We start from the raw sequence: 57671 nt of genomic DNA, 5'->3' as shown, positions 1-57671 counted from the left end.
CGATCGGGACGGGCAGGTCGACAAGATCACCGAGATCGGTGCGGACGGCGAGTTCCGTTCCGCGGTTCTCGACCCGGACACCGGCCAGTGGATCTCCGGCGGATCGGGACGAATCGGCTGACACGTGACCGGCGCCCGACCCGGACTGCTCCGCGCCGAGACCGAGCGCGCGCGATCACCAGGGACTTTCGTCACCTGTCCGTCGGGTGTGGGATAGACCGCACCTGGCGAACCCCGTGACCTAACGCCCGCTCGGTGGACGTATCCTTGACCGCGAGACGACCTGACAGGTGGCCATTCAAGCGGCCACCACCTCGGAGGAGGCCCCAACGATGACCGCAGCCACCATTCCCGGACTGGACCCGAGTAGCGCTCCGACGAAGCACGCGGGACTGCTGGCCTGGGTGGCCGAGGTCGCCGAGCTGACCCAGCCCGACCGGGTGGTGTGGTCCGACGGCAGTGACGAGGAGTGGGAGCGCCTCACCGCCGACCTCGTGAAGGCCGGCACCCTGGTCAAGCTGAACGAGGAGAAGAAGCCGAACTCCTTCCTCGCCAACTCCGACCCCGCCGACGTGGCCCGCGTGGAGTCGCGGACCTACATCTGCTCGGAGAAGGAAGAGGACGCCGGCCCGACCAACAACTGGGTCGATCCCGCCGAGATGCGTTCGACGATGACCGAGCTCTACCGGGGCAGCATGCGCGGTCGCACGATGTTCGTCATCCCGTTCTGCATGGGCCCGCTGGACTCCGACGATCCCAAGCTCGGTGTCGAGATCACCGACTCCGAGTACGTCGTGCTGTCGATGAAGATCATGACCCGCGTCGGCCCCCGCGTCCTGGAGATCCTGGGCGAGGACGGCTTCTTCGTGAAGGCGCTGCACTCCGTCGGTGCGCCGCTCGAGGACGGCCAGGCCGACGTGCCGTGGCCCTGCAACACCGAGAAGTACATCACCCACTTCCCCGAGACCCGCGAGATCTGGTCGTTCGGATCGGGTTACGGCGGCAACGCGCTGCTCGGCAAGAAGTGCTATGCCCTGCGCATCGCCTCGGTCATCGCCCGCGACGAGGGGTGGATGGCCGAGCACATGCTGATCCTCAAGCTGACCAGCCCGGCGAACAAGGTGTACTACATCGCCGCGGCGTTCCCGAGTGCCTGTGGCAAGACCAACCTCGCGATGCTCCAGCCGACGATCCCCGGCTGGAAGGCCGAGACCGTGGGCGACGACATCGCCTGGATGCGCTTCGGCGAGGACGGGCGTCTCTACGCGATCAACCCCGAATTCGGTTTCTTCGGTGTCGCTCCCGGCACCAGCTACGACTCGAACCCGAACGCGATGAAGACCATCGAGGCCGGAAACACCCTCTACACCAATGTCGCTCGCACCGACGATGGCGACATCTGGTGGGAGGACATCGACGGCCCGGCGCCCGAGCACCTCACCGACTGGCTCGGCAACGACTGGACGCCGGAGTCCGATCACAAGGCAGCGCACCCGAATTCGCGCTACTGCACCCCGATCTCGCAGTGCCCGTCGCTGGCCGACGAGTGGGATGACCCGAAGGGCGTGCCGATCTCGGCGATCCTGTTCGGCGGCCGCCGCAAGACCACGGTGCCGCTGGTTACCGAGGCCCGCGACTGGCAGACCGGTGTCTTCATGGGCGCCACCGTCGGCTCCGAGCAGACCGCCGCGGCCGAGGGCAAGGTCGGCACCGTGCGCCGCGACCCGATGGCGATGCTGCCGTTCATGGGCTACCACGTCGGGGACTACCTGCAGCACTGGGTGAACATCGGCAAGAACGCCGACGAGTCGAAGCTGCCGAAGGTGTTCTACGTCAACTGGTTCCGTCGGGGCGACGACAAGCGCTTCCTGTGGCCCGGATTCGGCGAGAACAGCCGCGTGCTGAAGTGGATCATCGAGCGCATCGAGGGTGAGGCCGAGGGTGTCGAGACCCCCATCGGCATCGTCGCGAAGCCGGAGTCGATCGACGTCAGCGGCCTGGACGTGCCTGCGGAGGACGTCGCGGAGGCGCTCGCCTTCAACCCCGACGAGTGGCGCGAGGAGATCCCGTCCATCGAGGAGCTGTTCGACTTCGTCGGCGAGAAGCTGCCGAGCTCGTTGCGCGACGAGCTCGACGGTCTGAAGCAGCGCCTGGCCTGACGCGGCCTTGCTGCGCGGTTCCGAGGCTGAACGTACGGATGGGTCTGAAGTGACGGTTGAGGTATCGTGCCCCTCATGAAACTACGTCTGTGGGGCGCCTCGGTCGCCGCTGCCTGCGTGCTGGGACTGGCGTCGTCGGTCGCGGTCCAACCGGCTTCGGCGACACCGTCTTCCGGGGCCGGGGTCACGGCGTTCTTCACGGATTCGACGACGATCGGGAGCGGGCTTCCCACCGTCAACCGGATCTCCGGTATCGATCGGACCGGTAACGGCAACTACGTGATGATCGCCGAGGACGTGCTCCCGGCTCGCTTCTTCACGGCGTCGATCGGGTACACCTCGGTGACCGCGTCCTTCACCGGGCAGCCGCGGATCAACGGCGGCGGCACGGTCCTCGGCCCGTGGTTCCTCCCGTTGCTGCCCGGACAGGCCCAGTTCGAGGGCATCCGCCAGTCCGCGGGCGGTTACACCGTCGTCAGCGGCGGCAACAACCAGTTCGTCCGGCAGATCGGGCCCATTGGACAGGTCCTCCGCGACCTTCCGCTCCCGTCGGTGTGGCGCCCGTCGTCGAAGTCGGGTCTGGCAGGCCAGCTCGGACTCACCGGCGTGGCCGTCGGACCCCAGGGTCAGGTCAGCGTCCTGACCGCCGGCGGACTCCGGCAGGACGCCGCACGATCGGCCCGTCTGCTGACCTTCGGCAAGACCAATCGCGAGTTCGTCTATCGCACCGACGCCAACAAGGTGGCCGCCGATGTGCTGGCCATCAACTCGACGGACTTCCTCGTGCTCGAACGTGGCCCGGGCAAGCTGTCGAACATCTTCTGGACGACGACCCGGGGCGCCACCTCGGTGACGAACAAGAAGAAGCTGAGCGGACGCGAGAAGGCGATGACCAAGCGCCGCATCTTCTCGACCACCGCGACGCCCCACTTGCTCACCGGCAACATGTCGGGACTCGCCTGGGGCAACTGGCACCCCGACAACCCGTTCGCGAAGACCCGCACCCGCACCCTTCTCGTGGTGTCGGACAACGTCGGATCGCCCAATCGCCTCCACTCCTTCGAGGTCCAGATCCCGAAGTAACCCCGCTCCCTGAATCCGAAGGAACGATCCGGCCAACTGCTCCCTGAGGAGCGCCCGGAGCTTGCGGAGGGAGCGTCACGAAGGGTCTTCGCAACCCGACTCACCAAGACCCTTCGTGACGCTCGCAAGCTCGCTTCTCAGGGAGCAGGTGGAGACGCTCCCTGAGGAGTGTCCGGAGCTTGCGGAGGACACGAAGCCGTCGCTCCCTGAGGAGTGTCCGGAGCTTGCGGAGGACACGTCTCGAAGGGTCAGCAGTGCCCCACGTCACTGCCGTCAGGGTGGGGTCAGGGTGTTACCTGATGGCCAACCGGCGCAGGATTTGGCACCGTTGAGGGCATGACGACGACTGATGTGGCCGCTCGAGACGACGGTGGCGATGATTTTGGGACGCCGAAGCACGCGGTTGCTGCCGGGGCAGACAACCTTTCCAAGCGGTACGGCGTCGGCGACACCGCCGTCGAGGCCCTGAAGAGCGTCTCCATCTCGTTCCGGGAGGGCGAGTTCACCGCCATCATGGGGCCGTCGGGGTCGGGTAAGTCCACGCTGATGCACTGCCTCGCCGGTCTCGACGTCGCGAGCGACGGCAAGGTGTTCATCGGCGACACCGACCTGACGGCGTTGTCGGACAAGGCGATGACGATGCTGCGTCGCGACCGCATCGGTTTCGTGTTCCAGGCGTTCAACCTCGTGCCGACGCTGACGGCCAAGGAGAACATCACACTGCCGGTCGACATCGCCGGCCGCACCGTCGACACCGAATGGTTCGACGCCGTGGTGGCCCGACTCGGGATCACCGACCGGCTCGGTCATCTGCCGAGCGAACTGTCCGGTGGTCAGCAGCAGCGCGTGGCCTGTGCTCGTGCGCTGATCGGCAAGCCGTCGATCATCTTCGGCGACGAGCCGACGGGCAACCTGGACTCCCGCTCCTCGGGCGAGGTGCTGTCGATCCTGCGGGCGGCGACCGACGAGTTCAAGCAGACCGTCGTCATCGTGACCCACGATCCGCGCGCGGCGTCGTACGCCGATCGAGTGGTGTTCCTGGCCGACGGCCAGATCGTGCAGGAGCTGTCCCGGCCGTCGGCCGACGACGTCTTCGAGGTCATGAAGAACCTCGACAACGTGCCTGCGCCCGACACCGCCGAAGCGCTCTGAGCCGTGGCGTCCTCCACGGTGATGCGCCGGGTCTCGCTACGGAACCTGCGCGCCCACAAGCTCCGGCTGTTCCTCACCCTCTTCTCGATCGTCCTCGGCACCTCGTTCGTGGCCGGGTCCATCGTCTTCACCGGGTCCATCTCGAAGGCCTTCAATGACATCTTCGACAGTGCGGCGCAGGGTGTCGCGGTCGAGGTGACCCCGGCCGACCGGCAGTCGCCGGGTGTGCCGAACACGATCGTGGACCAGCTCCGCGACCAGCGTGCCCAGTTCGGCATCGACAAACTCGTCGTCAACAACAATGGCCTGGTCACGGTCGCCGACTCCGACGGCAAGGCCATCCAGACCGGTGGCGCCCCGAGCGTGGGCAGCACCTACATCCCGCCGGCGGAGGCGCTCGACCCGGACGAGTCGCGGATCCCGCCGGGTGGACGCGGGCCCGAGAACGCCGGCGAGATCGTCTTGAACACCTCGGCGGCCGAGGCCGCGGGGCTGAAGGTCGGGTCGAAGACGAAGATCGTCGTCGGGCAGGGCAACTCGGAGCCGCTCGAGGTCACCGTCGTCGGCCTCGTCGACGCGCCCAGCTCGACGGGTGGTTACGTGAACGCCCAGTTCGACGCCGCGACGTCGGCCCGCCTGTTCACCGACGGTGAGCACGTCGGCGTCGTCGACATGTCGGCCGTCGCCGGGGTCACCCCGGAACAGTTGCAGGAACGGATCATCTCCGCACTCGGCGCCGACGCCGATCTCTACGACGTCCGCACCGGTGACCAGGTCCGCGAGGACCAGAAGGCGCAGGTCAACGAGTTCCTGCAGATCTTCCAGTACATCCTGCTGGCGTTCGCCGCGATCGGTCTGGTCGTCGGCACGTTCATCATCTACAACACCTTCTCGATGATCGTCGCGCAACGGAATCGGGAGTTCGCGCTGCTCCGGGCGGTCGGCGCGAGCCAGCGCCAGGTCTCGCGCTCGGTGCTGTTCGAGGCCTTCGTCGTCGGTGTCCTCGGCGGAGCGCTCGGTCTCGCCATCGGCATCGGGCTGGCGGCCGCCTTGAAGGCCATCACCAGTGCGACGTCGGGCCTGCCGGACGGTGAGCTGGCGATCGGTCCGGATGCCATCCTCGCCGGCATCCTGGTCGGCGTCGTGGTGACGATGGTCAGCGCATGGGTGCCGGCGGCGCGAGCCGCCCGGGTGCCGCCCGTGGAGGCCATGCGCGCATCGGCCGCCGAGGGGTCGGCCTCGTTGCGCAACCGCACGATCATCGGCGCGGTCATCGGTGTCGCGTCGATCGCCGCGATCGTGGTCGGCGCAATGGGTGAAGGTGCGGGCCCCGCGATCACGGTGGGTGCCGGCGCCGCGGGCGCGGTCCTGTCGGCCGTCCTCATCGGCCCGGCGATCGCGCGTCCGTTCGTCAGCGTGCTCGGCCGGGTCATCGGTGCGCCCTTCGGCATGATCGGGCGCCTCGCCCGGACCAACGCGGTCCGCAACCCGCGGCGTTCGGCCGCGACGGCGTTCGCGCTCACCCTCGGGCTGATGCTGGTCGCGATCATCGGCACCCTCGGACAGTCGTTCAAGGGCACGGTCGACGACGCCGTCGACGCCGGCATCACGGCCGACTACATCGTGGCCGGAACCAACCAGTCGCCGCTGCCGCCCGCGGTGACCGGGGCGATCGACGGTGTGCCCGGCGTCGCCGAGGTGGTGTCGTTCGGCATCGTCCAGGCCAAGGTCGAGGACAAGTCGGAGACCGGGTTCTCGGCGCTCGGCGGTCCGCTGAACAGCGTGACCGTGATGGACATGCAGGACGGCGCGTCGTCGGATCTGCCCGCTGACGGGATGCTGATCAGCGAGCGGACCGGAAAGGCGAACGGCTGGCAGCGTGGCGACGTGGTCACGTTCACCTCCGCGACGGGCGAGCAGGTCCAGGTCCCGATCGCCGGCGTCTACGCGGACAACGAGGCGCTGCAACCGTGGGTCGTGGGTCCGGACGTCTACGAGAAGCTGGTCCCGCCCTTCGCGCGGGTCAATGTCACGCTCTTCGTGAACGCCGCGCCGGGCACCGACCTCGAGACCCTGCGCACCGATCTGGAGAATGCGACGTCGGACTACCTGACGGTGCAGATCCAGGACCGGGATCAGTTCAAGGGCCAGATCTCGTCGCAGATCGATCAGATGCTCGGCACGCTGTACGCGATGCTCGGGCTGGCACTGCTGATCGCCGTCCTCGGCATCATCAACACGCTCGCGCTGTCGGTGGTCGAACGCAAACGCGAGATCGGGATGTTGCGGGCGATCGGCATGATCCGAGCCCAGGTGCGCCGCTCGATCTACCTCGAATCGGTGCTGATCTCGATCTTCGGCGCAGTGCTGGGTGTGCTCCTCGGGACCGTCATCGGCGTCGCGTTGGTCCGCACGCTCGCCGAGTGGGGCCTGGGCGCGCCGGTGATCCCGTGGTCGCTCATCGCGATCACGCTGATCGCGTCCGCGGTGGTAGGGGTGCTGGCCGCGTTGTGGCCGGCCGTCCGCGCGGCGCGCACCGGACCGCTCGAGGCGATCGCCGACATCTGACGCAGGTTCGTGGTGGTCGGGTCGGGGATCGGTCCGGGATGACAGAATCGTCCGCATGACCCGACCACCAGAGGGCGATCCCAACGATCCGCGGAACGATCCGCCGGAGACCCGTCAGTTCGATCCGGACTTCGACCCGTCGGCACCGCCGTCGCAGGCCTACACCGAGCAGCAGCCCGGGCAGCCGTATCCGGGTCCCTACACGGAACCGCACCAGGCCGGTCAGCCCTATCCGGGTCCGTACACCGAACCGCATCAGCCGGGACAGCCGTATCCGGGTCACTACACCGAACCCCAGTATGGCGACCCCCAGTACACCGGCGGGTCGCCCTACGGTGCCTCGCCCTACGACGCGCCGGCCGGTGGTGAACCGCCCCGCGGTTCCGGGTCGAAGGGCCGGACCATCGGGCTGGCGCTGGTCGCCCTGATCGCACTCGTGGTCCTGGGTCTCGTCGTCGTGCTGGTCACCCGCTCCGGCGACAACGACTCCACCAGCGCGGCGTCATCGTCGACCACCGAATCGAGTGATCCGGCGACGACGAGCGAGACGACGTCGTCGAGCACCCCGACCACCGAGGAGACGACGTCGACCACGACGACGACTCAGCGCTCCGGAACCATCACCTACCAGCTGACCGGCAACGGGGACGTCGTCGCGCTGACGTTCACCCGCGGCCAGGGATCGCCGACGGTGATCCCGGCGATCGGCTCGCCGTGGTCCCAGCGGGTGCAGCTCGAGGGAACCCGCGCGAGTATGTCGGCCATCGTGATCCGCGGACCGGTGTCGTGCGCCATCCTCGCCGACGGTGAACAGCTGGCCGCCGCGACCAGTCAGGGCGGCACCCTCAACTGCACCGCGGACCTCGCCGCCGAGTAGTTCAGCCGCTGGGTGCGGAGGTGGCTTCGACTCGGGGCTTCGCTTGGTTCAGTCCCGGCTCAACCAGCAGTGGCCTCAGCCAGACGCCACCGGACTCTGAGCACGTCAGCGTCGACGCAGGACGAGCACGAGGTTGGTGCCGAGGACGTCCCGGAGCACCGGCACGCGCATGACCCACCACATCCAGCGCGGGATGTAGCGGGGGAATGCCGCGACGAGGTCGGCGCGCCCGGCACCGGTCGCCGATCGGGCCCAGCGCACCCCGTCGGCGGCGGAGACCGCGAACAGCGATGTGCCGTACAGGTTCTTGGGTGGATGACCGTGGCGTCGGGTGTACAGCCGGGCCGCCCGATGGCCGCCGAGATAGTGCGTCAGGCCCATCTCGTGACCACCGAACGGTCCCCACCACAGTGTGTAGCTGATGATGACGACGCCGCCGGGACGCGTCACCCGCAGCATCTCGTCGGCCATCTCCCACGGCGTCGGTGTGTGCTCGACGACGTTCGACGACAGGCAGACGTCGACGCATCCGTCGGCGAAGGGCAGGGCCTGGCCGGAGCCGCGGACCGATCCGCGATGCTCGAGCCCACCGGCGTGCATCTCGGTGGGATCGGGTTCGACGGAGACGTAGTGCGCGCCGCGGTCCCGGAAGGCGTCGGCGAAGTATCCGGGACCGCCGCCCACGTCGAGGACCACAGATCCGCCCATGTCGGGGACGAACGCCTCGACCATGTCAGCGGTGTCGCCGGCGAGCGCGCCGTAGAAGCGCGCGGGATCGGATTGTTCGTAACGGAAGTCGTTCAGCAGTCCCGCGGCGCGTCGCAGGGTGGCGAGCCGGGCCATCCGCGCGCCGCCGGGAAGTGAAGTCGTCATCGTCGGGTCACTCTAGTGGGGTGTCTCGGCGACAGGTTCCTCGCCGGGCGGTCGCGCGGCGGATTCCGGCGCTCATGGCCTGGTCGGTAGGCTGACGGACAACATGCGCACACCGTCGAACATCCTGCTCCTGTGCTGGCGGGACACCCGCCACCCTCAGGGCGGCGGCAGCGAGACCTACCTGGAACGGGTGGGCGCCGAACTGGCTCGACGCGGCGCGAACGTCACCTTCCTCACGTCCGCGTACCCGGGGTCGCTGCGCCACGAGCACCGGGACGGCATGCGGTTTTTCCGCGCCGGCGGTCGGATCAGCGTGTATCCGCTCATGCTCGCAACCATCGTCGCGGGCCGGCTCGGGTTCGGCCCGCTGTCGGGGTGCCGCCCCGACGTCGTCGTGGACACCCAGAACGGTGTCCCGTTCTTCTCGTCGCTCGTCTCACCGGCTCCGACGGTCGTCCTCGTCCATCACTGTCATCGCGAGCAGTGGCCGGTCGCCGGCCGTCTGCTCGGCCACATCGGGTGGTTCCTCGAGTCGCGGGTCTCGCCGCGCGTCCATCGGCGCAACCGATACGTCACGGTCTCGACGCCGTCGAAGTCCGAACTCGCCGCGCTGGGGGTCGATGCCGGGCGGATCGCGGTCGTGCGCAACGGGATCGATCCGGTACCTCACGGTATCGAGGCGCCCGCGCGCACCGGGGCGTCGACTCCCGGTGTGCCGGTACGACTCTGCGTACTGTCGCGGCTGGTGCCCCACAAGCAGGTCGAGGACGCGTTGACCGTACTCGCCCGGCTGCGTCGCGACGGTGTCGACGCCCGTCTCGATGTCATCGGCGGTGGCTGGTGGTCGGACGAATTGCACCGTGCAGCAGCCGAACTCGCGGTGACCGACGCGGTCACCTTCCACGGCCACGTCGACGAGCGCCGCAAGCACGAACTGCTCGCCCTAGCCCGGGTCCACCTCATGCCGTCGCGCAAGGAGGGATGGGGCCTCGCGGTCGTCGAAGCCGCCCAGCACGGTGTCCCGACGATCGGTTACCGCAGTGCCGCCGGACTCGCCGACTCCATCGACGACGGGCGTACCGGGCTCCTCGTCGACGGTGTCGACGAACTGGCCAGCGCAACAAGGAAACTCATCGACAACCCGGACGAGGCGCTTCGACTCGGCCGCAACGCGCAGACCACGGCCAGCCGCTACTCGTGGTCGGCGACCTGCGACGGGTTCATGGCGACGTTCGACGCCGTGCTGTCCGACGCGCGCCGCTGATCACACCGACGCCGAGACCGACGAGGCCGGTGATGAGCAGCGCGGCCCATACGAGGTGCGCACCGATGGCGATCGCACGGTCGGTGGCGTCGGCGGAGCGATCTGCCGCGTCGCCCACCTGATACAGCCTCAGATCCGACCCGTCGAACACAAGCCGTCCGGCGGCCGCGAGTTCGCCAGGCGGAGAACCGTTCTGGACCAGCACCCACCCGACGCCGAGCTCGGCGAGCGCTACCGGAGAGCCGCCGGACTCCAGCACCCGCGTCACCGCTGCGGCATGCTCCCCGGCCGGGTCGATCACCTCGCCGTCCACCCGGAGTTCACCGGATTCGACGACCGGCGCCCGCAGCATCCGTGCGGCGGGATCGAGCGACGGATCGCGCGCGAAGGGGTACTCACGCACCGTGCCGGGAGGCCACAGGGCGACCGAACCCCGGTCCGGCGGCACGATCTCGGCGACCTGCCGCCATTCGTCGGGATAGTCGATCGCGCGCACCGCACCGCCGACCCCCCACGCCAGGTCGGGGAGCGGCGCGACCGCGAGCAGTGCGACCGCGGCGAACGCGAAACCAGACGGGACCCGGCGCCTCGCCGCTGCCACGGCCGCGGCCACACACACCGCGACCGCCGGGACGAGAAGTGCGGCGAACTTCTGCGTATCGCGCAGGAGCCCGCCGCCACCGACGTGCTCGACGACGAACCCCAGGCCGGTGCGGACCGGTCCGAAAGTGCTCAGCATCAACGCGATCGCGGTCACCGCCGCGAGCATGGCGATGGCGCGCACCAGCGGGTCCGACTCCGTACGACGACGCCACAGGTGACCGGCGCCGACCGCGACGACGAGGAGCAGGCCGAGGGTGGCCACCGCGGCCCACCCGATGCTCCGACTCGCCGGCACCGCGTCGGCGTTCCAGATCCCGCCCAGCGACAGGGCCGTACCCACGGGGCCGAGCCACGGCTCGGACCGCAGGCCGAATGCCTCCACCCCGGCGGCCGCGGACGTGGTCGGGGCGTCGGAGATCACCGACGTCAGCAACCAGGGCACGGTGCTGAGGAGCCAGAGCGCAACGACGGCCATCGTGGGTCGCAGAGCGATCGGACGGGCCACGAGCGCCGTCGCCAGCACGACTCCGGCCAGGACGGAACCGGTAGGTGTCAATCCCGCGACGGCGAACAGCCCGCCCAACTGCAGAATTCGGACGGTGTCCGCTCGAGCGTCCGGTCGCCGGGTGGCTTCGACTCGGCTCCTCGCTTCGCTCGGTGCCGGCTCAACCAGCGGGGGGACTCGGCTCCTCGATCTCGATGCGCTCCTTCGTCGCTTACTCGACCCGGCGGCTTCGCTCGGTGCCGGCTCAACCAGCGGGGGGCGCCCACGCAGATCCAGAATCGCGACGAGAATCCACCCCAGTGCCGCATAACCCGCCAGCAGGCTCCAGTGGCCCTGGAGAAGACGTTCGGCGACAAACGGATTCCACACCGAGACGAGCGTTGCCGCCGCGGCGCCGGTGCGCCCGCCGCCCGGGACCAGGCGCGCTGCCAAACGTCCGTACCCGACGCCTGCGCAGACCAGGGCCGCGGCGAGGACCGCCAGCACGACGATCCCGCCGTCGACGACGGTGCTCACCATCGCGAGGAACCAGTCCTGCGGCACGGCGCGAGGCGGCAGGTCACCGATCCCGAGCGTGGTGTCCGTGACATGGGTGCGCGGCGTGGACACCGCATCGCGGTACAGCAGGTACCGGTCGCCGGCCCCGATCAGGCCGGGCAGCAGCGGTGCCAGGATCGCCGCGGCCGCAGCGACACCGGTGCCGTACAGAACCGGCAGCAGTCGTCGGGGGGTCACCGCGGCGAGCCGATCAGAAGTGGTGGGTGTCCGAGGGTGCGGGGGCGTGCACCGGGTCGTCGTCGTAGTCGGACTCGGTGATGCCGTACGACCGGGCCAGATCCAGGATCTTGGTCGCCCGCGCGATCCGCGGCAGGTCGGAGCCGTTGCGGATCTCGCCGCCGTCGCGCTCGAACTCGGCGAAGAACTCGCGCGCCCAGGTGATCTCGTCCTGAGAGGGGGACAGTCCCTCGTTGACCTGCGCGCACTGGCCCGGGGTGAGGCAGATCTTGCCGGTCATGCCGAACTCGGCACTGACCGCGGTCGCCTCACTGAGCTTGAGCGCGCTGGAACCGACCGTCGGGCCGTCGATGGCGCTGGGCAGGTGGGCGGCCTTCGCGGCGATCGTGAAACGCGAACGGGCATAGGCCAGGGTCTGTGGGTTCTCGCCGAAGCCGGTGTCGCGGCGGAAATCCCCGATACCGAACGCGAGACGGAACGTGCCCTTGGTGGCCGCGATCTCGCTGATGCGTTCCAGCCCGCGTGCGGTCTCCACGAGCGCGACGATCGGCAGGCCGGGCAGTCGCTTGGCGGTCTCGGTGACGTGGTCGACGGACTCGACCATCGCCAGCATCACCCCGCCGACGGCGGTCTGCGACAGCGCCTCGAGATCATCGGCCCACCACGGTGTGCCGAATCCGTTCACGCGAACCCAGTCTCCGGCGCCGGGGCCGGCGGTGCCGTCCTTCGGCCCGAGCCAACGGACGACGTTGTCGCGCGCGGAGACCTTGTCCTTGGGAGCCACCGCGTCCTCGATGTCCAGCACGACGATGTCGGCGCGCGAACGCGAGGCCGGCTCGAACTTGGCGTAGTGGGAGCCGTTGACCAGCAGCCAGCTCCGGGCCAGCACCGGGTCGATGCGCGAACCGATGTCGGTCGACTCGGCGTCGTAGGTGGGGTTGTCGTCGTACATCACGGTCTCTCGGTCCGGTGGACACGCGCGATCGGGGGGACCCGCGTTCGGCAACAGCCTTCCCATCGTTGCCTATGCCCGACTGCCCGTGCAAAACCCGGCACGCGTACCTCGTACCCGCCCCGCGCGAGACCGCGGCGGCGTAGTCGGCACACTTGGTCCATGCAGCAGACGCGCCGGACGACGGGCACGGTCGGCGCCGTCGGGTCGGTGGCGATCGGGTCGATGGTGGCCAACGTCTGCATGTACGTGGTGCACCTCGTCGCGAGTGCGCATTTCCTCGACGTCAGCGAATACGGCGAGTTCGCGGTGCTGCTGTCGGCGATGCTCGTGCTGGGTGTGCCGGCGATGGCGCTGCAGAACGTGATCGCCCGGGAGGTCGTGCTCGGCGGTGACGAGGGACGGCTCCGCGCGCTGGGTGTGGTGACGACGTGCTGGGTCGTCGTACTCACCGTCGTCGCCACCCCGCTGGTCGCGCTGCTGTTGCGCACCGACGTCGCGACGACGGCCGCGGCACTCGCCTCGGCGCCCCTGCTGGCGCTCATCGCCGCCGGTCAGGGCATTCTGCAGGGGCGCGGCGAGTTCCGGGCCCTGTCCTGGGTGCTGGCCGTCGTCGGAGTCGCACGATCGATCCCGATCATCGGGGCGTTCGCCGCCGGAGCCGGACCGGCCGGTGGGCTGCTGGCCGGGACGCTGGGTGCCGCCGCGTCGGCGGCCGTCGTCTGGCTCGTGGTCTGGTCGATGTCACGGGCCGGAAGGCCGGGTCGGCCGTCGGGAGCCGCCGGGGTGCTCAGCGTGGTCCGCGCGTCGCAGGTCCAGTTGGTGTTGATCGTCGCGTCGTCGATCGACCTGCTGCTCTCGCCCCGGGTCCTCGACGCCGAGGAGGTCGGGGTGTACGCCCTCGGCGCGATCGCGACGAAGGTGGCCTTCTGGCTCCCGCAGGCGATCGGCGTCGTCTTCTATCCGCGCCTTGCCGACCCCGCACGGTCGTCGGCCTCGTTGCGTCAGGCGGTGACGGTGGTCGCCGGGATCGGGGTCGTCCTGACCGTGCTGGCGGGCGCGGCCGGCCCGGTCGTCCCGTTCGTCTTCGGGGACGGCTACGACGCCTTGGTGCCGATCCTGTGGCTCTTCGCCTACATCGGCGCCGCGCTCGCCGTCCTGCAGGTCGTCTTGCTGTCGGCGATCGCGCGCGACCGGACGCGCGTGGCGCTCGGCACCTGGCTGGTCGTGGGCGCCGAGGTGCTGGTCATCGTCACCCTCACCGGCTCGGTGGTAGGGGTCGCGGGCACCGCCGCGGTGGCCGTCACGATCGCCGCGCTGGGGACGTGGGCGGTCGCGCGCTGAGTCGCCTCGCTCGCACTTGGGGGCAGCGGGACTCCGGACGTTGCCGAGTGCCCGAAGTTTCGGCAGTGTTGTGTCATGAGCGACAACGAGAGCACACAGGTCACTGTCCAACGCACGATCGAGGCGCCCGTCGACGCGGTGTTCGACGTCCTCTCCAATCCCGAACGGCATCAGGCGCTCGACGGTTCGGGTTTCATCCGCGGCGTGGACCACGCCGATCGCATCCAGCAGGTCGGTGACGTGTTCACGATGAACATGTCGGGCGACCACATGGGCGGCGACTACAAGACCGACAACCATGTCACCGGTTACGCCAAGGACAAGCTGCTGGCATGGCAGACCGCCCCCGCCGGCACCGAGCCGCCCGGGTGGGAATGGCTGTGGGAGTTGGAGTCCCAGGGTCCGAACGAGACGCTGGTGCGCCACACCTACGACTGGTCGAAGGTCACCGACAAGAAGTTGCTCGAGAAGGTCAAGTTCCCGCTCGTCACCGAGCACCAGCTGAACGACACCCTCGGCAGGCTCGCCGCCGAGTCGGCCTCCTGACACCGAACCCTGGTCACTCCGGTTGCCCGCCAACGGTTTCCGCGCCACTCCGTCGCCGGAACCGGGCGGGTAGCCAGGCCGGGTTGATCAGTATCAATCCGGCCACCAGTGCCACCAGGCCCAGGACCGCGGTGCCGATCGGTACGAGCCGGCCCCAGATCAGGATCGGGGACGCGAGACCGTCCGCCAGGTCCGTCATCCGGGCCTGTGTGTCGTCGTCGTAGCCGAAAGTCGCGCGCAGATGCGGCAATTCGAAGTCGGCCGGGACGCCGGGGATGCCGTCGGGGAAGCGGTACGCCTCGTCGACGGTGATCGTGGCGTCGACAATGGTGCCGGTCCGGGTGTCGACGGCGAGATCCCACGAACTCCGGTGATGGAGGCTCGCGGTCAACGGCCGGCTCGAGTCGCCGAACCCGAACCACGACGCCGGCCGCGTGATCGAGACGTTCGTGCCGACCGGTCGACCCAGCGCTTCGCGGGCGAGGTCGGTGTCCGGGACCTCGGCGCGGAACCGTGCGACGTCGCGACCTTGCACCTCGGTGTCACCGTCGTGGACCAACGGCACGGTGGTGCGGGTGATCGGGTCGAAGAACTCGCGGTCGGCGGCCGCCGTGTCGAAGGGCAGCAGATAGGTGACGCCGCGACGGTCCGGGACGAGCACCGCGGCCTGACCGCTGTCGTACTGGATTTCCGACGCCCCGCGGGCGGCGAGTCGGGGCAGCGCGTTCTTCCGGTCCAGCGTGACCCGATCCTTGATGGCGTTGACGGTCGCCTCGTTGCACGGTTGTGCCGGGTCATCGGCATCGACACCGGGGCGCGGATCACCGGGGTCGACCTCGCGATCGTCGATGCGCAGCTCCTCGGCCTGGATCGACGTGCCGGCCTGCAGCGTCACCCGGTGTTCGTCGGACGGCTGCACCGCCACGACGCGCTGCTGCCGGACGAGGTCGGCGCCGACGGTACGGGCCGTCCGTGTCTCCAGCGAGCACCGGTCGAAGATCGTCGCGTCGTCGGCCGTGGCGACGGTGGTGAAGTCGGTGCTCAGCGGGATCGTGCGGAACCCGCCGACGAGCAGGGTGGGCAGCGCGATCGTCACCGCGAGCAGGAACGCGCCGACGAAGATCAGGGTCGGTCCCGCGAGGTCCGCCGTCGACCAGCGATGGGGCTCCGGGTGCGACGAGGACGGCGAGGACATGGTGGCGAGGGTACGCAACGCCTCCCGGCTACCCTGTCAGCAGCATGACCAGCACCGACCCCGGCCCCACCAGCCCCGCCACCGCCGAGCCCGCAACGGGTTCCGCCCGGCGGTTCTATCCGCAGCTCGAGGGCATGCGGGCCATCGCCGCGATCGGGGTCCTGGTCACGCACGTGGCCTTCCAGACCCGCGCGGTCGAGATCCCCGTGCTGGGACCGGTCCTCGGTCGCCTCGACCTCGCGGTCGCGCTGTTCTTCGCGCTCTCCGGCTTTCTGCTCTGGCGACCGTGGGTCGACGCCGCGCATCGCGGGACCGGTCATCCGTCGGTGCCGCGGTACTTCCGCCATCGCGTCGTCCGGATCTGGCCGGCCTACGTGGTCGTGGTGACGCTGGTGATCCTGCTGCTCCCCGAGGCGCAGGGAGCGGATGCGCAGGTCTGGCTGGCGAACCTCACGCTCACGCAGGTTTTCGTGCCGCTGACACTGACCGCCGGTCTGACCCAGATGTGGAGCCTCTCGGTCGAGATCGCGTTCTATGCCCTGCTGCCACTCATTGGTTTCGCGCTGCTGCGGCTGCGTGCAGGTCGCCTCGGCGCACGAATCCCGACGCTGGTGGTCCTGGCCGCGCTGAGCCTGGGCTGGGCGTGGGTCGGCACCTCGTTGCCCGTGGCCGACGGTGTGGAGACCAAGAACTGGGTGTTCGGTCACCTCCCGTGGTTCGTCGCGGGGCTGGTCCTGGCCGAGATCGCCGGGGTCCTCGACTCGGCCGCCGGAGCGTCCCGCCCGGGACGCTGGATGGCGCGTGTCATCCGCGTCAGTGCCAACCGCCCACTGATGTTCGGCGTCCTCGTCGTCGCCTACGCACTGGCGTGCACCAGGCTCGCCGGTCCGACGGGTCTCGGCGACGTCACCGAGATCGAGTTCGCCACCAAGATGGTGCTCGGCGCGCTCTGCGGTTATGCGCTGCTTGCTCCGCTGGTGTGCAACGACGGACCGTTCCGCATCCTCACCTCACGGGTGATGCTGGCTCTCGGCAGATGGTCGTACGGGATCTTCATCTGGCACGTCGCGATCCTCGCGGTGGTTTTCCCGCTGTTCGGCATCGTTCCGTTCAGCGGCAACACCCTGTTGGTGCTGGTGATCACCCTCGGCCTGTCGATCGGCGTCGCCGCGGCCAGTTACGCCTTCATCGAGGAGCCGACCCGGAACTGGTTGCGCACTCGGGAGAGTCGTCGTCGTAATCGTGTGCGCCAGGTCCCGCCCGACGCGTCGTCCACGTCGTCCACGTCGTCCTCGCCGCTCTCGTCGGACGACGGACCGTCGTCGACAGCGGAGAAGAACACCAGCCACGCCGTCATCGACACCGCCACGAGCGCCGGTAGCTGAACCCACCACTGTGACCCGTGGTATCCGCCGGAGGCATGCCACGGTCCTGCAGCCAGACCGATCGTCGCGGTCGTCATCGCGACGAATGTCGCTGTGACCCCGACCTTCTGCGGTACCGCGGCGGCGAAGGCGCCGACCAGGACGGCGGCGGCGAGTCCCCACCAGCCGGTCACCAGCCATGCGGCGGCGAGCACGGTGGCGCCGGCAACGAGCACCGTGCCGCGTCCGGCCGGGACGACGACCGGATCACCGGATCGGGTTCGACGCCCCGACGGCCACCACGCGGCGGTGAGGAGCACCGCCATCAGTGCGAGACCGATCGCCAGGGCCCATCGGTACAGCGAATCGAACCGGAAGGTGAGTTCGACGGTCCCGGCCGCACCGGCGGGCACCACCCAGCCCTGTTGCCAGCCGTCGACGACGACCGGCGCAAGCCGCGTCCCGTCGATCTTCGCTTGCCATCCGGGGTTGGTGCTCTCGGGCACGACCAGCAGTCGCTGCGGTCCGCGCTCGACGGTCACCGCACGCCGCACCTCCGACCATTCCGTCACCTGGGGAGCCACCGAGGCCGGCGCCGACACCGGATCACCGTTGACCAGCGAGAGGGCGTCGACGGTGAAGGCGTCGCCGGGGTTGACCGACACCTCCTGCTGGCCCGCGGGGAGTGCGAGCCGGCCGCCGTCGCAGGGGCGGCCGATCACCGGCTGCCCGCTGCGGAGGTCGGACACACTGGCGCGCACCGACATTCGGACGACCTGTCCGGCAGCGGTCAGGCCGATGCCGTCGTCGCAACCGATCTCGACGACCCGGTCGGCACCGGCATCGACACCGACACCGTCTGCCGGCGTGGGCGACACCCGGACCTCGGCGATTCCCGGTGGTGCGGGACTGGCGAACCCGAGGCTGTTGACGTCGATGAGGTCGGACTGCGCGCGAATGGTGATCTCGACACGGTCGGTGACCGCGGGATCGAGCCGCACGAGACCGCTCTCGTCGACCTCGCGGATCTGCTCTCCCGTCCCGAGGTCGACCGCGACCTCGGTGGGCGCGGCGGGATAGCCCCGCGGGGCGTCGATGGTCAGCGAATCGACCCGCTGTGCGCGCGGGAGGTCGAGGACCAGGGTGGGACTGTTCTCGTCCGCTGCGCCATCGTCGGTCTCCCTGTCGCGCGCGGGCGACTCTTCCTCGTCGGGGATCTCCGGTGCGGTCCACGATGTTCCGGGATCGCCGTCGACGGCAGCCGCGGGCCCGCCCCGGGGATCGGTCACCGGGCGGGGCCCGCGCGCCGTGACCCGGTCGTCCTCGGCGAGAAGCCGATCCAGAGCATCACCGGGTCGGGGTCGCAGGATCGCGGTGGGGGAGACGGTGACATCCGACGGCACCGAGAGTGCGCGCCCGAACACCGCCGAAGTCTCCGGCGAGAGTGCGAGACCCGGTGCGCACCTGGTCATCTGCCGCTCGGGGTCGGAGACGCACGACGCCCGCCCGGACAGCTCCTGGTACAGCAGCCACTGGGCCACGTCGGTGCCGGCCTCGAGTTCGGGCAACACCACGCGGTGGCGGATCCGCACCGGCGTCGCGGTTCGCAGATCGGAGACCGTCACCTCACCGAGCGCGAATTGGTTTCCCGCCGTGCCGTCGTCGGTGCGGAGCGCGCGGATCTGGAGCCAACCGGTGGGGCCGCTGGGGGCGATCACGGTGACCGGTTCGCCGGGAGCGAGACCGGAGACCACCGTGCTGCCCGCCTCGGTGGTGATCAGCGCACTCGTGACGTCGGGTCCGAGCGCCTTCGCGGTCGTCAGGGTCACCGCGAGATCGGTGCGCGGCGTCGTGAAACCGATGCGCATCCATCGTCCGACCGCGGTCTCCAATCCGCCGCTCACCCAGGCGCTCTGCGGGTTGCCGTCGAAGGCCGCGGCCGCCGAGTTGGCCGGCGAGGTCTGCCCGGGCTGGACCGCGTCCGCCGCCGATCCCGACGTCGACACCTCGACTTCGCCGCTCTCGTTGTCCAACAACCATTCCCCGTGGACCAGTGGTTGGCCGTCGACGGGGTAGTCGGCGACGGCGTTCTGTGTCCGACGCGGGTCCGACGGCGACCTGATCGCCGAACTGTGGTCGTCGACGCGGCCGAAGTCGGTCTCCCGGTCAGCGGGTGTGTCGGTCACGATCAACGGGCCGTCGACGATCCCGGCGCGGCGGGCGTCGGCGTCGAGCACGACGGGTCCGAGCGGGGGAAGTCCCTGGCGTGCGCGGACGTCGGCCAGTTCGGCGATCGCCTCGGGCCCGCCGGCAATGCGGGGGAGCCCGGTGGTGTCGACGAGTCGCGGACCGGTGCCGGTCGTCGGCGCGCCCGGTTCGCCGACGGCGTAGATCTGCACCGCGGGCATCGGCGGCCGTAGTCCGTTGTCGCGCACCACTCCTCGGACGCTGGGTGGCCCGATCGGCGGACCGAACTCGGCGACGCGACGAAGCCCGGGCGACTCGTCGAGTGCCTGTTGCGCGAGCAGCGGGCGGGCCGACCGCGAGGTGTCGGGGTCGAGATCGGCTCGGAGGACGACGAATCCGATGCCCTGCCCGGCGAGGGTGGGGGCGAGACCGGGGGAGCCACGGCCCGCGGCGATCTCCCGTTGTACGGAGTCAAGGGTGCGGATCGCGCCGGGCGGGGTGAGCGGGATCGCGTCGCGGACCGCCCACGGGGTGTCGGACAGGGGTTGCAGCGGTTCGTCGCGGGTGAGCCCCCAGAGTTGGTCGGCGAACGGGGCGCCGGGGACGACCAGCGCGCGGGCGGGCGGGGCGCCGTCGTCGCGTTCGCTGTGCTCGGCCAGCCAGTCGGCGGTCTGCTGCCAGTGGCGTGGAATCGCCTGGTACGTACCGTCCGGCGCGAGCTGACCGGTCCACATCAACGACCCGGCGCCGATCACGGCGACGAGCAGAACGATGGTCGCGGCGACCGGTCGCGACCGCTGGGGCTGGGCGAAGGCGGAGAGCGTCTCCCGGCGACTCGCACTCCCCGGCAGCGGAACCCGTGCCAGGAGATGTGCGACGCCGAGGACCAGCGGGATGCGGAGCAGCGGCTCGAACTTGTGGATGTTGCGCAGCGGGGCGCCCGGGCCGTCGAGGAAGACGCGTACCTGCTCGGCGACCGGCGACCCGAGTTCACCCGCGTAGCCGACGCACATCAGGACGAGGCCGACGCCGAGAATCGCGACGAGACGGCCGCGGAACGGCATGTGCCGCATGCACAATCCGGCGAGCCCCGCGGCCGCGATGGTCCCGGTCGCCAGTACCGCGGCGGGCTGGGTGACGAGCACCGCCCCGGCGACGCGCTCCGGCGACACGAACGGCGTCCACGAACTCGCCCCGCGCAGCACCTCGGTGAGCGAGGTCCACTGCGTGGTGACCCGGGACGACTCGATGTAGTCCAGGAACGGCGGACTCACGCGCGACAGGATCAGCAGCGGCACGACCCACCACGCGCATGCCAGGGTCAGGCCGGCCGCGGTCCAGGCGCCGAACCGCCACCAGCGTCGGTCGCGCGGACTGTGCAGCAGCCACCACAGAGCGGCGACGCCGAGCGCTGCCAGCGTGGCGACGGCATTGACCGCGCCCATCAGCGCGACCGCGGCCGACGCACGCGCGGCCTCCCGCCACAGCGGGGCAGCGTTCTCGGCCCGCGTGTCGAGTGCCCGCACCACCGGGATCAGCACCCACGGGGCGAGCATCATCGGCAGGGTCTCCGATGAGATCGAGCCGAGGGTGGTCAGGACCCGCGGGCTGAGCACGAAGACGGCGGCGGCGATGATCCGCGAGGCGGGCGAGCCCAGCCGCAGCATCTCGGCGAGGCGGACGATGCCGACGAAGCCGACGGTGAGCAGCACCGCCCACCAGAGGCGTTGCACGATCCACGGCGGAACGGCGAGAAGGTCACCCAGGGCGAAGAACGCCCCGTGGGGGAAGAAGTACCCGTAGGCCTGGTTCTGCACCTGCCCCATCGGTGCGTTCGGCGTCCACAGATGCGCGGCGCGCGCGAGGAACCCGAGCGGATTCGCGGTGAGGTCGAGTTTGGTGTCGGCGGCGATGCGGCCCGGTGACTGCAGCAGGCAGATCAGCAGCGAGATCGCGCCGACGACGGCGATACCGCGTCGGCTGAGTACGGACTGATCCGGTGGCGGAGGCGGAGTACTCAGTTGCGGCTGCTGTCGATCAGGAGACGCCGGGACCGGCGGCGTCGTGGATGGGTCAGTTGGTCTCGCCGGCTCCGCCGCGCGAACCGTAGTCCACCGAACCCTGGACGAATCCGTTGTTCGGGCTGATGTTGTTCAGATCGGTGGACGGGCTGTTCTCGGAGGCCAGGAACCCGCCGAGGAACACCGCGCCGAGTCCCACCAGGATGCCGGCGACCCCGGCGACGGCTCCGGCGACAAGGCGGTTGTTGGTCATGGCGATGAAACTACCATCGCCGAAGTCCGATTCCGGGTGACACCCGCTGACACCTGCGGATCGATGCGGCCGCGGTCAACGCCGAGACCGCACTTTCGTCAGGGTGCGATCCCACAGCAGCCGCGCACTCGTCTTCAGCAGTTCGGGCTTGTCGACGTCGTGGCTGAGCAGCATCGTCGACGTCGCGATCGTGCCGGCCGACGCCTTGGACCGGTGCCCGGAATCGAGATGCGGTTGCGGGTCGTATTCGATGACCAGCTGGATCGCCTCGGCTCGTGCGCGCCCGGCGATCTGCTCGGCCAGCCACAGCGCGAGGTCGATACCGGCGGACACGCCCGCGGCGGTGACCAGGTCGTCGTCGGGCAGCGCGCGCACGATGCGCTCGTCGGACACCGCATTCGCCCCGTGCAGGGTCAACGCGGCCATCGACGACCAGTGCGTCGTGGCCGGCCTGCCGTCGAGCAGACCGGCCGCGGCCAGGATGATCGAACCGGTGCAGACCGACGTCGTCCACTGGGCGCCCGGCCGTACGGCACGCAGCCAGTCGAGGACCTTCTCGTCCTGCGAGGCGGCCAGGAAACCGGGACCGCCCGGCACCAGGACGACGTCCGGCGACGGTGTCTCGTCGAACGAATGCGTGGCTCCGACGACGAGCACGCCCGAGTCGGCGACGACCGGCCCGGGTTCGTGCCAGACGAATCTGACCTCGGTGTCGGGCAGGGCTCGCAGCACCTCGTAGGGGCCGATGAAGTCGAGCGCGGTGAACTGCGGGTAGAGCACGATCGCTATCCGGGTCATGGATGCCTTCCGGGTCGTGGGTTCTCGGGTGTGCGTCTAGCGGAAGGTGCGGCGGTACTGATCGGGCGGCACGCCGAGCCGGCGGACGAAGGTGCGCCGCATCGTCTCAGCCGACCCGAACCCGCACCGGGTGGCGATCACCGGCATCGTGTCGTCGCTCTGGGTGAGTGCCCGGCGGGCGGCGTCGGTCCGGACCCGTTCGACATAGGCGCCCGGCGCCTCACCGGTCTCGTCGGTGAAGATGCGGGAGAAATGGCGTGGGCTCATCGACGCGTCGCGGGCGAGATCGTCGACGCGGTGCACCCGGCCCGGCTCGGCCTCGATGCGTTCCTGGATCTCGCGGATCGCCGCGCGACGGGCCCGCGGCATCCACACCGGCGGGGCGAACTGGCTCTGGCCGCCCGGCCGTCGCATGTAGAGGACGAGCCACCGCGCGACGAGCTGTGCGAGCTCGGTGCCGTGGTCCTCTTCGATCAGGGCCAGCGATAGGTCGATTCCGGCGGTGACACCCGCGGAACTCCACACACGATCGCTCCCGCGGACGAAAAGGGCCTCGGCGTCGACCTGGATCGCGGGGTACCGCTCCGCGAGCAACTCGGTCACCGCCCAGTGCGTCGTCGCGCGCTTGCCGTCGAGCAGCCCGGCCTCGGCCGCGAGGAATGCGCCGTTGCACACGCTGACGACCCGTCGGGCGCGACCTGCCGCTCGCCGGATCCAGTCGATGAGTTCGGGATCGTGAGTGGCGTCGTGGACGCCGGTCCCGCCGGGCAGGATCAGGATGTCGAGCGGATCGGCCGGATCGGGGAGTGGATGCGCGACGAACTCCAGACCGACGCCGGTACCCACCGGCAGACCGGTCGTCGACACCAGCCGCAGGTCGTAGCGGACCTGCGCGCCCTGGTCGGCGAGGGCGTACGACGCGGTGGTGAACACGTCGGCCGGTCCCGTCACGTCCAGGGCTTGTACCCCGGGGAACCCGAGAATCAGCACCGATCGCGTCATGCAGACATCGTTTCCGACCCGCACCATGGCGTCCAGGCCACGCATCCCACAGATCAGGACACGTCACTGTTGTTTGATCTGGTCCCCACCGCCGGTTGAGCCGGCCCCGCCCCTGGTCGAGCCGGCTCGCCCCCCGTTGGTTGAGCCGGCTCCGAGCGCAGCGAGGCGCCGTGTCGAAGCCACTTGGTGACCTCGACAAGCTCGGCCGTCAGGTGGGGACGCTCGGCCCGGCGGGTGTGCCCCCCGCTGGTTGAGCCGGCTCCGAGCGCAGCGAGGCGCCGTGTCGAAGCCACTTGGTGACCTCGACAAGCTCGGCCGTCAGGTGGGGACGCTCGGCTTGGGGTGTGTGCCCCCCGCTGGTTGAGCCGGCTCCGAGCGCAGCGAGGCGCCGTGTCGAAGCCACTTGGTGACCTCGACTAGCTCGGCCGTCAGGTGGGGACGCTCGGCCAGCAGAGCTGCGCTACAACGTGACCTGCGGTTCTTTCTCGCACTTCGCGGGCACGATGAACACCGGCCGATGGCAATGTTTGAGGACCCTCTCGGCGACGCTGGACCGCAGCAGTGCCTTGAGTCCCGACGCCCCGCGCGTTCCGGTGACCAGGAGATCGACGTCGAGCGCTTCGGCGGCGGCGACGAGCGCACCCCACACCGTCGACTCCACCTCCACGAGCGATCCGCGTGCGGTCAGTCCGCACTCGGCGGCGAGTGTCACGCCGCGCTCGTTGATCGAGGCGGCCTCGTCTTCGAGCGCCTGGTCGACGCCGGCGTCGAGTTGGGTGTCGATGAACGGCTGCATCCCGCCGGCGAGGGTGGACATACGTGCCGGCGTCATGCCGCCGGGCTGCCAGGCGGTGACGACCACTGCAGATTGCGCGCGGAGAAATTGTCCGGCGTAGCGAATGGCGCGGTCGGCGTTCGGTGACCCGTCATAGGCGATCATCAGTGTTTGTGCGGCACTGTTGCCGCCGCTACCGCGCCCGGCGGTGGCGGACCCGGACGAATCGGACCCCACGTCCATTGGCTCAGACTACATGCCAGACTCGTGCCATGGGCCCAACTCGCAGACCCCGACGGATTCGTCGCGAAGGGATCCGTGACAACTGGATCCGGAATGCGATGACGACAGGGACGGTCGCCGTACTGTGCGCGGCGCTGGCGGCGTGCGCGTCGTCGACGCCGGACTCACCGCCACCGACTCCCTCGTACTCGGCGTCGTCGCTCGCTTCGACGTCTTCGTCGGCGTCGCCGACGACCGTTCCGGTCGCAAACAGTTGTGGTGCAAGCGAACTCGCGAAACTGTCCGTACGCCAGAAGCTGGCGCAGCTGATCGTCGTCGGCGTCACCGGGGCGGCCGACGCGCAGCAGATCGTCGAGAACGAGGAGATCGGCGGGATCTTCGTCGGGAGCTGGACCGACAAGGCGATTCTGACGAGCGGTGCGGCAGCACGTATTTCGCAGAACTCGCCGATCCCGCTGATGGTCACCGTCGATCAGGAGGGCGGGCGGGTGTCGCGCCTGTCCGCGCTCGGCATCGACCACGCCTCGGCCCGTGAACTCGCCCAGACCAAGACGCCCGAGCAGGTGCGCGCGATCGCGGCGGATGTGGGCCGCAAGCTCAAGCGCCTCGGTGTCACCGTCGATTTCGCGCCGGTCGCCGACGTGAGCGACGAGTCCGACAACGAGGTGATCGGCGACCGGTCCTTCAGCAACGACCCGGCGGTCGTGACCGAGTACGCGGGCGCCTATGCGGCAGGACTGGCCGACGCGGGAATCACGCCGGTGTACAAGCACTTTCCGGGACACGGGCACGGCTCGGGTGACTCGCACCTCGGTGTCGTGACGGTCCCGTCGCTCGCCGAGCTGCAGGACAGCGATCTCGTGCCGTTCCGGACTCTCCTGCGCGACCCCGGGACCGCGGGCGCGATGGTCGGCCACCTGATCGTCCCGGGTCTGACGAAGGGGTTGCCCGCCAGCATCAGCCGACCCGCGATCCAGATGCTGCGCACCGGCGTCGGCTACGACGGTCCGCGGTTCAACGGTGTGATCTACTCCGACGACCTGTCGGGCATGGCGGCGATCAGCGCGCAGTACCCCATCGAGCAGGCGGTGGAGAAGTTCATCCTCGCCGGTGGCGACGTTGCGCTGTGGCTGTCCACCGACCGTGTCGGTTCGGTGCTCGACAACCTGGAGCGTGCGGTGTCGTCCGGTCGCCTCGCGCCGGCCCGCCTCGACGACAAGGTCGTGCGCATCCTGCGGTCCAAGGGTGTGGTGAACTGTTGACCTGCTGAGACCCCGCGTCGACGGGGGTTTCACCTTACCGATTGGTAAGTTGTTGATATCGTCGGTCGGAACGGTTGTCGTGAACGGAGGTGGCGGTCATGTCGGGCGGAACCAAGCGCCTGCCCCGCGCGGTGCGCGAGCAACAGATGCTCGATGCTGCCGTCAAGGTGTTCGCGCAGAACGGTTTTCGCGAGACCTCGATGGACGCCATTGCATCCGAGGCGCAGATCTCCAAGCCGATGCTGTACTTGTACTACGGCTCGAAGGACGAACTGTTCAGTGCGTGCATCGCCCGCGAGTCCGGTCTGTTCATCGACGCGATGAGCGTCGGTTTCGACCCGTCGCTGTCGCAGCGTGAGCAGGCCGTCACGGTGATCCGCGAGTTTCTCCGCTTCGTGCACGAGCACCGGCAGTCCTGGCGGGTGCTGTACCGCGTCGCCATCGGCACCGCCGGTTTCGCCGGCATCGTCTCCGAGAGCCGCCAGCGGGTCACCGAGATGGTCGCCCAGCTGATCAAGGCGGGCACGACCGTCGAGGTCGACAGCGACATCGACTTCGAACTCACCGCCGTCGCGATCGTCGGCGCCGCCGAGGCCGTCGCCGACCGCATCACCGAGGGCGACGTCGACCTCGAGCGGGCCACCAGCCTCCTCGTCGGCATCACCTGGCGCGGCCTGAAGGGCGTCGGTACCGACGCCTGAAGTATCGACACCTGAGGTGCAACGCAATCGCTCCCGCGGCCCCGCTTCCCATCCGCTGATTGGATCCAATAAGCGAGACGGAAACGAGACCGCGGGAGCGAAAGGCGAGGGCCCTCAGCCCTCCCGAGTCGTCGCGGTGAGGTGCGGGAATCCCTTGCGGCGATCGCGGATCGCGATGTCGAAGCTGCCCCTGCCGTCGATCCGGCGGGTGTAGAGGTTCACCTTGGCCGGCAACAGGATCGGCTTGCCGAACTTGACGTCGTAGGTGACCGCGTCGGGCAGCTGCGCCTCCACGTTCGCGACAGCCGCTGCGGCACTCCACATCCCGTGGGCAATGGCCTTGGGGAAGCCGAAGGCCTTCGCCGGCAGGTTGCCCATGTGGATCGGGTTGCGGTCGCCCGAGGCTGCGGCGTACTCGCGGATCCGCTTGAGGTCGACGGCCAGGATGGCGTCCGGCGGCGGCGGGGTCTTCGACTTCGGTTCGGGACCCCGCGGCTCGTCGGACAGGCTGGTGCGCTGCTGCTTCAGGAACGTCGCCGTCTGGGTGGTGACGAGTTCCGATCCGACGCGGATCTCGCTGACGACGTCGATCAGGATGCCCTTGCGGTGCTCGCGCAGGTTCTGTGCATGCGTGACGATGTCGAGCGGCTCACCGACTTCGATGGGCCGCGTGCGTTCGATGGTGTTCGTCATGTGCACCGAACCGACGGCGCCGAACGGGAACTCGTCGGACGTCATGAGCTTCATGACGACCGGGAACTGCAGCACGAACGGGTACGTCAGCGGCAGGGTGCCGCCGAACCGCTGCCCGGTCGCGTGGCAATACGCCTGCAGCGCAGTCGAATCCACCCGCACGCCGTCGAGTCGGTAACGCGTCTCGGGTGCGGTGGCGTCGGCCGGCACCCGTGGCGGCTTGCCGATGCCGGGCAGCAGCGCGGTGACCGCCTTGCCGTACAGCTCGGCGGTGCCGGGTGCGGACGGGAGGGTGATCGTCTTGCCCATCAGGCCCCCAGGAATCCCTGGCCGCAGACGCGGACCACATTGCCGGTGATGGCATTGCTCGCCGGGTTGGCGAAGTAGGCCACGGTCTCGGCGACGTCGACGGTCTGACCGCCCTGCTGCAGCGAGCTCATCAGGCGGCCGGCCTCACGGGTGGCTAGCGGGATGGCCGCGGTCATCTTGGTCTCGATGAAGCCGGGCGCCACCGCATTGATGGTGATGCCCTTCTCGGCGAGGATCGGCGCGTAGGCGTCGACGAGGCCGATGACACCGGCCTTCGAGGCGCCGTAGTTGGTCTGGCCGCGGTTGCCCGCGATGCCGGCGATCGACGAGACGTCGACGACGGCGCCGCCCTCGCGCAGAGCACCCTTCTCGAGCAGCGTCTCGACGAGGGTCTGCGGTGCGATGAGGTTGACCGCAATGACCGCGTCCCAGCGGGAGTCGTCCATGTTGGCAAGCAGCTTGTCGCGGGTGATGCCGGCGTTGTTGACGATGATGTCGATGCCGCCGTGACGCTCGAGAGCGTGCTCGGCGAGCTTCGCGCCGGCGTCGGCCGCGGTGACATCGAGCGGGAAGGCGGTGCCGCCGACCTTGTTCGCCGTCTCCGACAGCGCGTCCCCGGCCTGCGGGACATCGGCGGCGATCACGTGCGCGCCGTCGCGGGCGAGAACCTCGGCGATCGTCGCACCGATGCCGCGGGCGGCACCGGTGACGACGGCGACCTTGCCCTCGAGGGGCTTGTCCCAGTTCTTCGGCGCGGTGGCGTCGGCGCCGCCGACCCGGATGACCTGGGCGTCGACGAAGGCCGACTTCGCCGACAGCACGAAGCGCACGGTCGACTCGAGGCCGGTCAGCCCGGTCTTGGCGTCGGGGGAGACGTAGACGAGCTGGACGGTGGACCCCTTCAGGAGTTCCTTGCCCAGCGAGCGGGTGAAGCCCTCGAGTGCGCGCTGCGCGACGCGCTCGGAGGGGTCGGTGACCAGCTCCGGCGTGGTGCCGATGACCAGGAAGCGCGCGCAGGCCGCGGTCGAACGCATCGCGGGCTGGAAGAACTCGAAGAGCTGACGCAGCTCGGCGGGAGTGGTGATGCCGGTCGCGTCGAAGACCAGGCCGCCGTACTTGTCGGCGCTGCGCCCGGTCGTGGCGTTCTGGATGAGGTCATAGTCCTCGGTCGAGAGCATCTCGCGAAGCGGTTCGACGAGCCGGCCGGACCCGCCGAGCAGCACGGGGCCGGGCAGCGGCGGCTCGGAGGCCTTGTAGCGCCGCAGCGGCGGCGGGACGGGCAACCCGGCCTGCTTGGCGATGAATGCGCCGGGCGCGGAATGGACGAAGCTCGAGTACAGGCCAGTGTTTCCGTTGGCGGCCACGTTGATCTCCTCTGACTGTCGTTCGACAACGAACTTACTGATGAGTAAGAATACGCTATAGATACCGCACCCGACCCTTGGGAGATCGACGTGGCCGAACAGTCCAACCCCACCAGCAAGCCGAAGACCCGCAGCGATCGTCCCGTCGCGATCCTGGGCGGCAACCGCATCCCGTTCGCACGCCAGGACAAGGCGTACGCGAGGGTCGGGAACCAGGAGATGTTCACCGCCGCGCTCGACGGCCTGGTGAGCCGCTTCAACCTGCAGGGCGAGCAGCTCGGTATGGTCGCCGGCGGCGCCGTGCTCAAGCACGCCCGTGATTTCAATCTCATCCGCGAGTCGGTGCTCGGTTCGGCGTTGTCGCCGTACACCCCTGCCTTCGACATCCAGCAGGCCTGCGGCACCGGACTGCAGGCCATCACGACGGTCGCCGACGGCATCGCCCGCGGCCGCTACGACGCCGCGATCGGCGGTGGCGTCGACACGACGTCCGACGCACCGATCGCCGTGGGCGAGGGCCTGCGTCGTCAGCTGCTCGAGGTCAATCGCGCGCGGAGCACCAAGGACCAGATCCTCGGCGCCGCGAAGCTGCTGACGAAGCTCGGCATCGAGATCCCGCGCAACGGCGAGCCCCGCACGGGCATGTCGATGGGCGAGCACGCCGCCGTCACCGCCAAGGAGTTCGGCATCAAGCGCGCCGACCAGGACGAGTTGGCCGCCCGCAGCCACCAGAACATGGCGGCCGCCTACGACACCGGCTTCTTCGACGACCTCATCACCCCGTTCCTGGGCCTGACCCGCGACCAGAACCTGCGCGGCGACTCCACCGCGGAGAAGCTCGCCAAGCTCAAGCCGGTCTTCGGTGTCTCGCTCGGCGACGCGACGATGACCGCGGGCAACTCGACGCCCCTCACCGACGGTGCGTCGACCGTGCTGCTCGCCAGCGATGAGTGGGCCGCCGACCGCGGACTGCCGGTGCTCGCCTACTTCGTGGACAGCGAGACCGCGGCGGTCGACTACGTCAACGGTCCGGACGGGCTGCTCATGGCCCCGACCTACGCGGTGCCGCGTCTGCTCGCCCGCAACGGGCTCACACTGCAGGACTTCGACTTCTACGAGATCCACGAGGCCTTCGCGTCGGTGGTCCTCGCGACCCTGCAGGCCTGGGAGTCCGAGGAGTACTGCAAGGAGCGCCTCGGCCTCGACTCGGCACTGGGTTCGATCGACCGCAGCAAGCTCAACGTCCACGGTTCGTCGCTCGCGGCGGGTCACCCCTTCGCGGCGACCGGCGGCCGGATCGTCGCGCAGGCGGCCAAGCAGATCAAGGAGAACGGCGGCGGTCGCGCGCTGATCTCGATCTGTGCCGCGGGCGGCCAGGGCGTCACCGCGATCATCGAGGGCTGACGACCCGAAGCGGACATCATCGAGAGCTGGAATCCCGGTAAGTGAGACGGATCGGCGACTGATCGGCCGATCCGTCTCACTTTCGTGGGACGAATCGGGGTACTTCGTCACATATTCGACAGAATCGGCCGTCCGGGGATGCCTCCGGCCGAAAAGTAGCGTAAATATGTCTATAGCTCCGGCTGCGCTGTCAGACCCCCGACCCGACAGCTCGGCCGGAGCGCCTGCTTTCCCGACCGTAGTTCTGCGGCCACCCCCTGATTGGTAAGTCGTCAGCCCGCCGAGCTGCCAGCCCCGATGGATGGAGTTGTGACCCCAGGCTCTCGCCGAGCACGATTCGCGCTACGCGCCGTGCTCGCCGTCGTCGCCGTGATCACGCTCGTCCTCGCCGCGGAGTTCGTGGCCACCCGCTCCGATTCCCCACGCAACGCCGTCGTCGGCGGTATCGATGCGGGCGGTCGGAACTCCGCCGAACTCACCTCCGTACTCGACGAGCTGACGGCGCGCTCGCGACAACCGGTCGTCTTGCGGACGCCGGAGGGCTCGGCCGAGGTCGCGCCCGCCGAGCTGGGACTCACATACGACGCCGATGCGACGCGGGCTCGTCTCCTCGAGCAACCGCGCAATCCGCTCGTCCGTCTGGCCGCGCTGTTCGGCCGCGACTTCGACGTCGAGCCGGTCGTCACGCTGGATCGGACGGCGATGAACGCGGCGCTCGACGCCCAGCGCGCGTCACTCGAGAAGGCCGCGGTCGAGGGTGGTGTGCACTACGACGGCACCGAGCCCGTCGGGGATCAGCCCGCCAAGGGTGAACGCATCGCGCGAGACGCTGCCGCCGCGACCCTCGTCGACCGTTGGCTGGACGGCGCCCCCGTCGACCTGCCCATGGAACCCTTCTCGCCGACGGTGAGCGCCGAGGTCGTGGCCGCGACCGTCGCCGGACCGGCCGAACGGGTGGTCGCGGCTCCCGTGAGTCTCGTGGACCGCCGCAAACGGACGGTCGAGGTGCCCGCGGGAGACCTGGCGTCGATAGTGACCTTCGGGCCCGACGGCCGCGGCGGGCTCACCCCCCGAGCCGACGAGAAGGTGGGGCGCGAGATCCTCGCCCCCGACCTCGACGCCTCGCAACGGGCCCCCGTCAGCGCGACGTTCAGTCTGGCGTCCGGCCGTCCGCAGGTGGTGCCGGGCGTCGACGGCGCCGCGATCAACTGGCCGAAGACCCTGGCCGCCGTCGCCACGAGTGCGGCGGCCGACGGTGGCGATCGCAGGGTCGAGGTCGTCTACGACGACGTCGAGCCGAAGCTCACGACCGATGCCGCGCGCAAGCTCGGGGTCACCGAACTGATCAGCGAGTACACCACCGGTGGCTTCTCGAGCGCTTCCGGGGAGAACATCCGGCTCGTCGCCGCCGAGGTCGACGGGGCCCTCGTCCTGCCCGGAAAGGTGTTCTCGCTCAACGGGCACACCGGGCCGCGCGGAGCGGAGCAGGGGTACGTGGAGTCGACGATCATCGACCACGGTCGGGCGTCGAACGCGGTCGGCGGCGGGATCTCCCAGTTCGCGACGACCCTGTACAACGCGACCTATTTCGCCGGGCTCGAAGACGTCGACCACACCGAGCACGCGTACTACATCTCGCGGTACCCGGAGGCGCGGGAGGCGACCGTGTTCGAAGGCGCCATCGACCTAAAGTTCCGCAACAACACGCGGCACGGCGTGCTGATCGAGACCGCCTGGTCGCCGTCGTCGGTGACGGTTCGGCTCTGGGGAACGAAGGCGTTCGAGGTCGAGTCGGTCACGGGTGAGCGGGTTGCCCCCACCGATCCGCCGCGAGTCCGCGTTCCGCGCGGGGACGACTGCATCCCGAGCAGCGGGAGCAAGGGTTTCACGGCATCGGACACCCGGATCATCAAGGACGCGCGTACCGGACGGGAGATCGATCGGTCCACCCGCACCGTCCGCTACGCGCCCGAACCCATCGTGAAGTGCGTCTGACCCCGGGGTGGTTCGGCGCGGGGTGATCTGATGTGGAGGATTTCGATGCGGGGTGTTTCCCCGAAGGGCTTTACCGAGCGATAGAACGCTCGATAGGCTCCGGGGCGTGGATATCAATGGAGCTAGTGCAATCGTCACGGGTGGCGCGTCCGGCATCGGCGCGGCTGCGGCTCGCCAGCTGGCGGCCAAGGGTGCAAAGGTCATCGTCGCCGACCTGAACGCGGACAAGGGCGAGGAACTCGCCAAGGAGATCGGCGGACAGTTCGTCGCCGTTGACGTGACCTCGACCGAACAGATCGAAGCCGCCGTCAACGCGGCCACCGAACTGGGCCCGCTGCGTGCGCTGGTCAACTCGGCCGGCATCGGCTGGGCGCAGCGCACCATCGGTCGCGACGGTGAGTTCGGGTCGGCCCACAACCTCGACGCCTACAAGAAGGTCATCGCGATCAACCTGATCGGCACCTTCGACTGCATCCGTCTCGCGGCCACCGCCATGAGCCGCAACGAGCCGCTCGACGGCCACGGCGAGCGCGGCGCGATCGTCAACATGGCCAGCGTCGCAGCCTTCGACGGCCAGATCGGCCAGGCGTCGTACTCGTCGTCGAAGGGCGGCGTCGTCGGCATGACCCTCCCGGTCGCGCGCGACCTGGCCGCGGTCGGCATCCGCGTCAACACCATCGCCCCCGGTCTGATCGACACCCCGATCTACGGTGAAGGCGAAGCGGCTGAGGCGTTCAAGGCCAAGCTCGGCGAGTCGGTCCTGTTCCCGCATCGCCTGGGTGCGCCGGACGAGCTCGCCTCGATGGTCGTCGAGCTGGTCACCAACAGCTACATGAACGCGGAGGTCATCCGCGTCGACGGCGGCATCCGGATGCCACCGAAGTAGATCCGACACACCACTGGGGTAACCGCGCAGACCCACCGCCGGCCCGATCCGGTGGTGGGTTTGCCGTCTGTTCACCGGTTCTTTCCGTGAAAGAACTTTCATTCGCGCCTCATGAAGGTGTCACGCCGGCACCGCAGAGTGGTCGCCATGAACGTTCCGCACACGATCGACCGAGGCCCGGGACACCCGGGGCCGGTGACGATGTACGCGACGCGTCCACCGGTGCGAAAGGTGGTGCCGCCACCGCCCCGACGCTCCCTGCGGGACACCCTCGGCGGCCTGCTGTCACTCTGGGCGACAGCAGGACTCGTCGTCGTGGTCGTCGCCGGCGCGTTCGTCGGTCACGCCGGATGGTCGGGCGAGCTGTCCTTCGACGCCGTCGTCACCCTGCTCGTGTTCTTGATCGCGGTGTGGGCGTGGATCTTCTCGCCGCTGGATGACACCTATGTCGCGCTGGGTGGCGGTATCGCTCTGGTGGTCTTCGGCATCATCGACGCCAACACGTTCGCGGGCACGCTCGGCTCCGGCGTGATCTGGTTGCTGATCGGTGCTTTCGTGATCGCAGCCGCGGTCACGGCGTCAGGTCTGTCGGCTCGTGTGTCGGCGCGGGTCGTCCGCCGGGCCCGGACGCCTCGTCAGTTGGTCCATCTGATCACCGCGGCCCTGTTGCTGACCACGTTCGCGATCCCGGCGACGTCCGGCCGTGCGGCCCTTGCTCTTCCGATATTTCTCGCGCTCGCCGCGGTCCTGCGTGACCGACCGCGCCTGGTGCTCTGCCTCGCGCTGGTCTTCCCGATGGTGATCCTCTTCTCGGCGGTGGGATCGCTTCTGGGTGCCGGTGCGCACCTCATCACCGTCGAGATCGTCTCGGCCGCAACCGGTGGCGGTATCGGATTCCTGCACTGGGCGGTCCTCGGCATCCCCCTGGCGCTCGTGTGGTCGCACCTCGCGGCCGAGTCGGCACTGTGGTTGATGACCGATCGCGCCGAGCGGGCACGTCCGCTGTGCGTGCCGCCGACCGCTCTCGCGACGACCGGGACGGCGACCTCCGGCCCGCTCACGTCTGCACAACGACGGGTGTCCGGCATCCTCGGACTCGTTGTGGCGCTGTGGTGTTCAGAACCGCTGCACGGTGTCGACCCGGCCATCGTCGCGGTGCTCGGCGCGCTGGCCGCGTCGGCGCCGGCGGTCGGCGCGACGACGCTGGGCGCGGCGCTGAAGACCGTCCCGTGGACGCTCCTGCTGTTCATGGCCGCCACCCTCGCGCTGGGGATGGCGCTCAACTCCAGTGGTGCCGCGGAGTGGCTGGCGGATCAGGCTTTCGGGTCCATCGCCGAGACCGGGCCGGCGGCGGCGATGGTGTTCGTCGTCGTCGCGGCGATCGTCTCGCTGCTCGCGCATCTGGTGATCCAATCCCGTTCGGCCCGTTCGGCGGTACTGATCCCGATCATCGTGGTGACCGCCCCGGCCGTCGGGGTCGACCCCGTCGCCGCGGCCTTCCTGTCCACCGCGGCCGCCGGGTTCTGCATCACCCTCACCAGCTCGGCCAAACCGGTCGCCATGTTCGCGGCGAGCGACGACGTCCCCGGTTACGAATCCCGACATCTGCTCACGATGTCGGCGCTGCTCGCGCCGGTGTCGCTGGTGCTGCTCATCATCTTCGCGTTCTGGGTCTGGCCCTACCTGGGTCTGCCCCTGCTCTCGTCCTGACCGTCGCATCGCCGCGACTGTCCCGAATGTGCCTCCGGGTGCGAGTTCCCGTCTCCTCATCAAGACCTTGTCCGATCGATCAACAGGAGTGCCGATGTCTGTCCGAGTTCCGCAACGAATCCTGGTCGCCCCGAGTGGTTTCAAGGAGAGCCTCGACGCCGTGTCGGTGGCGACCGCCATCGCCGCGGGGGTGCGGCGCACGCTCCCCGGGGTGCGCGTCGACATCGCACCGATCGCGGACGGCGGGGAGGGAACGGCGCGCATTCTGGCGGCCGCGGGCAACGGGCGGCTCCACGAGCTGACCGTCCGCGGTCCCACCGGTGAGCCGGTGCAGTCGCACTGGGCCGAGGTCGGCGTCGGTCGGAACCGCATCGGCGTCGTCGAGATGGCCGCCGCAGCTGGATTGGCACTCGTTCCGGCGGGGCAGCGAGATCCCGGCGCCACCACCACTTACGGAGTGGGACAACTGATTGCCGCGGCCCTCGACGCGGGGGTGTCGGCGATTCTCGTCGGCTGCGGCGACTCGGGCACATGCGACGGCGGCGCGGGTGCGCTCCAGGCGCTCGGTGCGCGCGTCCTGGACCATGACGGTGACGAGATCGATCGCGGCGGAAACGAACTGGCGCGCGCGGCGTCGCTGGATCTCACCGGCCTGCATCCGCGGTTGCGTGAGACCGAGGTGGTGGTCGCGGGCAACCCGCACAACGTCCTCTGCGGACCGAGCGGCGTCGCCCGCGTCTTCGGGCCGCAGAAGGGGGCGACGCCCGCACAGGTCGACTCGCTGTCGGCGGCGCTCGACGTCTGGGCGGACATACTGCAGCGGGATGGGCTGGCCGACATCGACTATCGGCAGGGGGCCGGGGCCGGCGCGTCGGGTGGACTAGGTGCGGGCCTGGCGGCAGCCGGCGGGAAACTGCGCTCGCGGTTCGACGCACTACTCGATTCCGGGCTGTCCGGCATCGACCTCGATCATCGGATCGGCAAGGCGGATCTGGTGATCACCGCAGAGGGTTCGATCGACTTCCAGACCCCTCGCGGCAAGGTGCCCGCGGAGGTGGCCCGCCGCGCCCAGTTGCGGGGTGTGCCCGTTGTCGCGCTGGCGGGTTCGCTCGGGCACGGTGCGCCCGCCGTCCACGACGTGGGGATCGGGGCGATCGCGTCGATCATCACGGTACCGATGCCCTTGTCGGAGGCAGTCGCCAATGGCGAGCAACTCCTCGCCGACGCCGCCGAGCGCACCATGCGGATGATCCTCCTCGGCGCCGCGGTCTCCGCCCGGGCCGGGCAGCGGAAGCGGAAGAAGGCGGTCTGATCTCCTCGCCCGCGGATGTGCGGGGACCGATCCTCCAATCAATCAAATGGGCCTCGAATTCGACCCACTTGTCCGATTTGCCACACGCCGACCAGGGTGTTGCCAATAGGTTGGCGAGGTGGAGCTTCGTGAGCTGTCCAAGGGTGGAAACGTCTCTGTCGACGAAGTCGCCGGCGAAAACTCACCGCGGCTGGTGGTCGTCATCCAGACCGAAGCGGCTGCGGGCAAGGAGATCGGGCTCGACGCCGGCATCCTCATCCTCGGTGACGACGGTCAAGTGCGGTCCAATGACGACCTGATCTTCTACAACCAGCCCACGGGGGTGGGAGGCGCTGTACGGCTGGTCTCGCACGAGGTGCATCAGCAGGACCCGGACGGCAGTTCGTTCAGTCAGAAAGATGCCGTGGAGGTCGATCTCGCGCGCATACCCGATTCGGTCGCGCGAATAATGGTCACGGCCAGCACAGACCCTCGGACAGATGCGAGCTTCGGAGACGCCGAGCTCGTCACCATGTACGTCGCCCATGCAGACGAGCCAGATGCTCCGTTCGTCGTGCACGCAATGGAAGGTCTGTCGTCGGAACGCGCGCTGATCTTCGGCGAGATATACCGACGCAACGATGCCTGGAAGATCCGAGCCGTCGGTCAGGGTTACGACGGAGGGCTCGAGGCCCTGGTTTCCGACCATGGGATCGAAGTCGACGACACAGAGTCTGTCGACGGCAGCCTGGATTCGACTGATGAGGACGAGGAACCGGACACGGAACAGAACGTTGCCGGGTCGGTCCCTGACGCAAGTTCGGCCGAGGCGGCTCTTGCCGCCGACACCGGAATGCCGGGTGCCGATGACGCCGTGCAAGAAACCGCACCTTCACTGAGTGAGCCCGGTACGAAGGTCTCGATCGGCCGAAAACGACGCCCGGCGCCGTTGCCGAAAGACTGGGCGTCGAGAACTCTGGCATATCTACCTCGACAGGTTGAGTCGGAGTGGAAGCGGGCGCGCCTCTTTCCATCTGCAGGCATCAAGTCGGCCGCCGAACAAGAGATGCGCACGACGTCCATTCTGTTGGCCACGATGGAAACGGTCCCCGAGTTCGGCCGCGCGGTCCTCAGCCAGACCGGAGCGCCGCGAGGACGTATCGAAGCATTCACCGAAGTTCGATTCTCGATGTCGGGTGAGGACGTGCGCCCCGATGGACTGATCAAGGTGAGTCGCGGTAGCAAGGTGTGGCGAGCACTTGTCGAAGTGAAAACCGGCCGGGCGGAGCTGACCGGGGATCAGGTCGGAACCTACCTCAAACTGGCCAAGGCGAAGTCGTTCGACGCAGTGATCACGATCAGCGGCGACCTGATGGCCTCCCCGGATCTCCACCCTTTCGCCGTCGAGAGTCGACCTTTGAAGAACATTGTCCTGAAACATCTTTCGTGGGAGGAGATCCTCGCCGAGGCAATGATCGTGCACGAGCATGTCGGCGTCGGCGACAGGGTGCGAGCTCGCCTGCTCGAGGAACTCCTCTGGTACGCCGCCGACAGCCAGTCCGGTATGCGGACCTTCGACGACATGGGTAAGCAGTGGGTCAAGATCCGGGAAGCGGTCAAGAACAAGACGGTCGGCGCGTCGGACGACTCGACGTCGGACGTGTGCGACAGATTCGATCGTCTGGCCCGCCACGTCGCGCTCCGGCTCAGCGCACTGACCGGGCAGCGCGTGACTGCACAAGCCCCGGCGAGTCGAGTCGATTCGGTCAGCCGCGCTCGGCAACTGGCCGATTCAGGGGAGCTCTTCGCGTTGTTGCGAGTATCCGGAGCGGCTGGACCGGTGGCAATGCACGCAGACCTTGGCCGCGGGCGTATCGGTTGCTCGTTGAAAACCGCAGCCCCGCGGGCAGGGCGACCGCAGACCAAGATCAACTGGCTGGTCCGTCACCTCTCGGGCGCACCCGAGGACCTACGGATCACGGCGCATCACGCGGGAAGTCGGGTCGAGTCGACCGCGGCGCTGCTGAAGGACATTCGCGCAGACGCGACCTCTGTCATGCCTACCGACGGCCGCGACATCCGCGAGTTCACGGTGACCATGGAGTCGTCCATGGGGTCGAAACGGTCTGGCAGCGAGGGTGGATTCGTGACGGCCATGGTTCTCCTGACCACCACCTTCTATGCGGATGTGGTTGAGCGGGTGCGGTCGGGAAGGGATGCCTGAGCCGCAGACGAATTCACGACGCCTGGGCCGCCATCCGGTCACCGCGCCCCACTGACGAACCTCAGCTCGACTGATGGACCTCGATCGAAGTCCATCAGTCGAGCTGAGGTTCGTCGGTGACTCGATACGCCGATGCCCCATCGGTCACGGATCGACAGGTGGATACGAAAGTCCGTGATCGGGGGGTTCGGGATAGTGTTCGCGCGTGACCAATTCGCCATATCAGTCGGGGGACCCGCGAGTCGGACCACAACCCCCACCCGGGCACTATCCTCCGCACCCGGGCTTCTATCCGTCGAACCGGTCGTACGCCGCGCCGCCTCCCTACGGCGGTCCGGTGCCGGGAGGCATGTACCCACCAGGCCCGCCGTTCCCGCCGCCGCAGCGGAAGAAGAAGCGCACCTGGTTGTGGGTTTCGCTCGGTGTTGTCGGTCTTGTGGTTTTCGCGGTGGCGGGCCTTGGCGTCCATCGACTGGGAGAATCGATCCCGCCCAGCAGAGTGCTGACCGGTAGTAGCCACATCTCCATAGGTGAATGCGTCCAGATGGAGGTCAGGCAGGGCTCGCTCATCCCGAAGCGGGCCTCGTGCTCAGGTTCTGAATTCCGCTACGTCGTGGTCTCGATGTCGACCGGCAGGGAGAGCTGTGGTCCGGAGTATGCGAAGTTCTGGTTCTCGACCAAGTATCCGTCTGCGGCCGGCGGGTTGTGTCTCGCGGAGGTTCTGAACCTCGGCAGCTGCTACTTCCTCTCCGCTGCCACCGAAGGCGTCGCGATCGCCGAGACTCGCGAGATCGATTGCGCCGAGCCGATTGTGGTTCCCGGCGCAACCAACATTCGTGTCGATTCGAAAGTCGAGGGCAAGCCGACGTGCCCCGAAGGCCAGTCGAAGTACTTCATCCCGAAGCCGACCCCCACTGGTTACTGCCTCACCTTCCTGGAGTGACCAGCCTGCGTCCATGAGTTCCGAGGGGTGACAAAGGTACGGTTCCTGCCGCCCGACCGGCGAACCTCACCTCGACTGACGGACTTCGATCGAAGTCCATCAGTCGAGTCGAGGTTCATCGGTGCCCTGGACGTGGCGGCAGGTGGCGGTAGTCTTCGCGCGTGACCAACTCGCCATACCAGCCGGGGGACCCGCGATTCGGGCCACAACCGCAACCCGGGCAGTACCCGCCGAACGGCGGGTACCCGCCACCGAACCAGCCCTACGGCGCACCGCCGCCGAACCAGGTGCCCTACGGCGGTCGGCCCCAGTACCCGGGTCCGATGCCGGGCGGGATGTACCCGCCCGGGCCGCCGTTCCCGCCGCCACCGAAGAAGAAGCGCACCGGTCTGTGGGTCGCGCTGGGAATCGTCGGGGTGCTGCTCTTGATCGTGATCGCCGGTGGCGTGGCGCGGGTGCTGGTGTCGTCGGCGCAGGGAGGTGGGGTCACCGACACCAGTGACGTCGACGCCGGCGAGTGCATCGTCGTGACGGCGGAGCCGGAGACCCTCAAGGCCGACGAGGTGTCCTGCGGCGACACCGACTTCCACTACGTCGTCGCGGAGAAGTCCATCACGCAAGGGCTCTGCGGTCCCAACTACTCGCGCTACTGGGTCGCGGGCGAGGAGGGCGCGCTCTGTCTGGCGCCGGTGTACCAGGAGGGTCGTTGTTACTACATCCCGTCCGCGACCGGTGGTACCGCGCTCGCCGACATTCGTGAGATCGACTGTGGGTCGCCGGTTTCCGGCGGAACGAACATCCGCGTGGACACCAAGGCCGCGGGGGAGCCCGAATGTCCCGACTCGGACGGGACCTACTTCGCGGAGAAACCGCGCCCGGTCGGTTACTGCTTCAGCGTGATCGAGTGACGATGCCGCACCGCGGGGTCTGAGCCGCGATGTGCGCCGACTCGACGCAAAGAAGAACTCCCACCGGCGGATTCGCCGGTGGGAGTTCTCGGATTGGTCGGGCTCAGAAGGCCGCTTCGTCGAGTTCCATGATGTCGTTGTCGATGTTCTCGACGGTGACGCGAACCGAGGTGAGTAGCGGGAGCATGTTCTTCGCGAAGAAGCTCGCCACGGCGACCTTGCCTTCGTAGAAGGACTTGTCGGCGTCGGAGGCCCCGTTGTCGAGAGCTGCGAGGGCGACCTCGGCCTGGCGGAGGAGCAGCCAGCCGATGAGCAGGTCGCCGACGGCCATCAGGAAGCGGACCGAACCGAGTCCGACCTTGTACAGCTCGGTCGAGTTCTCCTGTGCCGCCATCAGATCGTTGGTCAGCGAGGCAGCCATCGCCTGCACGTCGTCGAGCGCCGTCTTCAGCAGTGCCCGCTCGGTCTTCAGCCGGCCGTTGCCCGCCTCGGAGTCGATGAAGCTCTGGATCTGCCCGGCGACGTGCGCGAGCGCCTGGCCCTTGTCGCGGATGATCTTGCGGAAGAAGAAATCCTGGGCCTGGATGGCGGTGGTGCCCTCGTACAGCGAGTCGATCTTCGAGTCACGGATGTACTGCTCGATCGGGTAGTCCTGGAGGAATCCCGACCCGCCGAGCGTCTGCAGCGACTCGTGACCGAGGGTGCCGTAGGCGCGCTCGGAGCCGACGCCCTTGACGATCGGGAGCAGCAGATCGTTGACGCGGTGGGCCATCTCGGCATCGGCGCCGGACACGATCTTCGCGGCGGCGGTGTCCTGGTGCGACGCGGTGTAGAGGTAGATCGCGCGCAGACCTTCGGCGTAGGCCTTCTGTGTCATCAGCGAACGACGCACATCGGGGTGGTGGGTGATCGACACGCGCGGTGCGGACTTGTCGGTCATCTGGGTCATGTCCGCACCCTGGATACGCTCCTTGGCGTACTCGAGCGCGTTCAGGTAACCGGTCGACAGGGTCGAGATGGCCTTGGTGCCCACCATCATCCGCGCGTGCTCGATGACCTCGAACATCTGCGCGATGCCCTTGTGGACGTCGCCGACGAGCCAGCCCTTGGCGGGAGTGCCGTGCTGTCCGAAGGTGACCTCACAGGTGGCCGACGCCTTGATGCCCATCTTGTGCTCGACGTTGGTGACGAAGACGCCGTTGCGCTCGCCGAGTTCGCCGGTCTCGAAGTCGAAGTGGTACTTGGGCACGAAGAACAGCGACAGACCCTTGGTGCCGGGTCCGGCGCCCTCGGGGCGGGCGAGCACGAGGTGGAAGATGTTCTCGGTCATGTCCTGATCGGCCGAGGTGATGAATCGCTTCACACCGTCGATGTGCCAGGAACCGTCTTCCTGCTGCACGGCCTTGGTGCGTCCGGCGCCCACGTCGGAACCGGCGTCGGGCTCGGTCAGCACCATGGTGGCGCCCCAGCCGCGCTCGGAGCAGATGGCGGCCCACTTCTTCTGCTCGTCGGTGCCGTTGTTGTAGAAGATGTTCGCGAAGCCCGCGCCGGCGGCGTACATGAACACGGGCGGGTTGGCGCCGAGGATCATCTCGCCGATGGCCCAGTACAGCGAGCGCGGGGCCGGCAGGCCGCCGAGCTCCTCGGCGATGCCGATCTTGTCCCAGCCGCCCTCGACCAGGGCGTTGTACGACTTCTTGAACGACTCGGGGATCGTGACGGTGTGCTCGTCGGGGTCGAAGACCGGGGGATTGCGGTCGGCGTCGACGAAGGACTCGGCGATCGGGCCCTCGGCCAGCGCACGGACCTCGCGCAGCATGTCGACGGCTGTCTCGTGGTCGAGGTCCCCGAAGTCGCCGGACTCCAGTACCTTGTCGAGCTCGAACAGTTCGAAGAGATTGAACTGCAGGTCGCGCATGTTGCTCTTGTAATGGCCCATGGTTGTTCCTTGTCTGGTGTGGCCGTCTGCGATGGCGTCCTCGACCCGGTCCGATCGCTCACGGTTGTGCGCGTACCGGCCGGATGAGGGGCTGTTCGGTCCGAGCTATGTTACTCGTCGGTAACCCAAGAGTAGCCCCATATCCCCGCCGGATCAATCGGAAGATGTGTGATCTGCGCCGGTTGGTGCACCCGGAGCGCCGAGAAATCCGCAACGCCGGCGCAGGAACCGCGAGTACGTTCCAATGAACGAATGCGCAGACTGGTGATCGGACCCGCACGTCTCGGCGCGACAGGTTTCGTGAGCGTCGTGATCTCGATCGTCGCCCTGGCCGCCGGACTTCTGGTGGCTGTCGCCCCGGCAGACGCCGCGGCGACGCCCTCGTGGGACGGCGTGTATTCGTTGAAGCGGTTCGCCGCCTCGAAGACCGGAACGAGCCTCGCGGCCCGGCAGGCGGAGCCGGACTTCTCCGACGACTACACCTTCAGGACATCGTGCGACGGCGGTACGTGCGTGGCGACGGTGATCGACGGGCCGAAACCCGCGAATCCGACGCTGCCGCAGCCGCCGCGCTACACCTGGGAGGCAGGATCCTGGGTGCATCGTTATGACTGGGAATGGGACTGCTGGCAGGGCGCGGGGGTGCCGAAGGTGTGGCGCCCGGCGACGTCGATCGCGACCTACACCCCGCAGGGCGACGGCACGCTGAAGGGCGTGTGGCGGACCACGATCGACGGCGGGCCCTGCGACGGGACGGTCGTCATGAACGTCGCCGCATACCCGGTGACTCCGCCGGCGCCCGCCTGGAATCTGTCGTGATCGACGGGTTATAGAGCTGAGCGCAGGTACTCGAGATCATCGGGGATGCCGTCGCCGGGCGTCTCCAGGATGACCGGTGCGCCCGCCGCCTCGGCGACGGCGACGAGCACCTCGGGGTCGATGTGGCCCGACGCGAGGTTGGCGTGACGGTCGCGGCCCGAGTCGAACTCGTCGCGAGAGTTGTTGAGGTGCACGAGATCGATCCGGCCGGTGATCTGACGGACGCGCTCGACGAGTCCGACGAGATCCTCGCCGCCGGCCCAGGCGTGGCACGTGTCGAGGCAGAAGCCGGCCTCGTCGAAGTCGCCGACCGCCTCCCACAGACGGTCGATGGACTCGAGCGTGCGTGCCATCGCGTGGTCGCCGCCCGCGGTGTTCTCGATGAGGATCGGGACGCCGAAACCGCCCTTGTCGGCCTGGCGGTCGAACAGCTTGCGCCAGTTCGCGAATCCCTCGGCGCTGTCCTCCCCGTCGCGCAAATGTCCGCCGTGCACGACGAGCCCGAAGGCGCCGAGTTCGGCGGCGGCCGCGGCCTGCTGCTCGACGGCCTTGCGCGACGGCATCCGCAGCCGGTTGTTCAGACTGGCGACGTTGATCTGGTAGCTCGAGTGCACGACGACGTCGATGTCGGACTCACGGAACTCCGCCGCGCGCGGGTTCGGCTGCGGCTTCTTCCAGCTCTGAGGATCCGTGACGAACATCTGGAAGACATCGATCCCGAGCTCGGCCGCAGTGGCCAAGGGGTCGGCGTCCTCGCGAAGATGGGCTCCGATGCGCATGCGACAACGATAGTGGCCCGCCCTGACACGCGGACGCGCCCGTCGTCATGGATCACGGGGACACGCCGGGGCGGTCACCTGCTTCGTCCAACCGGCTCTCCGCGGCGACGGGAGATCAGTCGCCCAGACAGGGCTCGGTCTCGATGGTGATCGGGACCCCGGGTGCGATGAGGAGTCGACACGGTGCCGCGCTGTCGTGATAGAGGTTCAGCCACTCGTGACCGCGGGTTCCGTCGGCGTACACCGCGTCGAGGGTGCGGTTGAGACGGGCCTCCGCCTCCTTGTTGATGATGTAGCGCTGGTCGCCGTAGCGCAGGTAGCGATTGGGCACCGAGACCTCCTTCAGGGGATCGACGCCCTCCAGTGTGATCCACAACACCCTGATCGGCGAGGTGTCCGGCGAAAACCGCTGGCGGAGACCGTTCGCGCGGGCTTGCGGCATCGGAAATGCTCAAATCCGACATGCCTGGCCGTCGGCTTGGCTCGCGAACAACAGATGGCCATTACACTGACGGCAGTTTAAGTGGGTGGTTGCCCTGCGGGGTGTGACGGGCGGGGTTGTGTCGGGTGAGTGTCGACGAGACGGTGGGCGTCCCGCAGCCGGGCAGACCCTCCAAGCGCGACGAGCGCGAGAGCGCCGAGACGACCACCTCCGACACCAACTCCGTGGTGGTCACCGGTCGTCAGGACACCGACCGCGACGACACCGGGCGCGCGGGTGTGGAACCGATCCTCGACGACCTGGCCGCCGCCGCCGAGATGGAAGCCGATCCCGAGAGCCGTCGCGATCTGACGATGGTCCGGCGCATCGCGATCGGCGCCTGGATCGTGCTGATGGCGGTGCACGTCGCCCTCTACGGTCTGGCCTTCGACCGCACGCGCCTGATCATCCTGATGTGTCTGGGACTGGCGGCTGCCTGTATCGGCCGGCGCAAGTTCATCACGATCCTCATCGACTGGGCGCCGTTCGCGCTGATCCTGATCCTCTACGACTGGACCCGGGACGTCGCGCGCATCGTCGACATGCCCACCCACTGGCATCTGGCGATCGATTTCGATGCTTGGCTGACCGGCGGGGTCAATCCCACGGCATGGCTGCAGGAGCACCTCAAGCAGGCGAGTCCGCCCTGGTGGGAGGTCATCGTCAGCATCGTCTACATGTCGTACTTCATCATCCCGTACGCGGTCGCGGCCGTGTTGTGGCTGAAGGACCGCGCCGCCTGGCGACGCTACGCGGCGTGTTTCGTGGCGACGACCTTCCTCGCCCTGGTCGGTTACACCCTCGTCCCGGGCGCCCCGCCGTGGGCCGCCGCGCGATGCACCGCGGCCGAGGTCCAGGACTTCCCGCGTGACCCGATCTGCATGTACTCGCCCGAGGCCGAGGAGCCCGGCGGTCTGCTCGGGACGCTGGACAACGAGTATCCGGACGCCAACCCCTACGTCGAACGGATCTCGGCTCGCGGCTGGGGGTACCTCAACATCCATGCGGCGTCGAACCTCGTCGAGGTCGGGCAGGGCAAGTCCAACCTGGTGGCCGCGATCCCGTCGCTGCACGCGGGTCTGACGATGCTCCTCGCGCTCTTCATGTGGCCGCGGGTGAAGGCGCTCGGCAAGACACTGTTCATGGGCTACGCCCTCGCGATGGCGTTCGCCCTGGTGTACACCGCCGAGCACTACATCTTCGACATCGTGCTCGGGTGGCTGCTGGCCGCCGCGGTGGTCGCGACCTACCAGATCATCGATCGCAAGATCTTGATCCCACGACAACGACGCCGAGCCGCCGAGGATGCAGCGTCGGAGTCGGGAGACGATCGGCGTCCCGATGACGCCAGGGCGTCGACGACGGCATCCTGACCTCGTAACCTGGCACCGTGAGCCGCCGCCGCAGAACCGGTCGTGGCGCCGTCGTACGGCGCCGCGCACTCGTTCTCGTGCTCGCTCTCGCCGTGATGCTGATGCACACGGTGGTGTCGGGTCATGGCGGGCCTTCCGGTGGCGGCGCCGGGAGCGGAGCGAGCGGGCCGGAATTACACGGCGAGAGCGGGATGTCCCACCATGCGGAGCATTCGGCGCTCACGGCATCGTCGACGATGACGTCAGCCCCGAAGATGACCGGAACCGACGACTGCGGTGAGCACTCGCACGACTGCGTGTTCATCCGTGCGGCGGGCGTCGATCTTCCGGCCGTGGTTCTTGTTCTCCTGCTCTGGTCGCTTGCGGCGTTTCCGCGGATCGTCGACACCGCTCGCCGTCGGACGACGATCCTGGGTCGTCCGCCGCCGTGGGCCATGTACTCCCATCTGCAACTACAGGTGATCCGCTGCTGAGCTGACCTCCGCGGACCGCTCGGTCCGTCGTGTCGTCATCTCTCCTCCCTCTCGGCCGGCGTCGCGCCCGCCGGGAACTCCGACAGCAGCAAGGAATGCACTCATGTACGTACACAACACATCTCGGCGCCGTATCCGGACGGCGGCAGGGATCGGCCTGGCCGCGGCGGCACTCATCGCAGTCGCCGGTTGCTCGCCCGACGAAACAGCGAGCGACGCCACCTCCGCCAACACCTCGGCATCGGTGGCGACGCAAGCTCCGGCGTCGGCCACTCACAACGAGGCCGACGTCGAGTTCACCTCGACGATGATCGGACACCATGACCAGGCCGTGGAGATGGCCGAACTCGTCGAGGGCCGGACGGACAATGCGGAACTGATCGCCCTCGCGTCGACGATCGAGAAGGCCCAGGACGCCGAGATCGAGCAGATGGAGAACCGTCTGCAGAGCTGGGGCGTCAGTACCGACGGCCTCGACGACGGCCACGAGAACATGGGCCACGGTGGTCACTCCGCGATGCCGGGCATGCTCAGCCCGGACCAGATGGCCGCCTTGCGGGACGCACGCGGTCCCGAGTTCGACCGGCTCTGGCTCGAGGGCATGATCCGGCACCACGAGGGCGCCATCGCGATGGCCGACGCGGTACTCGCCGACGGCGTAGACCCCGCGACGAAAACCCTTGCCCTAGAGGTCAAGCGGACCCAGCAGGCCGAGATCGACCAGATGAAGGGCTTGCTCGGCCAGAGCTGAGCACCAACAGACGGCGCCGGGGCGGTTGGGTCCGGAAACGGACGTCAACCGCCCCGACGTGTCGGCGGGTCACCTACCGACAGGCGCAGGACGAGTTTTCGTAGCGATTTCGAGTTAGGACCGTAACTGTCCTAACTCGACGACACACTCGGATCATGAGTGAAACCGAATCGACAGCAGGACAACCCGATCAGACCAATATCACCGACTACGACGATCCGAACGCGCCGTGGAACCAGGCGTGGGATCAAGAGGGTGGCATCGCCAACTGGAACGATGATGTGATCAAGGAGTTTCGGGAGAACGCGGGCAAGGTGGGCGGCGCTTACGCGGGCGCGGACCTCATCCTGCTCACCACCACCGGGGCCAAGAGCGGAAAGCCACACACGGTTCCACTGGGACCCTGTCACCGCGACGACACCATGTACGTGAGCTCGTTCATCGAGGACAAGTACCCGGCATGGTGGTACAACATCAAGGCGAATCCACAGGTCATGATCGAATTCCGAGACAATACGCACCAGGGGACCGGCAAGGTGCTCGAAGGCGAGGACTACGACGAGTTCGCAGCCTGGGTGCTGGCCAACAACCCACTGCTGGCGGACTTCCAGTCCAAGGTCGACCGCCCCATCCCGCTGGTCGTGCTCACCATCGCCGCCAGTTGACCATCGGCAGACTCGGGGCAACCGCCCCGATGGCAGTGGTCGAGATCAGCCGCGCCGCAGCGGCAGACGCATCAGGTACACCTGATAGCCGATGGAGACCGAGTAGGTGAAGTAGAGTGTGCTGCCCTTCGACCACGGGTGGATGTACGGCGCGTAACCCGTGTACGGGTCCACCGAGGGTGCGACGATCTCACCGGAAGTCCATGGGCCCCAAGGGTTGTCGGCGGTGCGCAGCGTCACGCCGACGTCCTGGCTCGCCAGCGAGATGTACTTGCCCAGATAGTCGTTCCACTGGACCGACATCTCGCCCGTAGGGGCGCCCATCACCGGGGTGGCTGCGTCGGGGTTGTTCGGAACCCAACGGCCGTACGAGAAGTACTGCCACTTGCCGAGATTCTCGATGTCCTTCTCGTCGACGCGCGCGAGGTAGACACCGCCCCAGCGGCCGTCGGGTGTGCCGTAGTAGTAGACGGTCTTGCCGACCTTCAGGAAGGCGCCCATCTGGAACTTCTTGTTGCCGCCGCCATTGGGGCGGAACGCACCGACCGAGCGCCAGTTCTCGCCGTTGTCGGTGGAGGAGACGAGGCCCGCCCAGTTGGTGGTCCAGATGCCGGGCGAATCCCACCGTTTGACCGACATCACGGTCATGTACTGCTTGCCGTTGGCAGCCACGCCGGCGGTCGGGATGATCGTGATCTCGCGGCGGACGTTCGGCTTGAGCAGGCGCTTGGCATGACCCGGCCGGCCGGCGTGCGAGGTGAACGTCATGCCGTCGGCCAGGTGGCGGTCCGTGCTGCGCAGCAGGACGTTGGACCGCCAGTAGTAGAGCTCGCCGTACAGGAGGGACCACCCGTTGAACGACTGGGTGTCACCGAACGCCGTGAGGATCTCACCTCGGCCGTTGTCCCACATGACACCGAGATCGGTACCGACGATGTTGAACCGTCCGATGGTGTCGTTCATCGCGAACGGCCCCGTCAACCGGTTGACGATGGTCGCCGGACCGTTGGCGTAGCGGGCGGCGTGGGCGGGGGAGGCGGCCAGGGTCGTCGTCAGGGCCAGAGCGAGCAAGGTGACGACTAGACCCAGGAAAAGCCGTGCGAGGCGCCGTGTCATGGCCGTGACCTTATCAAGACCTGAGAGATATGTGTGAGGTCCGCTACGGTGCCCGACCACCGCGAACGGTCGTGTCGAACTCAGGCTTCGCGATAGCGTTCCGAGGTGTCCACGGTGGTGAAGTCGATCTGTGCGGCAGCATTGTTCACCGCGGTCACGAGCGCGGTCCCGAACATGCCGTCGGCGTCGTAGAGTCCCGCGTTGCTGACCGAGACGCCGTCGTCCTCGATGTGGACGTCGGCCTCGACCCCGACCCGCTCACCCGACGGCAGACGGCTGAGGGCGACGGTCAGATCGCAGTTGATGAATCCGATGCCGGTGGTGCCCCAGTTCGACACCAGGCTGGCGGATTCGGCGCTGACGACCGCCCGCTGGAACGGGGTGAGCTTCTCGCCCGCCACGATGGGCGCGGCCCGCGACCACATCCGTTTGCGGTGCCCGTTCTGGTGATTGCCCATGTCGCGCTCCCATTCACCGACGGTGTCGTCCGCGGCATCGGAGGCGAACCGGGGGGACAGGTCGTCATCGGAGGCGATCTCGGGTGGGTGGAAGGTGACCGCGTCCGCGGGGCGATGCCACCGCTGCCCGGGCGGGTTGGTCGAGGTGCGCAGGAACACCGTCGTGCCGCGCGCGACGAGCACCTCATCCGCACCTTCGGGGTGTTGGAGCACGTCGACGTCGACGACCCGGATTCGTCCGCCCGATCGGACGATTCGGACCCGGGTGGAGGTGACGATGTCGCGCGCGGCCTTGAAGAGGTCGATGGTGCACCGGGCGGGTACGTATTCATCATCACCGAACTCGGTCTCGACCGCCCGCGCGGCGAGGCCGCACACCGCCGGACCGTTCAGGGTGCCGGGCGCCCACAGGCTGGCGGCGAAGGGTGTCGGCCGGTATCGGAGACCGGCGTCGGGCCGGCCGGTGTCGGAGATCGGCTCGAAGAACGCGATGTTGGTCATCGTTACTTGTTACCCCGCTGTTCATCTGCGTCGGCGATGCGGTCGGGTTTGTGCCGCTCCTGAGCGAATAGCGCGCCGGATCCTGCTGTGCCGGATAACCTCCCACCATGACTTTCGCCACGGTGTACACCAAACACTTCCCCGACGAACTGGTCGGTGCCGTGCGCACGGCACTCATCATCACGTCGATCGTCGGCATCGTGATCGGGGTCATCGCGATCCTGTGGCCCGGACCGACCATCGTCGTGCTCGCGATCCTGTTCGCCATCTCGCTGATCATCGCCGGCATCTTCCGCATCTACCAGGCCTTCGCGGCGTCGTTCCTCAGTACCGGGGTCCGGGTGATGCTCGGCGTCGTCGGCGCGATCGTGCTGCTGGCCGGGGTGATCGCACTGTTCAGCCCGGGCGACGCGGTCTGGCTGCTCGCGGTGTTCATCGGCATCGGCTGGATCTTCCAGGGCGTCGCCGACCTGTACGCGGCGATCACCAAGTCCGGTCACGCCCCCATCTGGTTCTCGATCGTCTCGGGCATCATCGCGATCATCGCGGGGATCGTGATGATGGTGCTGCCCGCCTTCTCGCTCGAGGTGCTCGCCTGGGTCGGCGGCATCATGCTCGTCGCACTGTCGATCGCCACACTGCTCACGCTGCCGAAGAAGGTCGAGCAGCCGGTCGCCGGGGACCCCGCGGTCTGAGCCGGAACTACGAAAGAGCCCGGTGCGCCCGGAGTGAGCCCTCTAACTGCTCCCTGAGGAGGCCGGAGCTTGCGAGCGTCACATCTTTGCTCCCTGAGGAGCGAGCTTGCGAGCGTCACGAAGGGTCCTGGTGAGGTGTGTCGCCAACCCTTCGTGGCTCGTCGCTTTCGCTCCTCGCACCTCAGGGAACAGGGGCTGTGACCTGCGGTTGTGCGGTCCCTTCGGATCAGCGTGGCCAGGGAGCGATGGGGTTCCCCTGCCAGCGGGTGTGGGCCGGGACCACGTCGCCGCGCATGACCAGCGATGCCGGTCCGACGGTCGCCGAGTCGCCGAGTCCGGACGCCGGTAGGGCGACGCAGTGCGGGCCGAGGGTCGCGCCGGCCCCGAGCGTGACACGGTCGATGGCCATGACCCGATCGTGGAACAGGTGGGTCTGCACGACGCAGCCGCGCTGCACGGTCGCGCCGTCGCCGAGGGTGACGAGGTCGGCCTCGGGCAGCCAGTAGGTCTCGCACCAGACGCCGCGGCCGATCTTGGCGCCGAGCATCCGCAGCCACAGGTTGAGGATCGGCGTGCCGGTCGCGGCGTTGGCGAACCACGGAGCCGCCACTGTCTCGACGAAGGCGTCGGACAGCTCGTTCCGCCATACGAACGAACTCCACAGCGGATGTTCGCTCACCGTGATGCGGCCGACGACCAGCCATTTCGCCGCCGCCGCGGTGACGCAGGCGATCGCGCCGACGACCAGCAGGAGCAGACCGCTCACCGCTGCCGCGACCCCGTAGTGCTCATGGACGGCCACATACTGCAGCGCGAGCAACAGTCCGACGCCGAGCCCGAACGACACCATGACCGGCACCAGGCGCAATGTCTCGATCAGCGAGCGGGCGACCTTGAGCGTCGCCGGCGGGTCGAAGGTGCGTGAGGTGTCGATCTCGGCGGCGGTGCGGCGCAGGCGGACCGGTGGGCTGCCCAGCCAACTCGAGCCCGACTTGGCCCGGTCGGGCGTCGCCGACAGCACGGCCACCAGACCGTTCTTGGGGACCTTGCGCCCGGGGCCGGTCATGCCGGAGTTGCCGAGGAAGGAGCGCTTGCCGATCTTCGCCTCGTCGATGTGCAGCCAGCCGCCACCGAGTTCGTACGACGCGACCATCGTGTCGTCGGCGAGGAAGGCGCCGTCGCCGATGGTGGTGAACCGGGGGAGCACGAGCGCGGTCGAGATCTCGGTTCCCTCACCGACCTTCGCGCCGAGGATGCGGAACCACGTCGGGGTCAGCAGGCTGGCGTACAGCGGGAACAGATAGGTGCGGGCCGCGTCGAGGAGGCGTTCGGTGATCCAGACCTGCCAGCCGACGCGGGACCGGACCGGGTGATACCCGGTGTGGAGCCCGATCGAGGCGAGCCGGACCAGGACCGCGGTGATCGCCGCGAACACGAACAGGCTCGTGACGGTGGCCACGGGTAACAAGATCAGCGCCCGGATCCCGACGTCGCGCAACCGGTCCGCGGTCAGGGCCCAGGCGCCGATGACGGCCAGGCCCGAGGCCAGCGAGAGCAGGGGGATCGCGGCGAGCCCCAACGACGACAGTCCGTATATGGGTACCCACCACGTGGCCCGCGGGGGCCGGTGGTCGGGCCAGGGATGCTCGGCCTTGCCGATCTTCACCGCGGGCGACCCGGCCCAGTGCTGCCGGGCCTTGACCCGGCCGAACACCGCCGAACCCGGGGCGACGACCGCGTCGCGTCCGACGACCGCACCGGGGGTGAGCGTCGACCGGGCACCGATCGACGCGCCGCGTTTGATGGCGATCTCGCCGATGTGGACGTCGTCGCCGTCGATCCACCATCCGGAGATGTCGACCTCGGGTTCGACGGACGCGCCGTCCCCGACCGTGAGCAGTCCGGTCACCGGCGGGATGGTGTGCAGGTCGACGCCGCGCCCGATCGACGCCCCGAGAGCCCGCGCGAGGTAGATCATCCATGGCGCACCGGACAGGTTGGCGGCACCGCTGGCGTCGAGGAGTCGCTCGGCCACCCAGAGCCGGACGTGGACGCTCCCGCCCCGCGGATGAACGCCCGGAGCGACCCCGGCGAGGAGCACCCGCGCACCGAGCGCCGCGATGCACATGCGACCGGGCGGGGTGATGAAGATCAGGAACGCCGCGAGCAGGACCCACCAGTTGATCTCGACCAGCCACTCGACCGTGCGATCCATCCGGTCGGCGACGAGCAGCGCCACGTTGTTCGCCACACCGAGCCATGTGGCCCACTGCAATCCGGTGAGCGTCGTCAGCGGGATGGTCAGCAGGAGCTGCGCCAGCCCGGCCGAGCGCGGGGTCGGTTCGACGAGGCGTTCATCGATGCTCGACGTCGGGCGGCGGGCGTCGAGCATCTCGGCCATGGACCCGAGGCGCGGACGGTCGTAGAGATCGGCCACCGAGATGTCGGGGTAGCGTTCCCGGACCGCGGTGACGAGCTGGGCCGCGGCCAGTGATCCACCGCCCTCGGCGAAGAAGTCGACGTCCGGGCTGGAGACGGTCATGCCGAGGACGTCGGTCCACAGCTGTGCCAGCCACAGTTCGGTCTCGCTGAGTTCAACGTCGTCATCGACTGGTCTGTCGCTGCCCGGCAGGGGCCAGGGCAGCGCATCACGATCAACCTTCCCCGAAGTGCGCGTGGGCAATTCGTCGACGAGGGCAAGGGTGGGGACCATCGCGGCGGGCAGCTGTCGCCGCAGCTCGGCGTGCGCCTCGGCGACGTCGAAGCCGGGATCGGCCGACACGAGATAGCCGACGAGCAGACTGTTGCCGGCCGCGGACTTGCGGACCGCGGCTGCGGCTCCGCTCACGCCGGGCAGGTTCTGCAGAGCGTTGTCGATCTCGCCGAGTTCGATGCGCCGTCCGCCGACCTTCACCTGGTCGTCGGCGCGGCCCATGAACAACAGGCCGGCGGTGTCCAGGCGCACGAGATCACCACTGCGATAGGCGCGTTCCCAGCCGAGCGTGGGCATCGGTGCGTACTTCTCCGCGTCCTTCGCGGGATCGAGGTAGCGCGCCAGGCCGACGCCGCCGATCACGAGTTCACCGACCTCGCCCTCGGCCACCGGCTGGCCCTGGGCGTCGACGACCGCGAGATCCCAACCGCGCAGCGGCAATCCGATACGGACCGGGCCGTCACCTCCCAGCGGGGCGGCGCACGCGACGACCGTCGCCTCGGTGGGGCCGTAGGTGTTCCACACCTCGCGGCCGGGGACGGCGAGCCGGTCGGCGAGCTCCGGCGGGCAGGCCTCGCCGCCGAAGATCAACAGCCGCACGGCTTCCAGCGCCTCCGGCGGCCACAGGGACGCCAGCGTGGGAACCGTCGACACGATCGTGATGTCGCGCGCCACCAACCACGGCCCGAGGTCCATGCCGCTGCGGACCAGCGAGCGCGGTGCGGGCACCAGGCACGCGCCGTTGCGCCACGCCAGCCACATCTCCTCGCACGAGGCGTCGAACGCGACCGACAGTCCGGCCAGGACACGGTCGTGCGGACCGATCGGGGCGTCCGGCAGGAACATGGCCGCCTCGGCGTCGACGAACGCCGCCGCGTTGCGGTGGGTGACCGCGACGCCCTTCGGCTTGCCGGTGGAACCGGAGGTGAAGATGATCCACGCGTCGTCGTCGGGTGTGGGGCGGGCAGGGGGTTCCGCGGGCGTCGACGCCGATTTCGTCGAACGGGGTCCGTCGGCGTCGACGATGGCGTCGACCTCGGCCTCGCCGAAGACGAGCTCGGCGCGTTCGTCCGGGTCGTCGGCGTCGACCGGCACGTACGCCGCGCCGGCATAGAGGGTCGCCAGGATCGCGACGTACAGGTCCCGCGACCCCGACGGCATCCGGATGCCGACCCGGCTTCCCCGCCCGACGCCGACGTCGCCGAGATGTGCGACCGTGCGGCGGACCACGGCCAGCAACTGGCCGTAGGTGAGGGTCATCTCGCCGTCGTCGATGGCCGCGGCATCCGGGTGTGCACGCGCGGTGGCGGTGAGCACGTCGCACAGGGTGCGCGGCGGGTCTGCCTGTGCAGACAGGAGGAATTGAGGTGGAATGGGCACCTAAGCGGCACCTGCCGGGCGCATCCGCGATCTGGTCACGAGTCCGAGAATATAGCCGACGAAGGTGACCGAACGACCTCGACACCGTGAACGGCGACCCCGACGAACGGACTGAAACGGACGCTCGCGGGGTGTACGTTCGGGCACAGGAGGAATCTGATGCCCATCGTTCATCACCGTCGGCCGAGCCTGCGGTCGTTCCCCATCTGGTTCGGTGCGCGTGCGCTCCTGAAACCGACCCTGGCGCTGTGGCCGGTCAACAAGCAGGGGCTGGCGGGGCTGTTCCTCATCGACCGCATCTTTGCCGTTGGACCCAAACCCCGCGGAGTGGTCCGTGAGCAGCTGGTCCTCGCCGGGCGGCCCGCCGAGCTGATCATGCCGGTCGGACCGTCACGCCGGGACGGCGACACCGCGATGCTCTACCTGCACGGCGGCGCCTTCGTGGTCTGCGGGCTCGGCACCCACCGATCGATCGCCGCGCGGATGGCGCGGGCGTGTGAGGTGCCGGTGTTCGCGCTCGAGTACCGGCAGCTGCCGAAGGCCGGTGTCGGGACGTCCGTCGTGGACGCGGTCGACGCCTACGCGGAGCTGATCAACGAGCGTGGCTTCCGACGGGTGATCGTGGCCGGTGACTCGGCCGGCGGTTTCCTGGCCGCGAAGGTGGTCGAGGCGGCCACGGCGCGCGGCCTGCCCACACCCACGGCGCTGATCGGGTTCTCGCCGCTCCTCGACATGGACCTGGGGGTCCACCCGGACCGTTCGAGTCGATCCGACGCCTATCTGCCCAAGTCGAAGATGGCCCGGTTGGCGCCCCAGTTCGATCAGGGGCCCGTCCAGCTGACCGGTGTGCGCCGCATCGCCGACGCCGATCTCACCTCGTTCCCGCCGACCGTGCTGGTCGCGGCCGAAGGTGAGATGCTCGAGCCCGACGTCATCGACCTCGTCGAGTCGCTCGACGCTGCGGGCGTCACGGCCGTGGCGCACCTCTACGCATGGCAGGTGCACGCCTTCCCGGTGTTGAGCGCCCGCCACCCGGAGACCCTGGACGCGGTCGAGGTGACCGCGGCCTTCGCCGCCGAAGCGATCCGAGAGGGCAAGAGCACTGACGAGCGAACGGGCAAACGGGCCGGCTGACGGGGCGGGTGCCCCGAACCCGGCGACTCCGGATGCGGTGAACCCGGGGCAGTCGTACGCCGACGAGCTGGAGACCAGACCGCCCGGCGCAGTGGACGCCCGATTCACCCTCGCCGCCGAGCGCACGCTGCTCGCCTGGGTGCGGACCGCACTCGGCTTCATGGCGGCCGGTATCGCGGTGGTCTACCTCGCTCCCGACGAGACGACGCCGATGGTCGACGTCGCGCTCGGCGTCGTGATGGTCGGACTCGGTGCCTCGCTGGCGGTCCTCGGCGCCTGGCGGTGGCGACGGACCACGCGCGCGCTGAACTCCGGTGGCGAGATGCCGGGGCCGACGCAGGTCATGCTCGTGGTCGCTGCGATAGTGGTGGTGGCCGTCCTCGTCGCGGTTGCCATGGTGATCCAGTCCTGACCTGCGCTCCACAACGGCACGCTGCCCATGTCGGCGGCCGCGACCATCAGCTGTCCACCACTGCAGGAGATCATCGTGACCACCGGCCCCGACTTCTCGCGGAGCGCGCAGACGTTCTCGATGACGCTGACCATCGTCGGCGCGACCATCCTCATCTTCTGTATCGGCTGGCTGACGGTCGGCTGGTGGCAGGACGGCCGGTGGTTCTGGGTGGTCGTCGGGATCGCCGTGGTCGTCGTGAACGTCGTGCTGATCGCCATGCAGCTCCGCCGCCGCCTCGGTGAACGGGTCAAGGACACCGACGATCGCCCCCGGCGCCGTGGCCTGATCGACAACTTCGACGACCTCGACGACTGAGCTCACCCCTGCTCCCTGATCCGAGAGAACGACATATCCATTGCTCCCTAATCCGAAGAGTTAGGTGAGGTGGCTGCTCAGGCCGCTCCGTGGGGTGTGATGGTGACGTCGTATCCGAGTTTGTGTAGGTCGTAAATGGCGCGGTTCTTGGTGCGTTCGGGGTGGCGTTGCTGGTGGTAGTCGGGGCCGGGTTCGTCGTAGACGACGTTGTCGGTGAGCATGATCCAGACCACGGTGAGCAGGGTGTGCTCGAGGGCGACGATCGCTTTGGGTTTGCCGCGAGAGCGGACCAGGCGCCGGTACTTGGCGTTGAGGAACGTGCCTTTGTGGCTGGCGATCGATAACGCCGTAGCACCGAGAGCACCTTTGAGGTGACGGTTACCGGGGCGGGTTTTGACGTTTTTGACCCGTCCGGCGGATTGGTGCTGGCCGGGGCAGACTCCCGCCCACGAGGCCAAATGGCCTGGTGTGGGGAACTGGGCCATCTGGCCGCCGGTCTCGGCGATGATCACATCGGCGGTGGTGGTGGAGATACCCGGGATCGTGCAGATCAGGTCGCGTTTGGCTTGAAACGGCGCCATCACCTTCTCGATGCGCTCGGTCAACGCGTCGATCCGGGTGGTGTGTTCGGTGATGAAATCCAGATGCAACTCGACCAGGAACGCGTGGTGGTCGGTGAAGCGGCCCTGCAACGCCTGGGTCAACGCGGGGATTTTGCGGCGGAGTTGTTTCACCGACAACTCCGCCAACACGGCGGGATCGCGTTCACCCTTGACCAGCGCCTGCAACATGAATCGCGACGAGACCCCGTTGATATCGGAGACCACCACCGACAGTTTGATGCCGGCGTCTTCGAGGACTTTCTCCAACCGTTGAATCTCGCGGCCGCGTTCGCGGGTGATCGCGGTGCGGGTGCGGGTCAGATCGCGTAACCGTCGGATCGGTTCGGGCGGCACGAACGAGGCACGCAACAGCCCGTGGGCGGCCAGCTGCGCCAGCCACGCCGCATCCGACACATCGGTTTTGCGGCCCGGGAGGTTCTTGGCGTCGTGGGCGTTGACCAGCATCACCTCGAACGGGGGGGGTGTCAGATGGTCTGTGTAAGTCCAGTGCTCATCAGTGAGAGGACAATCTATGAGCATGGCGTTAGACGACAAGCAGCACGACGACGGTCAGCAGCTGGCTGAGCCGCGTTCGACCGCGGAGGTGGCCGAGGCGCTGGAGGCCTCGGGCATGGTCGATGAGTTGTTGGCCCAGATCGATACCGGCCAGGTCCAGATCACCGGCGACGGCGGCCTGATCCCGGGTCTGATCAAACTCGCCCTCGAACGCGGCCTGAAGGCCGAGCTGACCGATCACCTCGGTTATGCCAAGGGCGATCCGGCCGGTCGGCAACTGCCCAACGCCCGCAACGGGTCGAGCCCGAAAACGGTGGA

Annotated in this window: 47 protein-coding genes and 1 pseudogene (1 of these 48 running past the window's edge); 30 read left to right on the top strand and 18 right to left on the bottom strand. The window is 68.5% G+C overall.

Going from position 1 to position 57671, the window contains the following annotated elements; all coding sequences use genetic code 11:
• The 6 genes from AS181_RS14315 to AS181_RS14290 form a co-directional block, all read left to right on the top strand.
• Window positions 1–121 carry the end of a DUF6802 family protein gene (locus AS181_RS14315; RefSeq protein ID WP_396275656.1) on the top strand. Its footprint begins 284 nt before the window's first position, so only the last 121 of its 405 coding nucleotides appear in the window; the start codon falls outside the window, past its left edge; the stop codon is at window positions 119–121.
• 211 nt (window positions 122–332) lie between these two features.
• A complete protein-coding gene (locus tag AS181_RS14310; RefSeq protein WP_058252237.1) occupies window positions 333–2159 on the top strand; it encodes a phosphoenolpyruvate carboxykinase (GTP) in 1827 nt (608 codons plus the stop codon).
• 75 nt (window positions 2160–2234) lie between these two features.
• Window positions 2235–3242 (top strand): esterase-like activity of phytase family protein, encoded by a 1008-nt coding sequence (locus AS181_RS14305; protein WP_058252236.1) that lies wholly within the window; start codon window positions 2235–2237, stop codon window positions 3240–3242.
• Between the two features lie 336 nt (window positions 3243–3578).
• Window positions 3579–4394 (top strand): ABC transporter ATP-binding protein, encoded by an 816-nt coding sequence (locus tag AS181_RS14300; RefSeq protein ID WP_058252235.1) that lies wholly within the window; start codon window positions 3579–3581, stop codon window positions 4392–4394.
• 21 nt (window positions 4395–4415) lie between these two features.
• Window positions 4416–6962: an ABC transporter permease gene (locus AS181_RS14295; protein ID WP_058252314.1), complete on the top strand. Its 2547-nt coding sequence runs from the start codon at window positions 4416–4418 to the stop codon at window positions 6960–6962.
• A 55-nt stretch (window positions 6963–7017) separates the two neighbouring features.
• Window positions 7018–7839 (top strand): hypothetical protein, encoded by an 822-nt coding sequence (locus tag AS181_RS14290; protein WP_058252234.1) that lies wholly within the window; start codon window positions 7018–7020, stop codon window positions 7837–7839.
• A gap of 105 nt (window positions 7840–7944) precedes the next feature.
• Here AS181_RS14290 and AS181_RS14285 read toward each other — a convergent pair whose 3' ends face one another.
• Window positions 7945–8712, bottom strand: a complete 768-nt coding sequence (locus tag AS181_RS14285; protein ID WP_058252233.1) for a class I SAM-dependent methyltransferase — start codon at window positions 8710–8712, stop codon at window positions 7945–7947.
• 103 nt (window positions 8713–8815) lie between these two features.
• Between AS181_RS14285 and AS181_RS14280 the strand changes: the two genes are divergently transcribed.
• On the top strand, window positions 8816–9976 hold the full coding sequence (locus AS181_RS14280; protein WP_058252232.1) for a glycosyltransferase family 4 protein: 1161 nt from the start codon (window positions 8816–8818) through the stop codon (window positions 9974–9976).
• Here AS181_RS14280 and AS181_RS14275 read toward each other — a convergent pair.
• A complete protein-coding gene (locus AS181_RS14275; protein WP_058252231.1) occupies window positions 9933–11819 on the bottom strand; it encodes a hypothetical protein in 1887 nt (628 codons plus the stop codon). The genes AS181_RS14280 and AS181_RS14275 overlap by 44 nt on opposite strands.
• Before the next feature lie 13 nt (window positions 11820–11832).
• Window positions 11833–12771 carry an HpcH/HpaI aldolase/citrate lyase family protein gene (locus tag AS181_RS14270; RefSeq protein WP_058252230.1) on the bottom strand — a complete coding sequence of 313 codons (939 nt, stop codon included), beginning with the start codon at window positions 12769–12771 and terminating at the stop codon, window positions 11833–11835.
• A 162-nt stretch (window positions 12772–12933) separates the two neighbouring features.
• Here AS181_RS14270 and AS181_RS14265 point away from each other — a divergent pair, with 162 nt between their 5' ends.
• Window positions 12934–14115 (top strand): polysaccharide biosynthesis protein, encoded by a 1182-nt coding sequence (locus tag AS181_RS14265; protein ID WP_058252229.1) that lies wholly within the window; start codon window positions 12934–12936, stop codon window positions 14113–14115.
• Between the two features lie 75 nt (window positions 14116–14190).
• Entirely contained in the window at window positions 14191–14661 is a 471-nt protein-coding gene (locus AS181_RS14260; protein WP_058252228.1) for an SRPBCC family protein, read from the top strand.
• 13 nt (window positions 14662–14674) lie between these two features.
• Here the strand turns inward: AS181_RS14260 and AS181_RS14255 are convergent, their stop codons facing one another.
• The gene (locus AS181_RS14255; protein WP_058252313.1) at window positions 14675–15856 is read right to left on the bottom strand and encodes a DUF3068 domain-containing protein; all 1182 of its coding nucleotides are present in this window, start codon (window positions 15854–15856) and stop codon (window positions 14675–14677) included.
• A 44-nt stretch (window positions 15857–15900) separates the two neighbouring features.
• Between AS181_RS14255 and AS181_RS24595 the strand changes: the two genes are divergently transcribed.
• Window positions 15901–17241: an acyltransferase family protein gene (locus AS181_RS24595; RefSeq protein WP_082652943.1), complete on the top strand. Its 1341-nt coding sequence runs from the start codon at window positions 15901–15903 to the stop codon at window positions 17239–17241.
• 905 nt (window positions 17242–18146) lie between these two features.
• Here AS181_RS24595 and AS181_RS25765 read toward each other — a convergent pair.
• From AS181_RS25765 to AS181_RS14225, 5 genes and pseudogenes are all read right to left on the bottom strand, one after another.
• A pseudogene (locus tag AS181_RS25765) lies at window positions 18147–21320 on the bottom strand (alpha-(1->3)-arabinofuranosyltransferase); the annotation flags it as partial.
• Window positions 21321–21480: 160 nt separating this feature from the next.
• A complete protein-coding gene (locus AS181_RS14240; protein WP_004023745.1) occupies window positions 21481–21681 on the bottom strand; it encodes a DUF2613 domain-containing protein in 201 nt (66 codons plus the stop codon).
• 75 nt (window positions 21682–21756) lie between these two features.
• The gene (locus AS181_RS14235) at window positions 21757–22479 is read right to left on the bottom strand and encodes a DJ-1/PfpI family protein (protein ID WP_058252225.1); all 723 of its coding nucleotides are present in this window, start codon (window positions 22477–22479) and stop codon (window positions 21757–21759) included.
• Between the two features lie 36 nt (window positions 22480–22515).
• The gene (locus AS181_RS14230) at window positions 22516–23481 is read right to left on the bottom strand and encodes a GlxA family transcriptional regulator (protein ID WP_058252312.1); all 966 of its coding nucleotides are present in this window, start codon (window positions 23479–23481) and stop codon (window positions 22516–22518) included.
• A 460-nt stretch (window positions 23482–23941) separates the two neighbouring features.
• Entirely contained in the window at window positions 23942–24499 is a 558-nt protein-coding gene (locus AS181_RS14225; RefSeq protein WP_058252224.1) for a universal stress protein, read from the bottom strand.
• Window positions 24500–24597: 98 nt separating this feature from the next.
• Between AS181_RS14225 and AS181_RS14220 the strand changes: the two genes are divergently transcribed.
• Both AS181_RS14220 and AS181_RS14215 read left to right on the top strand, forming a co-directional pair.
• Window positions 24598–25761 carry a glycoside hydrolase family 3 N-terminal domain-containing protein gene (locus tag AS181_RS14220; protein ID WP_058252223.1) on the top strand — a complete coding sequence of 388 codons (1164 nt, stop codon included), beginning with the start codon at window positions 24598–24600 and terminating at the stop codon, window positions 25759–25761.
• A gap of 98 nt (window positions 25762–25859) precedes the next feature.
• Window positions 25860–26462: a TetR/AcrR family transcriptional regulator gene (locus AS181_RS14215; protein ID WP_058252311.1), complete on the top strand. Its 603-nt coding sequence runs from the start codon at window positions 25860–25862 to the stop codon at window positions 26460–26462.
• A gap of 114 nt (window positions 26463–26576) precedes the next feature.
• Here AS181_RS14215 and AS181_RS14210 read toward each other — a convergent pair whose 3' ends face one another.
• Both AS181_RS14210 and AS181_RS14205 read right to left on the bottom strand, forming a co-directional pair.
• Window positions 26577–27464 (bottom strand): MaoC/PaaZ C-terminal domain-containing protein, encoded by an 888-nt coding sequence (locus tag AS181_RS14210; protein WP_058252222.1) that lies wholly within the window; start codon window positions 27462–27464, stop codon window positions 26577–26579.
• The gene (locus tag AS181_RS14205; protein WP_058252221.1) at window positions 27464–28828 is read right to left on the bottom strand and encodes a 3-oxoacyl-ACP reductase; all 1365 of its coding nucleotides are present in this window, start codon (window positions 28826–28828) and stop codon (window positions 27464–27466) included. Before AS181_RS14205 ends, AS181_RS14210 begins: the two co-directional genes overlap by 1 nt.
• A gap of 90 nt (window positions 28829–28918) precedes the next feature.
• On the opposite strand from AS181_RS14205, the gene AS181_RS14200 reads away from it, so the two are divergent.
• The 8 genes from AS181_RS14200 (at window position 28919) to AS181_RS14165 (ending at window position 40189) form a co-directional block, all read left to right on the top strand.
• Window positions 28919–30232 carry an acetyl-CoA C-acetyltransferase gene (locus AS181_RS14200; protein ID WP_058252220.1) on the top strand — a complete coding sequence of 438 codons (1314 nt, stop codon included), beginning with the start codon at window positions 28919–28921 and terminating at the stop codon, window positions 30230–30232.
• Between the two features lie 297 nt (window positions 30233–30529).
• Window positions 30530–32227, top strand: a complete 1698-nt coding sequence (locus tag AS181_RS14195) for a VanW family protein (RefSeq protein WP_231742440.1) — start codon at window positions 30530–30532, stop codon at window positions 32225–32227.
• A 106-nt stretch (window positions 32228–32333) separates the two neighbouring features.
• A complete protein-coding gene (locus AS181_RS14190) occupies window positions 32334–33113 on the top strand; it encodes an SDR family NAD(P)-dependent oxidoreductase (RefSeq protein WP_058252218.1) in 780 nt (259 codons plus the stop codon).
• 147 nt (window positions 33114–33260) lie between these two features.
• Window positions 33261–34823, top strand: coding sequence for an SLC13 family permease (locus tag AS181_RS14185; RefSeq protein ID WP_082652947.1), 1563 nt, complete (start codon window positions 33261–33263; stop codon window positions 34821–34823).
• A gap of 94 nt (window positions 34824–34917) precedes the next feature.
• On the top strand, window positions 34918–36135 hold the full coding sequence (locus AS181_RS14180) for a glycerate kinase family protein (protein WP_058252216.1): 1218 nt from the start codon (window positions 34918–34920) through the stop codon (window positions 36133–36135).
• Between the two features lie 118 nt (window positions 36136–36253).
• Window positions 36254–38338, top strand: a complete 2085-nt coding sequence (locus tag AS181_RS14175) for a TerD family protein (protein ID WP_058252215.1) — start codon at window positions 36254–36256, stop codon at window positions 38336–38338.
• A 337-nt stretch (window positions 38339–38675) separates the two neighbouring features.
• Entirely contained in the window at window positions 38676–39281 is a 606-nt protein-coding gene (locus tag AS181_RS24590; RefSeq protein WP_231742439.1) for a hypothetical protein, read from the top strand.
• A gap of 161 nt (window positions 39282–39442) precedes the next feature.
• Window positions 39443–40189 (top strand): LppU/SCO3897 family protein, encoded by a 747-nt coding sequence (locus AS181_RS14165; protein ID WP_231742438.1) that lies wholly within the window; start codon window positions 39443–39445, stop codon window positions 40187–40189.
• Window positions 40190–40292: 103 nt separating this feature from the next.
• Here the strand turns inward: AS181_RS14165 and AS181_RS14160 are convergent, their stop codons facing one another.
• Window positions 40293–42128, bottom strand: coding sequence for an acyl-CoA dehydrogenase (locus AS181_RS14160; protein WP_058252213.1), 1836 nt, complete (start codon window positions 42126–42128; stop codon window positions 40293–40295).
• 252 nt (window positions 42129–42380) lie between these two features.
• Between AS181_RS14160 and AS181_RS14155 the strand changes: the two genes are divergently transcribed.
• The gene (locus AS181_RS14155) at window positions 42381–42947 is read left to right on the top strand and encodes a hypothetical protein (RefSeq protein WP_058252212.1); all 567 of its coding nucleotides are present in this window, start codon (window positions 42381–42383) and stop codon (window positions 42945–42947) included.
• Window positions 42948–42955: 8 nt separating this feature from the next.
• On the opposite strand, the gene AS181_RS14150 is transcribed toward AS181_RS14155, so the two are convergent.
• A complete protein-coding gene (locus AS181_RS14150; protein WP_058252211.1) occupies window positions 42956–43726 on the bottom strand; it encodes a deoxyribonuclease IV in 771 nt (256 codons plus the stop codon).
• Between the two features lie 115 nt (window positions 43727–43841).
• Window positions 43842–44057: a hypothetical protein gene (locus AS181_RS14145; RefSeq protein ID WP_058252309.1), complete on the bottom strand. Its 216-nt coding sequence runs from the start codon at window positions 44055–44057 to the stop codon at window positions 43842–43844.
• Window positions 44058–44293: 236 nt separating this feature from the next.
• Here AS181_RS14145 and AS181_RS14140 point away from each other — a divergent pair, with 236 nt between their 5' ends.
• From AS181_RS14140 to AS181_RS14125, 4 genes are all read left to right on the top strand, one after another.
• Window positions 44294–45580 carry a phosphatase PAP2 family protein gene (locus AS181_RS14140; protein WP_435084662.1) on the top strand — a complete coding sequence of 429 codons (1287 nt, stop codon included), beginning with the start codon at window positions 44294–44296 and terminating at the stop codon, window positions 45578–45580.
• 17 nt (window positions 45581–45597) lie between these two features.
• Window positions 45598–46053 (top strand): hypothetical protein, encoded by a 456-nt coding sequence (locus AS181_RS14135; RefSeq protein ID WP_058252209.1) that lies wholly within the window; start codon window positions 45598–45600, stop codon window positions 46051–46053.
• 103 nt (window positions 46054–46156) lie between these two features.
• Window positions 46157–46804 (top strand): DUF305 domain-containing protein, encoded by a 648-nt coding sequence (locus tag AS181_RS14130; protein ID WP_058252208.1) that lies wholly within the window; start codon window positions 46157–46159, stop codon window positions 46802–46804.
• Between the two features lie 155 nt (window positions 46805–46959).
• On the top strand, window positions 46960–47469 hold the full coding sequence (locus AS181_RS14125; RefSeq protein ID WP_058252207.1) for a nitroreductase/quinone reductase family protein: 510 nt from the start codon (window positions 46960–46962) through the stop codon (window positions 47467–47469).
• 45 nt (window positions 47470–47514) lie between these two features.
• On the opposite strand, the gene AS181_RS14120 is transcribed toward AS181_RS14125, so the two are convergent.
• On the bottom strand, window positions 47515–48585 hold the full coding sequence (locus AS181_RS14120; RefSeq protein ID WP_058252206.1) for a DUF4185 domain-containing protein: 1071 nt from the start codon (window positions 48583–48585) through the stop codon (window positions 47515–47517).
• Window positions 48586–48665: 80 nt separating this feature from the next.
• On the bottom strand, window positions 48666–49544 hold the full coding sequence (locus AS181_RS14115; protein WP_058252205.1) for an acyl-CoA thioesterase domain-containing protein: 879 nt from the start codon (window positions 49542–49544) through the stop codon (window positions 48666–48668).
• Window positions 49545–49651: 107 nt separating this feature from the next.
• Here AS181_RS14115 and AS181_RS14110 point away from each other — a divergent pair, with 107 nt between their 5' ends.
• Entirely contained in the window at window positions 49652–50239 is a 588-nt protein-coding gene (locus tag AS181_RS14110) for an HdeD family acid-resistance protein (RefSeq protein WP_058252204.1), read from the top strand.
• A gap of 226 nt (window positions 50240–50465) precedes the next feature.
• Here AS181_RS14110 and AS181_RS14105 read toward each other — a convergent pair whose 3' ends face one another.
• Window positions 50466–54332, bottom strand: a complete 3867-nt coding sequence (locus AS181_RS14105; RefSeq protein ID WP_058252203.1) for a Pls/PosA family non-ribosomal peptide synthetase — start codon at window positions 54330–54332, stop codon at window positions 50466–50468.
• 159 nt (window positions 54333–54491) lie between these two features.
• Here AS181_RS14105 and AS181_RS14100 point away from each other — a divergent pair, with 159 nt between their 5' ends.
• The 3 genes from AS181_RS14100 (at window position 54492) to AS181_RS14090 (ending at window position 56235) form a co-directional block, all read left to right on the top strand.
• Window positions 54492–55466, top strand: coding sequence for an alpha/beta hydrolase (locus AS181_RS14100; protein WP_058252202.1), 975 nt, complete (start codon window positions 54492–54494; stop codon window positions 55464–55466).
• A 37-nt stretch (window positions 55467–55503) separates the two neighbouring features.
• Window positions 55504–55878 carry a YidH family protein gene (locus tag AS181_RS14095; RefSeq protein WP_058252201.1) on the top strand — a complete coding sequence of 125 codons (375 nt, stop codon included), beginning with the start codon at window positions 55504–55506 and terminating at the stop codon, window positions 55876–55878.
• Between the two features lie 75 nt (window positions 55879–55953).
• Window positions 55954–56235 (top strand): hypothetical protein, encoded by a 282-nt coding sequence (locus AS181_RS14090; RefSeq protein WP_058252308.1) that lies wholly within the window; start codon window positions 55954–55956, stop codon window positions 56233–56235.
• Window positions 56236–56312: 77 nt separating this feature from the next.
• Here AS181_RS14090 and AS181_RS14085 read toward each other — a convergent pair whose 3' ends face one another.
• A complete protein-coding gene (locus AS181_RS14085) occupies window positions 56313–57377 on the bottom strand; it encodes an IS110 family transposase (RefSeq protein WP_442902787.1) in 1065 nt (354 codons plus the stop codon).
• Between AS181_RS14085 and AS181_RS14080 the strand changes: the two genes are divergently transcribed.
• On the top strand, window positions 57370–57671 hold a 302-nt coding region (locus tag AS181_RS14080; protein ID WP_175404336.1), incomplete at its 3' end, for a transposase. The genes AS181_RS14085 and AS181_RS14080 overlap by 8 nt on opposite strands.

Source organism: Gordonia sp. SGD-V-85 (genome assembly GCF_001456905.1).
Lineage (GTDB): Bacteria > Actinomycetota > Actinomycetes > Mycobacteriales > Mycobacteriaceae > Gordonia > Gordonia hongkongensis.
This window is presented reverse-complemented; position numbering and strand designations above follow the sequence as displayed.

Excerpts from the sequence above, each read along its gene's own strand:
- AS181_RS14195 (WP_231742440.1), top strand. The coding sequence starts at position 30,530 with ATGGATGGAGTTGTGACCCCAGGCTCTCGCCGAGCACGATTCGCGCTA.
- AS181_RS14310 (WP_058252237.1), top strand. The coding sequence starts at position 333 with ATGACCGCAGCCACCATTCCCGGACTGGACCCGAGTAGCGCTCCGACG.
- AS181_RS14125 (WP_058252207.1), top strand. The coding sequence starts at position 46,960 with ATGAGTGAAACCGAATCGACAGCAGGACAACCCGATCAGACCAATATC.
- AS181_RS14120 (WP_058252206.1), bottom strand. The coding sequence starts at position 48,585 with ATGACACGGCGCCTCGCACGGCTTTTCCTGGGTCTAGTCGTCACCTTG.
- AS181_RS14155 (WP_058252212.1), top strand. The coding sequence starts at position 42,381 with ATGCGCAGACTGGTGATCGGACCCGCACGTCTCGGCGCGACAGGTTTC.
- AS181_RS14185 (WP_082652947.1), top strand. The coding sequence starts at position 33,261 with ATGAACGTTCCGCACACGATCGACCGAGGCCCGGGACACCCGGGGCCG.
- AS181_RS14085 (WP_442902787.1), bottom strand. The coding sequence starts at position 57,377 with ATGCTCATAGATTGTCCTCTCACTGATGAGCACTGGACTTACACAGAC.
- AS181_RS14270 (WP_058252230.1), bottom strand. The coding sequence starts at position 12,771 with ATGTACGACGACAACCCCACCTACGACGCCGAGTCGACCGACATCGGT.
- AS181_RS14295 (WP_058252314.1), top strand. The coding sequence starts at position 4,416 with ATGCGCCGGGTCTCGCTACGGAACCTGCGCGCCCACAAGCTCCGGCTG.
- AS181_RS14110 (WP_058252204.1), top strand. The coding sequence starts at position 49,652 with ATGACTTTCGCCACGGTGTACACCAAACACTTCCCCGACGAACTGGTC.
- AS181_RS14235 (WP_058252225.1), bottom strand. The coding sequence starts at position 22,479 with ATGACCCGGATAGCGATCGTGCTCTACCCGCAGTTCACCGCGCTCGAC.
- AS181_RS14180 (WP_058252216.1), top strand. The coding sequence starts at position 34,918 with ATGTCTGTCCGAGTTCCGCAACGAATCCTGGTCGCCCCGAGTGGTTTC.
- AS181_RS14255 (WP_058252313.1), bottom strand. The coding sequence starts at position 15,856 with ATGTCCTCGCCGTCCTCGTCGCACCCGGAGCCCCATCGCTGGTCGACG.
- AS181_RS14220 (WP_058252223.1), top strand. The coding sequence starts at position 24,598 with ATGACGACAGGGACGGTCGCCGTACTGTGCGCGGCGCTGGCGGCGTGC.
- AS181_RS14280 (WP_058252232.1), top strand. The coding sequence starts at position 8,816 with ATGCGCACACCGTCGAACATCCTGCTCCTGTGCTGGCGGGACACCCGC.
- AS181_RS14230 (WP_058252312.1), bottom strand. The coding sequence starts at position 23,481 with ATGACGCGATCGGTGCTGATTCTCGGGTTCCCCGGGGTACAAGCCCTG.
- AS181_RS14225 (WP_058252224.1), bottom strand. The coding sequence starts at position 24,499 with ATGGACGTGGGGTCCGATTCGTCCGGGTCCGCCACCGCCGGGCGCGGT.
- AS181_RS14150 (WP_058252211.1), bottom strand. The coding sequence starts at position 43,726 with ATGCGCATCGGAGCCCATCTTCGCGAGGACGCCGACCCCTTGGCCACT.
- AS181_RS24595 (WP_082652943.1), top strand. The coding sequence starts at position 15,901 with ATGACCAGCACCGACCCCGGCCCCACCAGCCCCGCCACCGCCGAGCCC.
- AS181_RS14240 (WP_004023745.1), bottom strand. The coding sequence starts at position 21,681 with ATGACCAACAACCGCCTTGTCGCCGGAGCCGTCGCCGGGGTCGCCGGC.
- AS181_RS14210 (WP_058252222.1), bottom strand. The coding sequence starts at position 27,464 with ATGGGCAAGACGATCACCCTCCCGTCCGCACCCGGCACCGCCGAGCTG.
- AS181_RS14285 (WP_058252233.1), bottom strand. The coding sequence starts at position 8,712 with ATGACGACTTCACTTCCCGGCGGCGCGCGGATGGCCCGGCTCGCCACC.
- AS181_RS14100 (WP_058252202.1), top strand. The coding sequence starts at position 54,492 with ATGCCCATCGTTCATCACCGTCGGCCGAGCCTGCGGTCGTTCCCCATC.
- AS181_RS14130 (WP_058252208.1), top strand. The coding sequence starts at position 46,157 with ATGTACGTACACAACACATCTCGGCGCCGTATCCGGACGGCGGCAGGG.
- AS181_RS14260 (WP_058252228.1), top strand. The coding sequence starts at position 14,191 with ATGAGCGACAACGAGAGCACACAGGTCACTGTCCAACGCACGATCGAG.
- AS181_RS14265 (WP_058252229.1), top strand. The coding sequence starts at position 12,934 with ATGCAGCAGACGCGCCGGACGACGGGCACGGTCGGCGCCGTCGGGTCG.
- AS181_RS14115 (WP_058252205.1), bottom strand. The coding sequence starts at position 49,544 with ATGACCAACATCGCGTTCTTCGAGCCGATCTCCGACACCGGCCGGCCC.
- AS181_RS14160 (WP_058252213.1), bottom strand. The coding sequence starts at position 42,128 with ATGGGCCATTACAAGAGCAACATGCGCGACCTGCAGTTCAATCTCTTC.
- AS181_RS14300 (WP_058252235.1), top strand. The coding sequence starts at position 3,579 with ATGACGACGACTGATGTGGCCGCTCGAGACGACGGTGGCGATGATTTT.
- AS181_RS14290 (WP_058252234.1), top strand. The coding sequence starts at position 7,018 with ATGACCCGACCACCAGAGGGCGATCCCAACGATCCGCGGAACGATCCG.
- AS181_RS14305 (WP_058252236.1), top strand. The coding sequence starts at position 2,235 with ATGAAACTACGTCTGTGGGGCGCCTCGGTCGCCGCTGCCTGCGTGCTG.
- AS181_RS14215 (WP_058252311.1), top strand. The coding sequence starts at position 25,860 with ATGTCGGGCGGAACCAAGCGCCTGCCCCGCGCGGTGCGCGAGCAACAG.